Below are 57,671 nucleotides of genomic sequence, written 5' to 3'. Positions count from 1 at the left end.
GTGCATTGTGAAGTGCACAGAGTTTTGAATACTACCTTATAAATGCGTTGCTCACTACCGCTCACCCTCTGCGTCAGACTTCTGCTGTTGGATCTGCCATAAATTTGCATACACCCCTTGTTGGGCGAGTAAGCTGTTATGGCTCCCCTCTTCTACGATCACACCTTGGTGTAACACAATGATTTTGTCGGCATCGACAATGGTTGACAGGCGGTGGGCGATCACTAGGCTGGTGTAGCCCTCTGCAATCTCTTTCATGGCTTTGAGAATGGCTTGCTCTGATTTGCTGTCTAAAGAGGAGGTGGCCTCGTCAAATACCAAAATAGGGGGGCGTTTTAAAATAGCTCGGGCGATGGCGATGCGCTGTTTTTCACCTCCTGATAGTTTTAAGCCTCGCTCACCAACTAGGGTTTGCACACCTTTGGGTAGGTCTTGAATAAACTGGTCAAGGTGCGCCATGCTAATGGCATTCATCACCTCTTCATCTGATGCGCTGGGTCGTCCGTAGCGTACGTTTTCTAGAATACTGTTGTTAAACAGAACCGTATCTTGCGGCACGATGCCGATAGCTTGGCGCAAAGACTGTTGCGTGAGCTGCTGAATGGCTTGGTCATCTATGCAAATTTCACCCTCGGTTGGGTCATAAAATCGAAACAGTAGTTTAACCAGTGTTGACTTACCTGAACCACTTTCACCCACTACAGCCACTTTTTGACCGGGTTCAACGGTAAAGCTGATGTTATTTAAGATGGGACGCTCTGCTTGATAATGAAAGGATACGTTGTTAAAGGTGATCGCCCCTTGGACGCTGGGCAGCACTTGTGCTTGAGGAGCATCCACTACTTTTGGTTGGCGCTTTAGTAGCTCGAACATCTGCTCGATATTGGCGAGTGAGCCTTTGATCTCTCGGTAAACAAAGCCTAGAAAGTTTAAGGGAATAAACAACTGCATCATAAAGGCATTGATCAGCACAAAATCACCCAATGTCATCTCATCATTGGCGACACGAATAGAGGCCAATGCCAACATGCTGGTCATGGCGAGGGCGATAATCAGCGCTTGTCCACCATTGAGCGCAAATAGGGTCAGGCGATTTTTACGCTTGGCGCTCTCCCAAAGCGCCAGCTCATCATCGTAGCGCTTGGCTTCGTACGCTTCATTAGTGAAGTATTTTACGGTTTCGTAATTTAATAAACTGTCGACGGCGCGGGAGTTGCTGGCGGTATCTGCTTCGTTCACTTCTCGTAAATAGCGGGTGCGCCATTCCGTTGCTACGATGGAGAACACCACATAGCAGAGGACAGAAAACAGTGTGATAGCGGCAAAGGTGACACCGTAGTGATAGAACAGAATACCCACGACCAGCATCACTTCTAGCAATGTGGGTACGATGTTAAAAATCATAAACCGCATGAGAAAGCTGATGCCGCTGGTGCCCCGTTCAATATCACGAGACAACCCCCCTGTACGGCGGTTTAAGTGAAAGTCTAAATCCAGATGATGTAAATGCTGAAAGGTTTTTAGGCTGATACGTCGAATAGTGCGCTCAGTGACTCGGCCAAATAAGGTGTCTCGCACTTCATTCATGATCACGTTTAAAAAGCGGGCTGCACCGTAAGCGGCCACTAAGCCTAAAGGGGCGATGATCAGTGCGTTGGCCTCAAGTGTGGCGGTATTCAGGCCATCAACAATATGTTTGAGGAAGTAGGGGAGGCTGACGCTGGCAACTTTAGCCAAGACCAAACAAGCAATAGCGGCAAAAACGCGATAGCGAAACTCTAACAGATAGGGCCAAAGCATTTTCAATACATGCCACTTCATGCCTGTACCGGGTTCAACAACAGAATGATGGTGGCGCATAGTGATAGATACTCAAATAGTGGTGGGGCAGTTTACCCCAGTAGGCTTGTAAGGGTAGTGGATAATAGAAAACTTATCTTCTGTGTCAATGTATTGGCATTATTACAAACCGCAGATAGCTACAATAGCGCTTGGAAGAGTTGGTGCAACGCGGCTCGTCTTCGAGTGGTTAATGGCTGTGAAAAGCTGATACGCAAATAGTTATGGTATAAGCCATGTGCAGAAAATAGAACGCCCGGTGTGAGTACCACACCTTGTTCTAATAGGCCTTGATAGCTGATTTGCGTATCAATGTGGGCAGGTAGTTCAACCCAAAGGCACAAACCTCCTTTAGGTTGGCTATAGCTGATTTTATCCCCCCAATGTTGCTTGAGTTCATACAATAGTTGGTCACGCTGCTCGCGTAGCCTTTGTTTATATTGCGCTACGTAACGGCGATAATGCCCTTCTGCAATAAATTGCGCTAACCCTCCTTGCACTGCTTGTGGGCTGGCTAATTGAGTGATGAGTTTTAACTGAACCAGTTTATCCTGTAGTGCTGCACCCATAATCCAGCCAATACGCAGGTCACGAGATAGGCTTTTAGAAAATGAACCGCACAAAATGACCTGTTGGTGCTCATCTAAAGCTTTGAGAGGGGCGGGAGATTCAGAGCCAAAAGCTAAATCACCATAAATGTCATCTTCGATCACATAAAACTGATGTTGTAGCGCCAGTTGTAATAGACGTTGCCTAGATGCCAATGGCATTTGAGACCCTGTAGGTGTGCCAAAGTTGGGCGAGACTACACAAGCTTTAATGGGCCAGCGACTGATCTTTTCAGCCAACTCTGTAACATCTAGACCCATTTCAGCATCTGCGGATATTTCAATAATGTTCAGCTCCAGTTGCTCCATAATCTGTAATACGCCGTAAAAAGCAGGAGACTCAACTGCAACGGTGTCACCGCGTTTACAGGTTGCCATCAGGGCGAGAAACAGCGCATGTTGGCAGCCACTGGTAATGCAAATCTCTTCAGGTGTTGTGTTTAATAAACGTTGTCGGTATAGCTCTGTCAGTGCCTCTCGTAATCCTATTTTTCCCGCAGGTTCATCATAGTAATTGGCTTTCTGCTCAGGGTGTGTGCGTAGCCTGCGACTGATTAAACGATTGAGCAAAACTAAGTGCTGCGATGATTCTGCAAAGCCATCTGCGGGTAAAATGTCAAAGGCAGCACTGCGCCCCATAATATCTCGGAAAATGGCGGGCACCGTTACAGGTGCAGGTGCCACAGGTGTATCTACCTTGTTAGGTTTAGGGCTTTTGATTGTAGGTAGCTGTACAAAGTAGCCTGACTTAGGTTGTGCCACTACCCATTGATCAGATTCTAAACGATGGAGCGCATGCAACACTGTTGCCTTGGATACTCCGTAATCAGCACATAATGTACGTATTGATGGTAGGCGTTCACCATTACGATAGCGACCGTTAAGAAGCTGCTCTCGCAGTTCGTTTTCTAATGCTTCATAACGGTAAATTTTCATCAAAAGACCCTGTTGGTTGGAACTGTGCCTATTATAATTACTTTTTTGATCATAGGGTTGCGTAGTGAGAAGCCTATGGCATTTTGAGTGTTATTACTCGAAATGAATCGAGGCTTAGTTTCAGCTTAACGCCCTTCGATTTGCACTTTTTCTACTGATTGTGGTGCAATGCGACTCATATTTTGCCCTTAATAAGGAATGATGGTTTGAAAAATATTCTTCGGCTTGGTTTAGCAACAGTTCTATTGTCTGGCCTATTGTCAGGTTGTCAAAGCACTTATTACTCTGCAATGGAGCAGGTAGGTGTACACAAACGCGATATTTTAGTTGATAGGGTCGACAGTGCCAAAGAGGCTCAGCAAGAGGCTCAGACCCAGTTTAAAGATGCTCTAGAGCAATATCGTGCAGTTGTTAGTTTTGATGGTGGCGAGTTAGAAACTCTATACGATAAGTTAAAAGCAGAGTACGACGACAGTGAGTCGGCGGCTAAAGCGGTCAGCTCACGCATTGAAAAAGTAGAAGATGTGGCCGAGGCACTGTTTGAAGAGTGGCAAGCAGAGTTAGCGCTTTACTCTAGTGCAAGCTTGCGCCGCCAAAGTGAACGGCAGCTCAAAGATACTCGCAGTCGCTATCAAAGTTTAATTAAAGCGATGAAGCGTGCAGAATCACGTATGGCACCAGTGCTTGCTGCATTAAATGATAACGTGCTGTATCTAAAGCATAATTTAAATGCTAAAGCGATTGGGTCACTAAAAGGTGAACTGAATAGCATCCGCCAAGATGTAGACTTGATGATCAAAGAGATGCAAAGCGCCATTCAGGAGTCTGATCGTTTTATCGCTAACATGAAAAGCAATGGCTAACAGTGTAACTGTTTCGATATAGAGGATAATCGTGAATAATCGCAAACGAATTAAACTGAACTGTGATATGGGTGAAAGCTTTGGTGCTTGGACTATGGGTGCTGATGCAGAGGTTATGCCTTATATTGATATGGCCAGTATCGCTTGCGGTTTTCACGCGTCTGACCCACTGACAATGCACAGAACCGTGCAGCTAGCACTACAGCATCAAGTCAGTATTGGCGCACATCCCAGCTACCCAGACTTGGTAGGCTTTGGCCGAAGAGAGATGCAACTCTCTTCCGATGAACTGCACAGCGCACTCATTTACCAAATTGCAGCCTTGCAGGGGATTTGTGAATCGAATAACACCACTTTGTCATACGTAAAACCCCATGGTGCACTGTATAACAAAATGATGATCGATAATGCGACCCTTATGACGGTTATGCAAAGTCTAAAAGATTACTGCCCACATCTACCTCTGGTGTTAATGGCAACTCCTGAAGCAGAGCAGATCCAAAAACAGGCAGACAGCATGGGCATTTCAATATTGTTTGAAGTATTCGCCGATCGCGCCTATGACGATGAGGGCCGTTTAGTCGCCCGTACAATCGAAGGAGCTGTACATCAGAGTCTGTCTCAAATAGAGCAACAAGTTAGGCAAATTGTTGAGCAGGGCACTGTCACCAGCTTTTCAGGCAAAGTGATACCTATTGCGGCTGACACACTATGCATACATGGTGATGGAGCGCATGCCGCTAGTATTGCGGAATTATGCAGTCGAATCACATCTTAAACTGCAAATAATCATTGAATTTTATAATAGCCTAACCAAAGCTGGCTATGATCTGTGAAAACACCGTCAATAGGTAGGTGCTTTAAATTATTTAGGTGGCTTATTTCATTGACGGTATAAATATAAACTTCCAATCCTTTAGCTTTTGCCTCTTTAATCAGTGGCTCATCTATAAACTCTGCTGAAATATGCAGTGAGCGTATTTTAAGTACGCCTATCGCTGCATTTAGGGAAAGGGGCACACCATATACCAGAAGCCCTAGGTCTACATCAGGACAGCTCTTTTGAAAGAGTAACAGTTCATTGTGATCGAAAGATGATACAAGTAAGTCTGGCTTAAGTGCAGAGAATATCGGCTTTGTCAGTAATACGGCCAACAAGCCCGCACAACCTTTACTTTTTAACTCGATATTGAGAGACACACGGCCAGCAACAAGGTTGAGCACCTCCTCAAGCAGTGGAATACGCTGCCCCATTCCTGCATCAAATCGCATCAGTTGTGCCATAGTGTGATCTTTAACCCATCCACTTCCATTAGTGGTGCGATCTAAGGTTAAGTCGTGAATAACCAGCAAGTTACCTTGATGGGCGATAATGTCTATTTCAATCCATTTTGCGCCTGATCGAATTGCTAACTCAATCGCTAAAAGCGTATTTTCTGGAGCATCGGCCATTGCACCTCTATGGGCAAAAAAACGCATATATTTGTCCTTATCTCTCTAGCCTAACCTTTACGTTAACGTAAACTTGAAGTACATTATCACTATAACTACAAGACTTTAGTGCAGCGACTTGTTTACAATCATCCGCTGTATTTAACGCAAAATCACAATAATTAAATGCGACAAATAGCATTAAGCAGAATTTTGAAGGAGCCGCTGATGACTGCGCCATTATGGCAACCAAGCCAATCTCGAATCCAAGCCAGTAATATTGATCAATTTACTAAGCAAGTAAACCAGCGTTTTGGACTTTCACTAGAGGTTTATGCAGATCTACACCAGTGGAGCATTGATCATATTGAAGATTTCTGGTCTGAGCTGTGGGACTATGCAGAGGTTATCGCTGATAAGAAAAGTGAAGTAGTCTTAGAAAACCCAAACAAAATGCCGGGCGCTCGCTGGTTTCCTAATAGCAAAGTAAATTTTGCCGAAAACTTGCTGCGTTTCCGTGACGACCAAACTGCATTAGTTTTCCGTGGTGAAAAAGGTCAGCGTTCAGCCTTAACTTATGCCGAATTGTATGTTCAGGTGGCACAAGTTGCAGCTGGCTTAAAACGTGCCGGCGTACAAAAAGGTGACCGTGTGGCAGGTTTTGTGCCCAACTGTATTGAGACATTGGTGGCAATGTTAGCCACGACGAGTCTTGGCGCTGTATGGTCGTCGTGTTCTCCTGATTTTGGCATTAATGGTGTGCTAGACCGTTTTGGCCAGATCAAACCAAAAGTGCTATTTACTACAGATGGCTACTTCTATAGCAAGAAAACACTGAATTCGTTAGAGCGTGTAGAAGGTATTCTTGAGCAACTGCCTGATATTGAACAAGTTGTTGTAATACCGTTCGTTGAAGAGCGAGCAGATATCAGCATGATTCGAGGCGGCGTGCATCTTGCTGATTTTATTGATGCAAACGCAACTGAAATTGACTTTGTACGGGTTGAGTTTGATCATCCGCTATACATCATGTACTCATCAGGTACAACTGGTGTACCAAAATGTATCGTGCACTCGGTTGGCGGCACCCTATTACAGCATTTGAAAGAACACCTTTTACATACCGATGTTAAGCGTGACGACGTGCTGTTCTATTATACGACCTGTGGCTGGATGATGTGGAACTGGTTGGTGACTGGTTTAGCAACAGGTTGCACCGTATTACTCTATGACGGCTCGCCTTTCCACCCACGCCCTAATATTCTTTGGAATATTGCAGAGGAAGAGGGTATTAGTATTTTTGGCACTTCAGCCAAATATATTGCAGCACTTGAGAAGGTCGGTGTTAAGCCTAGAGAGACGCACAATCTTGAGCGTTTAAAAGCGATCCTATCTACAGGCTCTCCACTTGCCCATGAAAGCTTTGAATATGTCTACCGCGATATAAAAACAGACCTGTGCCTATCATCAATCTCTGGTGGTACGGATATTGTTTCCTGCTTCGCTCTTGGCAGCCCAACACTGCCTGTTTATGCGGGGGAGCTACAGTGCAGAGGTTTAGCAATGGCCGTTGACATCTTTGATGATAATGGCAATAGCTTACGCCAAGACAAAGGCGAGTTAGTGTGTACTAAACCATTTCCGTCTATGCCTATTGGTTTTTGGAACGACCCTAATGGTGAAAAGTACCATGATGCTTACTTTGCTAGTTTCGACAATGTTTGGGCGCATGGTGATTATGCCGAGATCACAGAACATGGTGGCTTAATTATTCATGGCCGCTCTGACGCTGTACTAAATCCAGGTGGTGTGCGTATCGGTACTGCAGAAATTTACCGTCAGGTTGAGAAAGTTGATCAAGTGATGGAAAGCATCTGTATTGGTCAAGACTGGGACGATGATGTTCGTGTTGTGCTGTTTGTACGCATGAAAGAGGGCTTTGATCTCAATGCTGATATTGAGAAAGAGATCCGTGACACCATTCGAGCTAATACTACGCCACGTCATGTACCTGCTAAGATTATTCAGGTTAGTGATATTCCTCGCACCATCAGCGGTAAAATTGTAGAGCTAGCAGTGCGTAATGTTGTGCTGAATCGTCCAGTGAAAAATACGGATGCATTGGCTAACCCTGAGGCTCTAAAATTGTATGAAAATCTAGAAGCGTTACAAAGCTAAACGTTAGCTTGGCTATATTGATTGAGGGCCACTTACTTTAGTAAGCGACCCTCAATTTTATTTCGGTGTAGCTTGAAAGGAAGGTCGCTAAAATATTTGATTCCCCACAAAGCATTAGATCAACGATGCTGTCCAGCCTTGCCAACTTGTTCTCAGTTTATCCTTGCATCAAACGATTGCTATTTGACTCTAAGCGCTCTAGACCCTTAATCAAATCTGCGTCACTCAACTGCTTTGTAAGATAACGATCAATCAGTTGTGAGAACTCCTCATGCAGTGCTTCATATCGCGAATCCAGCTGGATATTGGTTTCGTCTTCATCTAACGATACTGTAGTTGTTTGGCCTTTAATTATCTCTTCAAGTGCAGCATAAATATTTTGTTTATAAATCACATGAGCAATACGGCTCATTGCAGACCCCGCATAGCCAACCGCTTCAGCCACACGGGCAGAAGTTTGCTCAGCATTTTGCTCAAGTGTTGAAAATAAAGTTAAAAAGTCATCTAGTTGACTGGCAACCTTAAACCCTAGAGTCTGGTTTTCCTCTGTACAGCTGCTTATTTCTGCGACTTGCTTACGTAAGGATGCCACTATGTTGCCAACTTCAGCGGCCGTATCTTTGGTGCGAGTCGATAGGTTTTTTACCTCGTCTGCTACTACAGCAAAACCACGACCTGATTCACCTGCCCTTGCAGCTTCTACAGAGGCGTTCAACGCCAATAAATTGGTTTGATCTGCAATATCGGTAATTAACTTTAACGCACGTTCAACAGATGCGCTGGCTTCATTTAGGCTTTGAGTTTTTACCCGTAGGGTCGAAATATTATCCGTTGTTTGGCGCATTGCCTGAGTCATATCATTGATTGCCAAATGACTCTGCTGTGCTTGTGTGCAGTTGGCTTTCGCTATTTCATCAACCGCTATCACTACATGCTGAATCTGGTTTAGCTCATGCTCGCTATTATGTAGATCTGAGCGTAGATGTTGGATATTAATATCATGAAGTTGAGCCGTAACAGCATTTTGTTCGGTGTAACTCTGGTTGTCTTTTATGGCGATAATGGCGTTGTTAATCGCATCTAAAGAATTAGCAAAATCACCAGGTAAACCAGTCCCTCTAGCCTCCCTGCTAAAATCACTCTGATTAACTCTTTGAAAACAAAGCTTTACTTCTTTGAAATAAGTTTCAACAAAATCTAAAAACTCATTAACCGCCCAAGCAGATGAGGCTACTTCTCTGAGTTGTATGGTATGAGTTATTCTATGGTGCAACTCACCTTTTTTAGCCTTTTTTAATATTGATATCAATTGATCTAATGCTAATTTAAAAGGCTTAAAATAGAACCTTGATATAAAAAAAAGTGCGAAGAAAGAGCTTAAAATAACCGCTAACTCTACTGTGAAAACATCACGGTATATAGCGCTAGCGGTAGCAAACATAGTCGCTATAACCAACAAACCAAACATTAGCTTGTACTTGATAGGCATATTTGCGTTCTCTATTGTAAGGAGTGCTATTACATTGCTTGAAGCGTCATTACAAAACGATCATAGCTTACAGATTTAGACTCAAGCAATTGCACTAAGTAAGCCAAAGAATGATCGGCCGCTGATTGACTGTTTGCTCTAGATTCAATCTCTAACATGGTGTTGTAAATGGGGATTAACGTGTCTATAGCGGCTCGGCTCGGGCGGCGTCGAACAGAAAAATACCCCTTTAGGTGGCCGCTGGCATCAAAATCAGGGGTAATATTGGCAAAAACCCAGTAATAATCCCCTCCAGAAGTGTAATTTTTTACAAAACCAAAAAATTCATGCCCCTTTCGTAACTCTTGCCATAGAAAACGAAATACGCCACGGGGCATGTCAGGATGTCGGATTAAGTTATGAGGTTTATTTAGAACCTCTTCTTCTTGATAGTCAGCTATTCTCAGAAACGTTCTATTCGCATAGGTGATATGACCGCGAGTATCTGTTTTTGAGATAATAAGATCATCAGCTTCAAGTAATATTTCTTGGGAATTCTTATAAATATTATGTGCCAGCATTTTTATTGTTCCTTAGTCGCAGGCGAGTGCTCCATAATGCTACTAAAACAATAAAATCAAATGATGCAGATCAATATTGTCTCTATATTTAACGGATTATACCTTTAAATATTACATTTGCGTCTCTAGCTGCGATAAGTGCACGTAATGTTTTAGAATGAAACTCTCGGCGATATAGCACCATTACTACTAAAACTGTCGCCACCATAAAAACATATGGATGCCAAAACCAACAGAGTACTGCCAAACCAAAGTAGTAAGCGCGCAATCCGTAATTAAACTGATTCGCTGCTAAATCGATAAGGTCAGCTGTGTGTTCTGCATAAGCTTTTCTTGATTTTGGAGTGACATTTTCATCAGTTGGTTGTGGTGCTGCACCGATCATAATTGCGCAAAAGTTGTACTGACGCATAGACCAAGTAAAGGTGAAAAATGCGTATACAAAGATCGCAATTAAAAGTAAAACTTTCAGCTCCCACTCTAGCTGAGTGTCTGTTCCAGAAAATGGTAGCTGAGACATAATCTGAATAGCTTGATCTGTTGCACCTAACATGGTGAAAAGTGCAGCCAAAATCAGTAACGTACTTGAAGCAAAGAAGGCACCATTACGCTCCAAGTGCGTCATAATTGTTGTATCGGCAATTCGAACTTCACGCTCTAGCAATCGCACCATCCAATCTGCTCTGTATTGATGCATAACGCGAGCCAGACAGACTTTTCCTGATAGCGAACGTTTAGAATAAAAGTAATAGACCGTCCACCAAAATACGAACCAGCTAAAGGCAATCACATCTAAAAGAGACAGACTGATCAGTTGACTAAATGATAACAATTCAGTTACACCTTGATTAATAAAGAAAAGCACAGTTGTAAGACTAATGTATTATAATACAATTTTTTAGAGCATATCCCCTTGAAATCATACCTATGTGGCCTACTGCTGCTCTTGACCCCATTTTTTGCAATGGGGCAATCTTGGCAAGAACTGGTTGATAAGGTTCAGCGAACAGAACTGGAACAACAGCTTGATCTTGTGAACCGCTATTTCAACGAGCAAGTTCGCTATCGGGCAGAGTTAAATGATCGCTGGCAGTCATTATCAGAAACTTTAAATTCTAAACAGGGCGATTGTGAAGATTTTGCACTGGGCAAATACCAAACTTTTTTAGCCAGTGGCAGCCATACTAAAAGTTTTAGTTTTATTTATGCCTTACGCGAGCCAGATAAAGTTGCACACATTGCGTTATTGCATAAACCCAGTAATTTATTGCTGGACAGCCTTACAAATAATCTCAGCACTATGAATTTGCGCCAAGACTTATCCCCTGTTATTGAGTTTACAGCCAATAGCTATCAACTCTTTTCTCCTGAGGTTCGTCTGACTCGTGCAGAGTTAGTATCTTTACGGGGCTGGCAGAAGACTTTAAAGAAAGCTGAGAAACAAAGTTCAAAGGAACTATATGATTAATCTTCGCTCGCTTAGCACAGGGATTTTAGCTTATTTGATTTGGGGCTGTTTTCCGCTTCTGTTTTCATTAGTCAGCTCTGTTGCGCCACTGGAAGTTATTTCGGCTCGTATTTTCTGGTCATTTCTTTTTTGCAGCCTCTTGTTACTAGGCTTAGGACAGTGGCAATCTTTGAAAAAAGTATTTTCAAAGAAGGCTCTGCTTTGGTCGTTTATTGCAGCTTTGTTAATCTCAACCAACTGGTTAGTCTTTGTGTATGCGGTTAACAATGGGCAGGTGATTCAATCAAGCCTAGGCTACTTTTTAACGCCGATTGTGAGTGTGTTTCTGGCGCGTTTTATATTGCAAGAGCACATCAGTCGCCGCCAAGCGATCTCTATTGCATTAGCAATCATTGCTATTTTAATTGAAGTTTTGCGAATACAGAGCTTACCTTGGATCTCCTTGCTATTGGCGCTTAGTTTTGGCTTGTATGGCTTAGTACGTAAACAAGCACCTTTTGAAGCACTCAACGGCCTGTTAATGGAAACTGGATGGCTTTTGTTACCTGCTTTGGCTTACCTTGCGTTACAGCAATCACCTGGGTTGCAGCCTTACCCTGTTAATAGCATAGGTTTTTATCTGGCCTTATCAGGGATTGTAACGGCGGTTCCATTATTACTGTTCTCTGCTGCCGCTCGAAAGCTGCCTCTCTCTGTGATTGGCTTCATTATGTATATCAACCCAATCATGCAGTTCATTACAGCTATTTTTATCTTTAAAGAAGGTTTTGAGCTGCAACAGCTATTCAGCTTTGCACTGATATGGCTTGCAGTTTTGATATTCTGTTACGATTTGTACCAAAATAGCAGGCAAAGGGTTTAAAGCTATACTGTGCTTCAGTAACTCTATTTTTCTTTATACGCAGTAGTCATCAAAGACTTTCGCTACATTAGAATTGTATTTTGTTTGCTGCGACGCATCAAAAGTGTTACTATGCGTAGAATATAGTAACACTTTTGGAGACTGGCTATGGTTCGCTCATCTGACCTTCTTATCAATACTGGCATGACTGCTGGCATAGCTGTGATAGCAGCCCTAGCAGCAGTGGCTTCTCAGGTTGTACTACCTGCAGTCGCATTAGTTTCAGGCTTAGGCGTAGTGTTTAAAGCTTGGGAAGCTGCGGTTGTTAACCCATCGCTGTAATTGCCAGGTTTAAACTGAGCAAAAATAAAAGCCGCTAAATTTGAAACACTCAGTTCGATAAGCAGTGCTTCACAATATTAGCGGCTTTTTAGATTCTCAATGGCGGTCTTAGATTTAAATAATTAAAGCATGCCTAATCCAAATATTACTGGTTTAGCATATGGCGCTCTCTTAGATCCTCCAAATGATCATAGATCTTTTGAGCTTGGCTGAATTTGATCTGTGGGAACACAGGCATACGCGGGTACCTAGGATCACCCTCACGAATCAAGCGCACTGTATCAGCCCTCGATAACTCGGCACTAATACTTGCAGGTATACCCAAAAAAAACTTACCTACACCACTTGGCCGATGGCAGCCTGCACAATAATCTTGGTACATATCTTTACCAGTTGCCATTGCTGCTGGTGGCTCATCCTTATAGAGGCAGCCTGAGATCAATGTCACGGTCAATACTACAAGAAAAGTTTTCAGCGCCTTTATCTGAGTTACTGTTTTCACATCTCACCCCTTTACAGATTTAGGCGTTACTGCTGGCTCAACGAGCTTATTTTTATCAGCTTTTATTGGCTCGGTTTTCATGCCCCTCTATAGATAGACTTTAGTGTAAAATAAGTATTTTGCCTAGAAAAACAGAAGCATTTCTCGCTAGTTGCTGGCAATCCGCGTAGAGTTCACGGCCTTCGCGTAGCTATTTGATTTTATGTTGGTCTGCTGCGTTTATTATAAACTACAGCAGCTATAAGGCTTTTCATGTCAGATATTCGAGTGCGTTACCAAACTATTGAATTTGGTCAAACCGATATCCACCTACGAACTTTAAGAGATAATCAGCAATTCTCAGACCCTCAGGGGGAGGCGGAAAGCCTAGGTATTTCATCAGCTTCTTGGCCTATCTTTGGTATTGTTTGGGATTCAGGCAATGTGCTGGCGCATTTGATGTACAAGCATCAGATAAAGGGAAAGCGAATCTTGGAGGTAGGATGCGGTATCGGGCTTTCAAGCCTCGTCTTAAATCACCGTGAAGCTGATATTACGGCGACAGATTATCATCCCGAAGCAGGAAACTTTTTATCAATTAATACCATGCTTAACCAAGGTAAAGATATTCCATTTATACGGACGGGGTGGGAGGATGCCGATAGTGGCATTGGTTTATTTGATCTCATTATTGGAAGTGATCTATTGTATGAGCATGAGCATGTTGAGCTGCTAGCTGCATTTGTGGAACAACATGCAAAACCTAGTTGTGAAGTGATTATGATTGATCCCGGGCGCGGTCATCACGCCCGGTTCAGCAAACAGATGGTTAAATTTGGCTTTAATCATCAACAACAGAAACCTGAAGGCACCGAGCTATATTTAAACAAGCCTTTTAAAGGTCAAATACTAAGCTATCAGCGTTAATCAATCGCTACTACCACCCGATTTCGGCCTTGCTCTTTTGCTTGGTAAAGTGCGGAATCGGCACGTTTTAGCATATCATTAAAGCTCTCTTTTCCACTTCTCAGCTCAGCAATACCGATACTAACAGTTACTTTTAATCCTGCTGGCATTAAATCCTCAATAGCCTGTCGTAATATTTCTGCTTTTTTTACCGCACTGTCTTTATCACAGAAGTCGAGTAGAACAATAAACTCCTCACCACCAAAGCGGGCAACAAGGTCATCTTTACGGTTAAACTCCATTAGTTTTTGAGCCATAGCCACTAATACTTGGTCGCCCACTAAGTGTCCATGCTGATCATTGACTTGCTTAAAATGATCAATATCAAGCAGTAACAATGATAATGAGTGGCCATCACGTAGCGTGCGAGCCACTTTCTGTCCTGCCACTTCCAGCATAAAGTAGCGGTTGTAAACACTGGTCAGTTGATCATGAAAGGCTAAGAACGTTAACTTATCACTTTGCTTTTTTAACATCACTTGGGTTTTTACCCTAGCTTGTACAATTGCAGGCCTAATTGGCTTTGTAATGTAATCAACAGCTCCTAATGTCAGGCCGTATTCCTCATTGTCATCACTGTCCATACCTGTCACAAAGATAATAGGTATTTTCGACATGTCAGAATCTGCCTTCACCCTGCGACACACTTCATAACCATCCATATCAGGCATATCAATATCTAAGAGCAGCAAATCTGGTAGTGGCCCTGCGGTTAAAATATCTAAGCAGCGTTGACCTGAATTGGCGACTTTTACCAAGTAGTCATTCTTTAAGATTCCGGCAAGCACTTGAATGTTAGTCGCGGAGTCATCAACGACCAGAACAGTAGCTTTTTCATTCATTTGGCTGCTCCTGAGAGATAATCTTGACGAGCGCATCAAGTGTGGATAAGGCACCCGCTTCATCGAACTCCGATATTTGCGCTATTAATTGCTGGACGGTTGCCTGCGACTCAGCAGACAACCAAGAAATATTAAGTCGATCAAGCTCTGTTACATCAATGTACTCACTTGCCTCTAGCTGTTGTCTGAGTTGGTTGATACAAGATCTAAACTCACTCAGGTTCAATGTTACAGCGTTTGCATCGGAGCTATCTATATTAAGCAAATATTGCTCTATTAAGCTTTGTAGCTCTTTGGCGCTATTGGTAAAAGGCTCAAACCATATAGATAGTGCATCGACATCTTGCTTTTTACCTGCCCGCTCTAACTTTGCTGATAAATAGCTTAATCTCTTTGCACTTAAGTTGGCGGCGGCTCCCTTCAGAGCATGTGCTTGATGACAGAGTTCGGCCCAATTTTGTTGCTTCACAGCAGATTGAAGCTGACTTAATTGTTCAGGTAAGTTTCGTAAAAATGTTTTTAATAGCTGGATAATAGAGGACTCTATCCCCATCATTCGGTGTAACATTTCCTCTACCTGCCAAGCCTCTAAAGACTGCCAGTCTGCCTCATGATCGTTGTCTAATCTCTGCTCTAGGCTTGGTATCACTGTAGTATTACTTGAGGTGGTGGTTTTGGATAATTTGTCACCTGTCAGATAAAGATTGAGCTTACTTACTATGTCACCAACCACTAGGGGTTTGGACAGGTAGTCATTCATACCTGAAGCAAGGCACTTTTCTTTATCTCCCGTCATGGCATTGGCCGTCATGGCTATTATCGCAATCTCTTTATTTTTCTCACCTGCTTGCCCTGCCCTAATCTGCCTTGATGCCTCATAGCCATCCATTTTAGGCATTTGACAATCCATAAACACTAGATGGTAGGCTGGCTCTAGGTGATGCCTTAAAAAGGCCAATGCCTCCTCGCCATTAGATGCGACATCAACCTGCAATCCCAGCTCTTGTAAAATCCCTGTTGCTACCATTTGGTTAATATCATTATCTTCAACTAAAAGTACACGTGCCTCTTTTGGCCAAGTTTTTTTTAATTGTTTCAGGTCAAAACCGCTATGGGAAAGCGTTTTTTGCAAATAGTTGTTCTCTGATTTAAGGACTAGGTTACTCATGTTATCGTCGTGAGTCGCAATAGCCAGTGTATCGAATAGATCTGAAACCGTAATAGGCTTTTGACAATAAGCACTGAAGCCTAAATCAGCAAACAGTTGAGACTGATTTTGTTGCGTAATATTGGTCATCATGACCACCTTTACACCTTTAAATCTAGGATCACTTTTAAATTTAGAGCCTAAAGCAACCCCTTCAAGATCGGGAAGATGGATATCAATAAAAACAATATCAAAACAATCATCTGCACTTTTTTGTAACTGTGCTTCTGCCGTTTGCCAAGCCAGCTCAGCGTTTGCTGCCACGGAAGCTGAAATCCCCCAAATACGTAGCTGGCTTTGCATGACCTCTCTATTCATGCTGTTATCATCAACGATAAGCACATTAAGGCCTTCAAGCCCTTTGGCAGGCTCGATTTTCTTCTCTTGCTCACTTTTGCCTAATAGAATTTCAATTTCAAAACAACTGCCAAACTTAGGCACGCTTGACACCGTCACTTTGCCCCCCATTAACTCACAGAGCTTTTTAACAATAGCCAACCCTAACCCTGTTCCGCCGTATTTACGTGTTGTACTGGCATCTAGCTGGCTGAAAGATTGGAAGAGGCTTTTCAAGTTTTCATCAGGGATACCGATACCTGTGTCAATAATAGCGCAGCTAAAACGCCATTGATGTTCATTAAGCTCCGCTAGCTTGCCTTTGATTACCACATCGCCTTGGTCGGTAAATTTAATCGCATTGCCTACTAAGTTGGTTAGAATTTGGCGTAGTCTAGCCGCGTCACCTCGTACAATAGAGTATTGTACTTCGCTCATATCTAGTACCAGCTCTAGGTGTTTTTTCTGAGCTTGATATGCCATGCCTTCAGCAAATTCACTCATCATATTCAAAAGGTCAAAATCAATCGATTCTAGCTCTAGTTTTCCGGCATCAACTTTTGAGTAATCTAAAATATCATTAATCAGTGTAAGAAGAGATTGTGCACTAGATTGTGCAATATCAACCTTGCGGCGTTGGTCTTGGCTAAGAGAGCTGTTCTGTAATAGCTCTAACATACCCAAAACACCATTCATAGGGGTGCGAATTTCGTGGCTCATACTGGCTAAGAATTCGCCTTTTGCATTTGCGGCTTTTTCAGCGGCTTCTTTAGCTTGTTCTAGCGCTACTTGTGCCGCTTGGCTTGCAAGCTCTTGGTATTTTCGCTCGGTAATATCTAGATGAGTGCCAATCATCCGTTTTGGTTTGCCATCAGCAAGCCACTCAACAACCTTACCGGTATCCAAAACCCACACCCATTGGCCATTCTTATGCTTCATTCTGGCTTCAAAACTATAATGGTCAGTAAGGTTGTTCCAATGATCGTTTAAGCGCTTTTCTGACTCTACAAGCTCATCCGGATGAGCCAGCTGCGTCCATGTATTAATTGTTGTGGGTTGCAATTCTTCAAGTTTGTAGCCCACTATTTCTGCCCAGCGCTCATTGAAGTCAACGGTGCCTGTTTCAATATCCCAATCCCAAACCCCTACTTCGGTGCTGCTGATGATAAGTTCAAGTTTGCGAGAACTTTCTGCTAAAGCTATTTCAGCATTTTTGCGTTCCGTAATATCCGCTCGAATCGCAATATAACTTCTAGGCTTGCCATTTTCGCCTTTTAAAGGAACGATAGTGGTGTCAACCCAATACAAGCGGCGATCTTTAGCGCGATTACAAAGCTCGCCACTCCAGACTTCTCCTTTGGCAATACAGCGATACATCTCGCGAAAGAAGGTTTTACTATGTGTGCCTGAATTAAGCATTCTATGGTTTTGTCCGATGAGCTCCTCTTCAGAGTAGCCACTGATCAAACAGAACCGCTCATTGACGTAGGTGATGGTGCCTTGTATGTCGGTTACAGCAACAATGGCGTGTTTATCTAAGGCAAATTTCTGTTCGGCTAAGTCGGACAGTACCTTTTGACGCTTTTTCATCTCAAGGTCTAAAGTCTTTTTGGAGATCAGCGAGTGTTCTAGTGTCTCAGCCATATGATTAATGGCACGGCCTAAGTCGCCAACTTCATCAGTATTAGTTGACACAACACGAGTAGACAAAGCGCCATTGCCTATTGCATCTACACTTTTATGCAACAACTTCAAGCGACGCACTAAGTAATGTTGCAGCACAAAGAACCAAATTAAAGTAGTTATCAGCACACCGAGGATAACCGCCCCCCAGAGTTGTATGCTTAAGCTTGAAATAATTTCTTTAATTACAGTATGTTGGTAGGCATTAGACGCCAGTGATAACAGCTGAGATTTGATTGCATCCAGCAGAAAAATAGCCGAAATACCTGCAATAAAAAATATGGTAGTAGAGCTAATAAAAGTAATTTTTGACAATAAGCGCATATCGACCCCATTGATATCCTTGTTAGCAATAGCGCTGGCGAATGAGTTTGTGATGATAAGTTCCTACGTCATCTGCTCTTACACCAATTTTTAAGTTTGCAAAACCTAAGCTAAATCCAGTCTTTTGATAATAGTGGAACTTGCCTCACACTGATTGGTTGTATTGTATATATTTTGGATATAGGCAGTGCTGTGTTTGCATTTTGCAAATATTAGTATTTTCTGATTACTGGCTGATCAACGCTTTCGTGAATCAGAAAAAATCTATAAATCAATGCGTTACAAGTATCTTTAAAACAAAGTACAAAATGGCACAAAGCCTGCTGTGCTTCAATAACACCTTAAATGTAACCTGAGCATCCTTTGCAAAATGCAATACGATTATGGGTTCGCTCTAGGGAGCAAGTTATGAAGTTAGCAGTGCAGGCCCGATTTTATCAGATTTTATCCGCAGCATGGCGGCACCGTTATATGATAGTGCTCCCTCCTTTAGTCATGCCTTTTATCGGTTTGGCTATAGGGATGATGTCGGCTAAGGTTTATGACAGCCACACCTCTTTTCTGATTCAAGAAAGTGCCAAGCTTAATCCTTTTTTAGAAGACCTATCTGTACAAACCCAAATTCAGCAGCGGATCAAAGCATTAGAAACACTGCTCCACAGCCGCCATATTCTACAGCAAGTGGCGGAAGATCAATCACTCTTATCTACAGAAGCCTCTGATCAAGAGCGAGAGCGTGTCATTCGCCGTTTATCTGGCCAACTCAAAGTCTCTTTACACGGCTCCGATCTTATTAGCTTGCATTATAGAAGCCGCCAGCAAGCTGGCATGGATAAGATGTTATTACAAGTGCGAGAGGTTTTTATTGATCAACTGTTAGCACCTGAACGTAGCTCCGTGAGTAATTCTGAACAGTTCTTATTGGCGCAGATTGAGCGTCAACGCAAGTTGCTTGATCAGTCTGAAGCAGCTCTTTCAAACTTCAGGTCTCAACATGCGTTGCAACTTCCCAGTTTGCTCAACGCTAATATTTCAGAGCTAGGGAGTATTAAACAGTTAATTGCAGAAAAAAGCGTTGATTTGGCAGGACAAAAAGCAGCCTTAGAGTCCCTTCACACCCACTTAATACGTACTAATCCTATTGTGGGCGCCTTAGAAAAGCAGATGATTGATTTGCGTAGCGAATTGGTCAGCCTGCAAGCCCGTTATACCGATCGTCACAGTAAGGTAATGACGCTGCAAAATAAGTTACACCAGTTAGAACTAGAGCATAGAGAGTTACAGCAGCTTACAGAGCAAGTTGATAGTTTGGATGCATTAGAACGTCTATGGCAAGCCTCCGCTCAAGGAGAGATCCTTACAGGGCTTAAAGGCGTGGAGCAACCAAATAATAGCAGCCTGATTTTTCAGCAAGTTGATGAAATTGAAAATGCCCGTGCTCGCTATATGCGCTTACAAACTGAGCTAACTCAGTTACAGCAGCAACAGCAAGAGATGCTCAATTTGATCCAATCAAGCGGGGATATAGAACAAAACTTATTACGCTTAAGCCGAGACTTAGATGTACAAAAGAAAGTCTACCAAGAGCTTTTAGATCGTTACGAGCGCGCCAAAATCACAGGGGCTTTGGGGGCTTACGAGCAACCTAATCGAATCAAAGTCATAGATGAGCCTTTTATCCCTGGCGCTCCTAGTAATTTGCCTACTTTGATTTTTGTTATGGCAGGTTGCGTGGCAGGTTTAGCTATAGGCGTAGGTATTGCTCTCTTAAAAGAACTCACCGACTCCCGCTTGCGCTATGTGCAAGCGGTACAAGCGATTGCTGGCGTGCCAGTACTTGCAAGACTGCCTAAGGTTACAGAATCCAGTTACGTGCTTGACTTGTCTGGCCTTGATCTAGACAGCTCTTTAAGTTCGGATTCTGATCCATCATCACCTCCGGTATTGGAAGGAGAGCTACAATGAAAATTATCCAAGTGGTTCAGCATTTAGCCCCCGGTGGTATAGAAACCATGGTGTTAGAGCTACAACGCATTTATCAAGAACGTGATGAGGTGATCATTCTCAGTTTAGAGGGGCATTACCAGCATAATGTGCGCAGCTGGTCACGCCTCTATGGCTTAAACTGCGAGCTGATTTTTATGAACAAAAGTCAAGGTACTCAACCGGGCTTGATTTGGCAGCTTGTGCAGCTGTTTAAACAGCTGAAACCTGACGTTGTACATACTCATCATATTGGGCCTCTATTCTATGCAGGTACAGCTGCACGTTGGGCAAAAATTAATAGCATTGTACATACAGAGCATGATGGCTGGCACTTACAGCAAAGTAAAAAGCGTCAACTGATACAGCAAGGGTTGCTGAAAATGGTGCGTCCACACTTGGTGGCAGATGCGGAGCATGTCGGCGAAGTCTTGAGCGGCTTGTATCCTCAACAAAAACTACATGTCATTCCTAATGGAATTGACACACAGCGTTTTGTTCCTGGAGCCCATATCAAAGCTCGACAACAACTCAATTTACCACACAACAAGCTGCTGATTGGCTGTGCAGCTCGCTTAGTTCAAGGTAAAGGCCATCATTATCTGCTAGAAGCGATGCAGCAGCTACCTCAAAACCTTCATTTAGCACTTGCAGGCGATGGCCCTCTGAAAAACGAACTGATGGCAGAAGCAAGAGTGCTGGGTATTTTAGAGCGCGTACATTTTTTGGGTAACTTAGAATCGATGACCGATTTTTATCACGCCATTGATCTATTCTGCTTGCCTTCTGAGGCAGAGGGGTTGCCACTATCCCCGTTAGAAGCTCAGGCCTGTGGCGTACCTGTTTTGATTACAGATACAGGAGGCTGCAAAGAAGCGGTCTGCAATAAAACAGGGTTACTCGTACCCAGTAAAGATAGTAAGGCATTGGCACAGGGTGTGCTTGAGCTATTACAACGCTTTTGTATTAGCGAAATGCAAAGCCCAAGGGAGTATGTGCTACAGCACCATGATCTGAAGAAAGTTGCGCGCCAATATCGTCGATTAATGGTCAAGCATTCCTCTTAAGCTTATTGTTAGAAGGAGAGTTATTATGTGGCACCCTTATCAAAGCCTCACACAGCTGATTGAAGCTCAGCTTTGGCCCCTGTTAACGGCTGGGGGGCTGCTAATATTTTGTGGTGGTTTAATCGTTTATCACCACTTTGGCTACCCTCTTTTGATTAGATTTCTAGCTCAGAGGCAACCTAATCCTCACTACCCTGTTGCTCCAGAGTTATATCCTAGGTCGCCAGATGATGCGCTTGCTCCTGAGCACTGGCCGCCAATTAGCTTAATTATTCCCGTCTACAACGAATCCGCACATATAGCAGAGAAAATCCGTAATTTGGCGCTGTTGGATTACCCATCTGACTGCTTAGAAATACGCTTTATCTTTGATGGTTGTACCGATGATTCTGTTGATATTGCAGAAAAAACTCTACAAGAGCCATTGTGCCAACATCTGCCTTGCATTTTGCAAATTGAAGAGCAGAATCAAGGCAAACTGCAACAATTGAATCGTGCGATACCTAAAGCACGTTTTGAAATTATTGCTTTATCTGATCTGTCTGCACTTATGGCGGTAGATGCACTGAAGCTAGCAGCACTTTGGTTTAAACGTAAACATATTGGTGCGGTATGTGCGACCTATCGTTTTTTATCGAATGCGGGTACGCAAGAGCAAAGCTATTGGCACTATCAGTGCTCTATTAAGCAGGCCGAAAGCCAAATTGGCTCTACGTTGGGCGCTCATGGTGCTTTTTATCTACTACGTCAAAGTCTATTTCAGCCACTACCCCTTGATAGTATTAATGATGATTTTATTTTGCCTTGTCGCATTGTTGAACAAGGCTATCGAGTAGTGTACGACCCTAGAATCATCGCCATCGAACTTGAGTCGAGTGCACTTGAGCAAGACTTTCAGCGTCGTTTACGCATTTCTGCTGGCAATATGCAACAAAGCTTACGTCTAACAGGCTTATTGCATCCTAAGCTGGGGCATACCAGTTGGATGTTTTTCTCTTGTAAGTGGTTAAGACCTTTTATGCCTTGGTGTTTTATTGGTTGCTTTGTTGCCTCGATCTGGCTAAGCCTAATCTCTTATTGGTTAAGCCCCATACTGCTGCTACAGCTGCTGGTTTATGGTTTGGTCATAAAACAACAGTTACAACCTGGCACGCAACCTGCTTTAGTCAAATTACACTACTTAATTTCAGGTCATGTGCTTGGGCTAATTGGTGGTATTGATTACTTGCGAGGCCGCTATCAACAGCCTTGGAAAAAAGTTTCTCATTAAGCTTATTTAACAAGTAACAACGCTTATTTCGCGCCACTCTGAACAACGAGGGTATCATTATGAAAACGCTTAATAACGGGTTGACCAACCTCTCTCAAAAAGAAACAGTGCAAATGGACTATGTGCCTACCCGAGTTCGCATCGCTAAACGTGTATTTGACTTGAGCTTGGCTAGTATACTCTTTGTGCTTACATTGCCACTTTGGCCATTGATTATGCTAGCAATTAAACTTAGCTCAAAAGGTCCAGTGTTGTTTCAACAGCAGCGTATTGGTGTCGCTGATGCGAACAAGTTCAACCTATTTACTATGTTGAAATTCAGAACGATGGTGGCGGATGCTGAAGCCAAGAGTGGCCCTGTGTGGGCGAGCAAAAATGACCCTAGGATCACTACCGTAGGACGCTTCCTGCGTAAAACCCGATTAGATGAGTTGCCACAACTTATAAACGTACTAAAAGGCGAGATGTCGATGATAGGCCCAAGACCTGAACGAGCAGGCATAATGGCTCGCTTAGAACATGAAATCCCTATGTTCAATGAGCGCATGTACGGGGTACTACCGGGCATCACAGGCTTAGCGCAAGTTTATCAAGGCTATGATGAAACTATAGAAGATAGCCGTAACAAGCTTGGCTACGACTTAGCTTACGCGGTTTCAATGGCAAATCTTAAAGATTGGTTTTTGATGGATATTCACGTGGCATTGAAAACAGTGAGTGTGGTGATAATGGGGCGTGGACAGTAAATCAACAGCCCCTCAGGCTAGCCGCTCTATTTTTTCAATAACAGCACTAATACTTCATAGTGTTCTGTATGAGGGAACATATCAAAAAGTTGTGCTTGAGATACTTGGTAGCCCTCAATTTGTGCAAGATCTTGCGCCAGAGTATTTGGATTACAACTAGAATAGATAATAGCCTGTGGTGCAAACTCACTCAGTGCCTTGCACAGTTCAGCCCCGATACCACGCCTTGGAGGATTCACTACAATGAGATCAGGCTTATTAGCAGCCTGTTTACCCAGTGCAAAATCCGTTGAGTCTAGGGCTTTAAACTCAACCTGTTTAAGTCCTAGTGCTTTGGCTGACATTTGAGCACAAGCAATAGCTTCGGCTTCAATTTCAATGCCCGTTAGCTGAATCTCTTGGTTAGCACAATGTAAGCCGAAACCACCTACGCCACAGAAAAGATCCCATATATTATGACCTATCACCGATTGCTGAATTAACTGCTGAGTCCATTCCCTTGCAGTTTGATAAAGTTGAGCAGCAACCTGTGGGTTGGTCTGAAAAAAGCTTTTAGGCCGAATGAAAAGCGGTACTGCATTAAAGCGCTCTTCTAAGCGAGTGCTTTCAGTTAAGAAAATTTCCTCATCACCTTCTAATATTGCCATATGGATAGGCTGGATATTCACTGAGACCACTGATATTTCTGGGTATTCAGATAACAGTTTTGGCAAGTTGCCTCGAATGCGCTCAATACTATTATGGCTACGTAGAACAAAGCGCAACATATACTGCCCGTTATAGTCACTACGGGTTAGCAGGATATATTTAAGCTCGCCTTTTGCCTTGTCAATACGGTAAGGAGGAATACCTGCTTGCTGAATAAAGAGCTCTAACCGCTTTAGCAGTTGCTGCATGGGCTGCGGGTAAAGTGGGCAGTCACAGAGGCTAATCGCTTCACCAGCAGGGTTTACAACACCCAGAATAGGGGCGTGTGCCATGCCTAAAGCAACCATTTTGGCTTTGTTTCGAAAGGCCAACTCTTTGCCCTGAATCGGAGAAAGCCAATTGGTCACTTGATAAGGCGACAATAAGGCTCGCAGATGGGCATATTTTTGGCTAACTTGCTCTGTGATTGGTGTTTGAATATTTTGGCAAGAACGGCATTGGCCGTTTTCAAAGTAATCGCAGTTCACAGAAAAGCCTATCCAGAGTGAATGACAAACGCAGGTTAGATACTACAATGTGGCATCAAAAATAAGCGCGCAGTTTAGTGGTTTTAAACTCAAGTCTAAAGTGTTAATGCTTTTGTTCATCGTCAAAATCAAGCAATACTTGCCGATGTTTGTAGCCCTCCACATCCTCCTCTAACAAAGCCACTTTTTCTCTTAGTGCAAAAAAACTGGCCTTGATTAAAGCGACATCGCTCAGCACATTCGGCATTTCATCTGCGAGAAAAATAGCATCTTCAGTTAAGCGCTCACGCTGCCATCGAGCAAGCCGATCTAAAAGCTCGACAGATGCACTAGACTTTTTCTTGGCCATAACATTCCCTTAATACTAAAGCTTAGTATCCCAGCTTTGGCTGGGAGATGTTACCTAAAATTAGAAAAAAAGCTTACAGATCAAATACACAGCATCTAGTTTTTGTAAATTTGTTACAGAGTCCTCCATAAGCTACATCTAAGGTTTAATACTTGCTTGACTTAGATCATTAAAGCAAATGGTTTAGTCGTTAGAATATTGCGGCCTCAGATACAAAGAAAAACAAAATAACAACACATACCTTCTTTGCTACACGGAATCGTAACATGAAAACCAATCTACCAGTCACCCAGAAGGAAAGAGCTTTTCCTAAAGGGGTGCCACTTGTTTCAACGACCAATCTCAAAGGTCAAATCACCTATGTTAACGATGCTTTTATTGAGGTTTGTGGCTTCAGCCAAGATGAACTTTTAGGCCAGCCACACAACCTTGTGCGTCATCCGGATGTCCCTCCTCCTGTCTTTGCTGATATGTGGCAAACACTACAACAAGGCAAGTCTTGGATGGGCGTGGTTAAGAATCGCTGCAAAAATGGTGATCACTACTGGGTAAATGCTTTTGTGACGCCAATTGTGGCATCAGGTTCGGTAATAGGCTTTCAGTCCGTTCGTGTACAACCTACTAAGAGCCAAATTGAAAGGACAGAACAAGTCTATCAACGTATCAACCAAGGCCGGAGTCGTCGGAGTCTTTACGATCTGCCTTTAACAGCAACATTGCCTGCGGTTATGCTCTTATCCGCATTCTTACCTAGCTTGCTTACCGTACTCTTTCCAATCGGTTTTGAGGGAAGTTTAGTAGCCTCTGCTGTCATCGCTTTACTTATGATTGGCTTGATTCGCTTTTTTATCCGCCCTTTAAGAATTGGCGTTAGTAAAGCGAAAAGATTAATTGATAGCCCACTTCTAGCAGAAATGTATACAGGTACTGCGGGTGAAGCAGGTGCATTTGAACTATCTGCAATGCTGCAAAAAGCAAATGAGCGAGCGGTAACAACACGCATTCGTCATTCGGCCCAAGAGCTAGAGCATTTAGGGCGAGGAACCGCTCAGGTTTCACAGCAGGCTGCTACTGCTGTACTGCAACAAGGGCAAGAGGTGCAAAGTATCGCCTCAGCCATTGCGCAGATGGCTGTTGCAGTAGACGAGGTTGCAACACAGGCTCAGAATACTTCGGCAGCAACATTACAAGCAGAAAAGCTAGCTCAGCAAGGCCAAAATGTCGTGAGCGATACAGCTACGGCTATTGGAGGGCTGTCGGATCAATTACAACAATCCTCAATGCAAGTAGAGTCTTTACATCGAGCAGGTAAAGATATTGCTCACGTTGTCGGTTTAATCACGGATATTGCTGCGCAGACCAACTTACTGGCGCTAAACGCTGCCATTGAAGCGGCTCGTGCTGGAGAGCAGGGTAGAGGATTTGCTGTAGTTGCAGATGAAGTAAGGTCTTTAGCGCAACGTACGCAGGCATCTACAAAAGAGATCCATCACATCCTAGAGCGTTTAGAGCGAGAAACCGATGAAGTAACAGAAGTGATGCGCAAAAGCTGTTTGCAAGCCAGCAACAGTGTAAGCCATGCTGATGCAGCCAAAGCAGCCTTAATACAGATCAGTCAGATGATGGTTGATATTACAAAAATGAGCCAAGAAATTGCAGCCACTGCAGTAGAAGAAAGTACTGCAGCTGAAGCTGTGACAAATAATTTAGCAGAGGTGAGAAGTAGTACCGAAGCTGCTATGCAGGCGGCAGAGCAGACTAAGAATGCCTCTAATCACCTGATTCAAAATGTCCAAACCATTATGCAAAGTATTGCGCGTTAGAGGTAAAGCTAAACCTTAGGCTAGGCTGAGGTTCTGCAAAAATTCAAGTTTTGTTGCCACACCAGCGCTGTTTTTGTGTGGTAATGTGCAGAAGAAATCAGTGCTTGCGACTTTGCTCTAAAACCTCAATTAGCCAGCGGCCATTTGGGTGAATAGTATTCACCCAAATGGCGATTGGTGTTTGCTCAAAAACTGTTTCTGAAAACTGGAACTGTGTCTCTGATAAGCCCAAAAGCTGAACTGTAAAAAAGCCTGATAGTTTTTCAGCAAAAACAGCATCAACACGACCACGCTGTAGCAGCTGAAACCCTTGGTTTAGGCTATCAGTCTCTATAACTTGAACCTTTGCTTCAGTTAGTTGAGTACTTAAAGGGCCAGCACTACTACGTCTGCCAATGGCTACTTTTAATCCTGCCAGTTCGTTGAGCTGAGACCAACGAAAAGGCTGATCAGAATCTGATGGTAGCAGTCTAAACAAACCAATTTCTAGAGGCTGGTTTGATAGTGGTATTTTTCTATAAACTACAGGCACAGGGGACGTTGGGGGATAAAAGCTGGCAATCCACTGCCCGGAGTCGACCTGCTTTTGTGCTCTAGCAGAAGGCAAAAAGTGGGCATTTATGCTTAAGGAACTATGCGCAACTCTTCCGTTTAAAAGCCGAAAAGAAAGTCCAGAATCTATAAGTGTTGCACTGGTAAAGGGAGGATACTCAATGGCCAATACCTCTATAACCTGCACTGCTTTTGGGCGACTTAAAATAGCACTAGACTCAGCGTAGGTTTTCACTGCAAAGCTCATCAATACCAATAGGCTAAGCGCAACAACAAACAGAATCGCATGACTTTTAAGATACACTGACATAAATATCCCACCAATAAAAACAGCGCTATCTGTGTAAGCATAGCGCTGTTTTATCAAGCTCGAAAAATAAGGTTATTTTTCAGCCAGCATAAACCAAGTTTCTAAAACGGCATCAGGGTTAAGAGAAACACTGTCAATGCCCTCTTCCATCAGCCACTTGGCTAAGTCAGGATGATCTGAAGGCCCTTGTCCGCAAATGCCGACGTATTTGCCCGCCTTTTTACACGCACTAATCGCCATGTGCAGCAAAGCTTTTACCGCTGGATTCCGCTCATCAAATAGATGGGCAACAATGCCAGAGTCACGATCTAAACCTAACGTCAGCTGCGTCAGATCATTTGAACCAATCGAGAAACCATCAAAATAATCGAGGAACTGGTCAGCCAAAATCGCATTGGCAGGCAGCTCGCACATCATGATCACTTTTAGATCATTCTCGCCGCGTTTCAAGCCATTGGCCGCTAACAGGTCGATCACTTCACGAGCTTCACCTAGGGTACGCACAAAAGGCACCATGATTTCGACATTGGTCAGCCCCATATCATCACGCACACGCTTTAACGCACGGCACTCCAGCTCAAAGCAGCTACGGAAAGATTGTGAGATATAACGTGCAGCACCACGGAAGCCCAGCATGGGGTTTTCTTCCGCAGGCTCATATAGCTTGCCACCAATCAGGTTGCTGTACTCATTAGACTTAAAGTCTGACAGACGCACAATCACCTTTTTCGGATAAAAAGCAGCAGCAAGAGTTGAGATCCCTTCCACTAATTTTTGTACGTAAAAATCAACGGGACTGGCGTAACCTGCAATGCGTTTGTCGATGCTGCGCTGTAGGTCTGGATCAAGCATATCGTAATCCATCAACGCTTTAGGGTGTACGCCAATCATACGATTGATGATGAACTCTAAACGCGCTAAACCGACCCCTTCATTAGGCAAGCTTGCAAAACTAAAGGCACGATCAGGGTTACCCACATTCATCATAATTTTGAACGGAATATTAGGCATTGAGTCGACATTATTGGTCATCAACTCAAAATCTAGCTCGCCTGCATAGATAAAGCCTGTATCACCTTCTGCACAAGAGACCGTAACAGGCTGACCTTCTTTCAACAGTTCTGTCGCATCACCACAGCCCACTACCGCAGGAATACCCAACTCACGGGCAATAATTGCTGCGTGACAGGTACGGCCTCCACGATTGGTAACAATGGCAGAAGCACGCTTCATGACAGGTTCCCAGTCTGGGTCTGTCATATCTGTAACCAGAATGTCGCCTGCCTGTACTTTGTCCATCTCATCTGGAGAATAGACAATTCGTACAGCACCTTTACCGATACGCTGACCTATTGAACGACCTTCGCACAATACTTCGCCACGCTCTTTAAGCAGGTAGCGCTCCATCACATTTTGTTCGGTGCGACTTTTTACTGTTTCAGGGCGGGCTTGCACAATATATAGCTGACCATCATCACCATCTTTAGCCCATTCGATATCCATCGGACGGCCATAGTGCTTTTCAATGGTCATGGCTTGACGCGCCAGCGCCATAACATCTTCGTCACTCAAGCAAAAACGGTTGCGAGCATCCACTGAAACATCAACAGTTTCAACTGATTTGCCTGTTTCCGCTTGGGCGCCATATACCATCTTGATCATTTTAGAGCCAAGATTACGGCGTAAAACCGCAAAACGACCTGCCGCTAGCGTTGGCTTGTGTACATAAAACTCGTCAGGATTTACCGCACCTTGTACAACCGTTTCACCTAGGCCATAAGATGCCGTGATAAAAATTGCATCACGAAAGCCAGATTCAGTATCCAAAGTGAACATCACGCCGCTAGTGCCTGTCTCACTGCGTACCATTTTTTGAATACCTGCAGACAACGCAACCAAGCTGTGGTCAAAGCCACGGTGAACGCGATAAGAGATTGCACGGTCATTGAACAGTGAGGCAAACACCTCTTTGATTGCTGTTTTAACCTGTTCTAATCCCTGAATATTCAAGAAAGTTTCTTGCTGGCCAGCAAAAGACGCATCTGGCAAGTCTTCTGCTGTTGCAGAAGAACGCACTGCAACTTTTAGGCTTTCGTTACCGTTTTGTAGCTTACTATAAGCCTCTGCTACAGCCTGTTCTAATGCTGGCGGGAAGGGGGTTTCAATAATCCAGCCACGAATCAACGCCCCTGTTTTCATCAAGGCGGTGATATCATCAACATCTAACTGAGCCAGCTCAGCGTTGATGCGATCAGCCAAACCTTCGTAGTTTAAAAACTCACGATAGGCCTGTGCAGTGGTGGCAAAACCATTTGGAACCGAGACGCCCACCCCTGACAAGTTACTGATCATCTCCCCTAAAGAAGCATTTTTACCACCGACATGCTCAACATCCTGCATACCCAGTTGGTCAAACCACGCAACATAACCTTTCACTTAATTCCCCCGGAGCTTGCTTTTCAGACGAATTCTTCGACAATAAGCCGTATATTTACTTAATGATAACATGAACTTGCTAACGGTTAATTATGAAACGTACCGCCTTTTTTATTTCCGATGGCACGGGAATCACCGTAGAAGCCCTAGGCAGAAGCCTTTTAGGGCAGTTTGAACACACTGAATTTGTTTATGTGATCAAGCCCTTTATTGATACCGTCGAGAAAGCAGGTAAGTTAGTCCACCAAATTAACACAGTAGCTGAGGCTGATGGTATACGGCCAATTGTGGTAGACACAATCGTTGACGATAAAGTGCGCTTAGTATTAAAAGATGCCAATGCTTTTATGCTGGATATTTTCTCAACCTTTCTTGCGCCACTTGAAGATGAATTAGGCTCAGCCTCTTCTTATAGCGTGGGCAAGTCACACTCCATTGCTAAAGATGACCAAGTATACAAGGACCGCATTGATTCGGTGCATTTTGCCATTGATAACGATAAAGCTGACATCATTTTGGTTGGCCCATCTCGTTGCGGTAAAACGCCTACCTGTTTGTATATGGCGCTGCAATTTGGTATTCGTGCAGCCAACTATCCGCTGACAGAAGAAGATTTTGAATATGGCGATTTGCCTAAAGCCCTGCGGCCTTACAAGCATAAGCTATACGGTTTGACCATTGAACCTGAACGCCTTGCTGCAATTCGTAACGAGCGACGACCTGATAGCCGTTATTCTGCGCTGAATACCTGTGAGGCGGAAGTGCGTGAGGTGGAAATGTTATACGAGCGCTACAGCATCCCTTATATCAATACCACCCACTCCTCAATTGAAGAGATTTCCACTCGTATGATGGAACAAGCGGGAATTGAAAGACGTACCAGTCCGAAGTAAGTCTACGTAGAAAGCCTTTGAACAAACGGATCAAAGGCTTTTCATAGCACTTTATCAAGCAAATAGGCTGAACCTATTCCCACTCAGCAGGGTCTTTCTGTTCGGTTAAGCCCGCCTCAACCCATGCAGCATATCCGCCCATCATATTGATCACATTGGTAAATCCCATCTGTTGTAGTGTTTGGGTGGCTAACGCCCCTCGACCGCCAGCTTGACAGTACACCACGATCTCTTGTTCTTGATTTTGTAGCTGAGGATGGGCAGCTACACGAAACTCTAATACGCCTCTTGGTACATCTATCGCGTTAGGCACGTGGCCCTGCATAAACTCTTGCGGCTCTCTGACGTCAAGGGCTAGTGCACCATTGTTAATGCGCTCAGCAGCTTCATTTGCTGAACATTCTTGAATATGAGCTTTGGCTTGCATAACCAAATCTTGTGCGGTTAGCGACATCATGTGGTCCTCAGGTAATTATATTGCGTTGTACTGATATTAGAGCAGTCTGGGTGTATTCACAATGTTGCAGGCTTTTTGTCCATAGGAGTAAAAATGTTGCTGAATTTTGACAAGTATCAATATGCAAATTATTTGATGCTTTAGCATGACGTACCTGTCAAAAAAATAATACAAATAATTGATTACCAACATCTGATTGGTAACACAAAATGCAGAGCTGGGCTTGCAAAGCCTGATTGATGAGGAATGACAATTGAACGCGAGACATCCGATTTCAGAGCAAAGCCGGCTCTTTGTTTCAGGTAACGAGGCTGTATCTCTGGCCGCCAGAGATGCAAAGGTCAAAGTTGCCGCAGCTTATCCAGGTACACCTTCAACAGAAATTCTTGAATATATCGCCGCCTATCCTGATATCTATTCTGAGTGGTCGATCAATGAAAAGGTATCGCTTGAGGTTGCTATAGGGGCCTCTTTAGCGGGCAGCCGCGCCTTATGCGCCATGAAGCATGTAGGGTTAAACGTTGCTTCCGATGCCTTGATGACGCAAACCCTTATTGGGGCGATAGGGGGATTAGTGGTGGTGGTTGCGGATGACGTGGGGCTGTCTTCATCTCAGAATGAACAGGATTCGCGCTATTGGGGGCGTTTTGCTCATATCCCCGTGTTGGAGCCTGCGGATACTCAAGAGGCTTATGACTTCACCCGTCTTGCATTTGATCTTTCCGAGCAATATCAGACGCCAGTATTGGTACGTTTGACCACGCGTATCTGTCACGTGAAAGGGATGTTAGAAACCCGATTCCCCGCAGCACCAACGGCAAAACAGGGTTTTTTGAAAGACCCTGCTCGTTTTGTAATGGTGCCAGGTCACGCTAAAAACCGCATACCCTTGATGATGCAGCGTGACGCGGTGCTCTTAAGCGCAGCCGAAGCCTCTGATTTAAACGTGGTAGAGCAAGGCTCTGATGAGCTGGGCTTTATTGTGTCAGGCGTGGCCTATCAGCATGTAAAAGAAGCTTATCCTGAAGCCTCTGTGCTCAAGCTAGGTTTTAGTCACCCAGCACCATTAGAGAAAATTCGCGCCTTTAGTCAAAATATCAAGCGACTGATTTTGGTCGAAGAAGTTGAGCCGCTTTTAGAAAAAGAACTAAAAGCAGAAGGCATCGCCCTAGAGGGTAAGTCGATTTTGCCGAATATTGGCGAGTTAACCCCCGTCGTGTTAAAAGCCGCGATTGAAGGGCATGCGGCAGAGGTGAAAACTCCGCCAACCCAGTTGATTCACACAACGCAAGTATTTCCTCGCCCTCCTACTATGTGTGTCGCTTGTCCGCATTTGGGGGTGTATTACACCTTGTCTAAAGTTAGGAACACCTATATTTCAGGTGACATTGGTTGCTATACCCTAGGTGCAGGGCATCCTTGGAATGCGTTAGACACTTGTATCAGCATGGGGGCGTCAATGGGGGTCGCCTTAGGCTTAGATAAAGGTCGTCAAGACGCGGATAGCAACAAGAAAGTGATCTCAGTTATTGGCGATTCGACCTTTTTGCATATGGGTATGCAAGGGTTGTTGGATCTGACTTATAACAAGGCCAATGTGACGGTCTTATTGTTAGACAACCGAGCGGTCGGCATGACTGGTGGTCAAAACGCACCCTCCAGTGGTATCAACCTGCAAGGTGAGAAGACCATCAGCGTTGATTTTCCTCAACTTGTTAAAGCCCTAGGCGTTAAAGAAGAGCGTGTGCATGTGGTTGATCCTTATGAACTACCAACGCTCTTTAAAACCCTGCGTGATGAAACCAAGGTTGATGATGTATCGGTGATTATCACCAATCAGCCCTGTGTGTTGACAGAACGCTACCATGCGATGCAGCCGTTAAAGGTTGAAGACAGTGATTGCAATGGCTGTGGCAACTGCTTAGAAGTGGGCTGTCCCGCAATTTTGGTGAGCCGCCGTGAAACAGTGGTCAAACCCAATGGCTCTGAAAAAGAGCTGGCTTTTGTCAATATTGATACTGCGGCTTGTACGGGCTGTAATTTGTGTGTGGGCACTTGTGGGCCTAAGGCCATTGTGCCAGCTCAAACGATAATAAGTGGTTACGCGGCTGACCACCTAGGTGTGGAGATCAAATCATGAATTCAGCAACTGTAACCAACATTTTAGTCGCAGGCATTGGTGGTCAAGGGGTGATGACCGCCGCAGAGATTTTGTCAGAAACTGCAATGTCGCTCGGTTTTGATGTTAAAAAAACAGAAGTTGCTGGCATGGCTCAGCGGGGTGGGGTGGTGACCTCTCATGTACGCTTTGGTCAAAAGGTGCATTCGCCCTCTATCGCCGCAGGTGAGGCGGATGTTTTGGTGGCCTTTGAGCCTGCGGAAGCCCTGCGCTGGGTGACGCATCTGCGTCCAGAAGGGGTCGCGATGGTGAACACCTTTCGCTTAGCCCCCCCTGTTGTCAGTATCGGTCTATTTGACTATCCAGACGATCCTGTAACAGAAATGAAAACCTCTAAGCGAGAAGTACATGCTTTTAACGCTGGAGCACTAGCCCTAGAGTTAGGCGATCGTCGCTTGGTGAATACCATCATGTTGGGTGCGATTGCCGATCAACTGCCCTTTGACGCAGAGGTACTGAAAGCCAGTGTACTCAAGCGCTTTCAGCACAAATCTCAGGCGTTATTAGAGCTGAACCAAAAGGCTTTTGAAGCAGGGCGTACCGCCGCGAAGCAAAACTAAGTCGCAATTCAGTCTCAAACATTGAATAGCGCTACAACCCGCGTGTTCTCTAAGGTAGAATGCGCGGGTTTTTTATTTCATGCTTGAGGTTGTTGAATGTCCGCTGAAAACCCAAAAGTCGGCTTTGTAAGTCTCGGTTGCCCAAAAGCACTGGTTGATTCTGAGCGTATTTTGACCCAGTTGCGCACTGAAGGTTACGAGATCTCGTCTACTTACGAAGGCGCTGACTTAGTTGTTGTGAATACCTGCGGATTTATTGACGCCGCCAAAGCAGAGTCTTTGCAAGCCATTGGTGAAGCTTTGCAAGAAAATGGCAAAGTCATTGTAACTGGCTGCATGGGGGCTGATGGCAATCAAATTCTGGATGCTTATCCGCAAGTGTTAAGCGTTTCCGGTCCTCAGCAATATGAGCAAGTGGTGGGTGCTGTACATCAATATCTGCCACCTAAGAAAGATCATGATCCATTTGTTGATCTTGTACCACCACAAGGGATTAAGCTAACGCCGCGCCATTACTCGTATCTGAAGATTTCAGAAGGCTGTAACCACCGCTGCACATTCTGCATTATTCCAGCGTTGCGTGGCGATTTAGACAGTCGTCCAATCGGCAGCGTAATGGATGAAGCACAACGTTTAGTGGATGCAGGTGTTAAAGAGTTATTGGTTGTGTCTCAAGACACCAGTGCTTATGGTGTTGATCAGAAATACAAGCTGGGCTTTTGGCAGGGACGTCCATTAAAGACACGCTTAAAAGAGCTGTGCCAAGCCCTTGGTGAGCTGGGTGTATGGGTGCGCCTGCATTATGTCTACCCTTATCCAAGCGTTGACGATGTGATTCCATTGATGGCAGAAGGTTTGATCGTGCCTTATTTGGACATTCCTCTGCAACATGCGCACCCTGAAGTGCTGAAAATGATGAAGCGCCCAGCCGCATCTGAAAAAGCTTTAGAGCGTATCAAAAAATGGCGTGAAATCTGCCCAGAGATCACCATTCGCAGTACTTTCATTGTAGGCTTCCCTGGTGAAACAGAAGAGCACTTTGAATACCTGCTTGATTTTCTACGTGAAGCGCAGCTTGATCGTGTCGGTTGCTTCACTTACTCGCCAGTTGATGGCGCACCTGCCAACGAACTGCCGAATGCGGTGCCAGAAGATGTTAAAGAAGATCGTCTAGCGCGCTTTATGGAAGTGCAGGCAGAGATCAGCGCGCAAAAACTACAGGATAAAATCGGCCAAGAAATGGACGTTATCATCGACATCGTGGGTGAAGATGGCGCTATTGGTCGTACCAAAGGTGATGCACCTGAGATTGACGGTGAAGTTCACTTATTGGATCAAACCGATTTTGAGCCGGGTGAGATTGTGCGTGTTCGTATTGTCGATGCGGATGAGCATGACTTATGGGCAGAAGCGATCTAAATCATCAGTTTTGAAATACTGATTGCCACCAAATGATGCCTAGATGAGGGCTTCTTTTAAACCAAGAAGCCTTCATCGTCTTATGACTAAATGGCACTTATTCTCTTAATTTGCAGCACTCAAAACATATCTCTCCGCTCAAATAAAGCAACTCTCTAATAACCGCTGCTTCATATTCTCTACCAGTAGCTGTATTACTTCAGGTTGAGTTTGGCTTTGATCGTGGGTGATATTTAAGCGCAAAACGCCCTTATAGGAAGTTACCGCAGTGAATATTGGTTGAGATGGTATAGGGCAAAGTGCGAAGCTGAGCTGCTGAACATAGTCTAGACCTGTATCAGGTATAACACCGATATTGCTAATTAGGCTCTGCGGTGCAGATTTTAATATCTGTACTTTGAACTGAGCCATCGCTTCAGGCAGTAGTGGAATATCCGTTGTTCCAGCTAAGTGATAGAAATGGCTGGCATCTCCTCTTTCTAATTGTAACTTGATCTCTTTACTTGCCTGTTGAGCCAGTGACCAAAAGTCAGTATTAGAGCCAATTCTGTAGGCAGAATAAACAAGGGAAGTGTACATACCAATATCATGATGCTTATCGGCAAAAAAACGACGTAAATCAACAGGACTGGTTAAACAAAGTGTTAACTCACGGTTCTTATCATCTGTTTCTAGCTGTTTGATCGTTAATAATTGAGCAGCCATTAACGCACCATGCACACTGCATTTTGCACGTTTACAAGCTTGTTGCAGTTGTTGAAGCTGTGCGGTATCAAGCTCAATAGCAAAGGTTTCAGGCTGACTAGTTTCAGGCTGACTATTGGTTAGAGTTAATGCATCTGGTCGGCCAAATCGGCGTAAATCATTTTTCCTTTGCTCTAATAGCTCTGATAACTGCACCTGCGGTGCATTCGAGTCTGCATTTGCAGAGAGCGTGAAATAGGTAGGTAGCAGTTGATGCAATGGTGCATTGGCTTGAAGCAGAGGTTGCTGGCAGGCCAAAGAGGGTGTACTGATAATAGATCCTGCCTGCTCGGATAAAACCTCTGCGTGTAAATCTAGCCATCGGCGCAGTAGGGCCATGCCCGTTTTGCCATCTGCAATCGCATGATTAAACATTAGTGCGATACTAGAGCGGTTTTGCTGCGAGTGATTGATATAGAACGCACGCACCAATGGCTCATCAAGAGTAAACTTTTGTGGTAAGTACTTTGCTAGCACTTTGTGAGCAGCTTGTCGGCTATTGAGAGTTTCTAATGAAATACTATCTTGGTGTGTTTCAAAATAAAGCCGCCCTTCCGCTGTGCTTTGCACTACAAGGTTAAATATCGCTTCTTCAGTTAATTGCGCTTGTAAAACGGACAGTGCCTGCTCAAAGTCTTTGCTATTAAAAGTTTGCTTAAGCTCCGCAATCACCACAAAGTTCATGCTGGAAACTTGGTCGAGTATCCAAAAGTAATGCTCAGCCGGATCAAGAAAACGTAACATTATCCAATAGTATCCTTGTGAAAAACTATAGCTCTGCAATGTAAAATAATTGCCTTGCATCAAGTTTACAGTACGTGAATATAGGATACACTGTAGTTATATCTGACTTTTAGAGTTTTACACTCTGTTTAGAGGGGCCTCTCATGCCCAAGTTTATGTTTGTTTTCTGCCTATTGTTTGGATGCTGGTCATCTAGCGTAATGGCTGAAGATGACTTTCAAGCTGTCACCCCAATTCGTATTGTTACCTCAGAGTTCCCACCCTATAGTTTTAGTGCTGGAGACCAAGCAGAGGGGATAGCCGTTGCACTAGTCGAAAACATGTTAGAGCAGATGGGGCTAAATATTAAAATAGAGGTTTATCCTTGGGCTAGAGCCTACGATGTCGCTCTAAGAGAACCTAATACACTGCTATTTGTTGTCGCTAGAACCCCAGAAAGAGAGCCTTTGTTTAAATGGGTTGGGCGCCTCATTCTATTTGATGTGAAAGTGTTCCGCCTGAAAAGCGCTGAAGATATCCATATTAAACAGCTAGAAGAACTCCATAACTACAAAGTAGGCAGCCTGATTAAGGATGTCAAAGGCGCTTATCTAAAAAGCAAAGGCATTAAACCTATCGAGTATGCTAGCGAAGACAGTGGAATACATATGCTAAAGCGCGGCTATATTGACCTTATGCCCGCGGAGTTAAACTCTTTTCGTTATCGAGTCAGTAAGCTGGGTTATCAGCAGGATGACTTCGAGGTAGCGTATGAGTTAAGTGAGATATCTAATCCTCTATATTTAGCGTTTAGTAAAGGCACGCCAGATGAGTTAGTTGTGCGTTTTCGAGAGGCGCTGAGCAAGTTGCCTTTAGATCAAGGTGTGCTCAGCTATTAAATCATGCTAAGTGACTTAACGACACCTGGGTGTTATCCACCACCTTTCGCATGACAAAGCTAGAGTGTACGCCTGTTACTCCTTCAATTTGAGTAATCTTATTCAGCAAAAACTCTTGGTAATACTCCATATCAGGCACAATGACCTTCACGGTATAGTCAGCACTTTGACCTGTGACCAGATAAGCCTCAACAACTTCTGGACAGCTACGCACTACTTTATCAAAAGCCGCAAAACGATCAGGTGTATGCCGATCAAGGCTTATTTGAATAAATGCGGTCAGCTTTAGGTCTAATTTCGATTGATTTAAACGCGCGACATAGCTGCTGATGTAGCCTGCATCTTCCAGCTGTTTTACACGCCGAGAACAGGGAGACGGCGACAAGCCGACCTGCTCTGCTAGCTCCTGATTACTGATGCGACCATTTTTTTGTAAAGCGTCTAAAATCCGCTTGTCAGTCCGATCTAATTCCATATTCATCGCTCATATGTTTGCTATTGAGCAATATTATTCCAATATATAGTTATCTTGCGATATTTTTTTGCATAGAAAGTATTTTTTGCTCATAACTTCGCAATCTTTGTGCATAAGGTTTTGATTATAATAACAATTGTTGGCAGCACTAGGTCTGGCCATCTCACAAGGATGGTACAATATGCGTAATGCAGTGCTTCAAAAGAGCCAGCTGAGTTAAGGTCGGCGTATTACGCCTGCCAACATTTATCGAATTGCTTTTTCCTGCTATCCGCTAAGGAATTTACTGTGAGCCGTTTCAATCATCAAAAATACCGTCCATTTCCTGCGATTCAAATCGAGAATCGTCAGTGGCCTGATAACACCATTACAAAAGCCCCTCAGTGGTGCAGCGTTGATCTGCGTGATGGTAACCAAGCTCTGATTGATCCTATGACCGTAGAGCAGAAGAAGCGACTGTTTAGTTTATTGGTTGAACTGGGCTTCAAAGAGATTGAGGTGGGCTTTCCTGCGGCCTCTCAGCCAGATTTTGACTTTGTTCGTGCGTTAATTGACAACAATATGATTCCTGATGATGTCACGGTACAGGTTTTAACCCAAGCCCGCGAGCATCTAATTGATCGCACTATCGAAGCACTGCAAGGGGTGAAAAAAGCCATTGTTCACGTGTATAACTCGACCTCTACAGTACAACGTGAGCAGGTGTTCTGCATGTCTCGCGAAGAGATTGTCGGCATCGCTATCTCTGGTGTAAAAATGATTAAAGAGCGAGTGGCACAGCACCCTGATACCCAGTGGCGATTAGAGTACTCGCCAGAAAGCTTCACGGGCACAGAGCTAGACTTTGCAGTAGAAATTTGTGATGCGGTTGTGGCTGAGTGGCAAGCAACACCAGAAAACAAAGTGATATTGAACCTGCCTGCGACAGTTGAAATGTCGACACCAAATGTATTTGCAGATCAAATCGAGTGGTTCTGCCGTAACATTGCCAAACGTGACTCAGTCGAGATCAGTTTGCATACACACAATGATCGTGGCTGTGCAGTAGCTGCCGCTGAGCTAGGTGTATTGGCAGGTGCCGATCGCGTTGAGGGCACTTTGATGGGCAATGGTGAACGCACAGGTAACATGGATATCATCACCATGGCGATGAACTTGTATAGCCAAGGGGTTAATCCTGAGCTGAACCTTGCTGATGCTCAGAAAATTGTTGATGTAGTGGAATACTGCACCAATATCCCTGTGAATCCTCGTCACCCTTATATTGGCGAGTTGGTTTACACCGCATTTTCTGGCAGTCACCAAGATGCGATTAAAAAGTGCTTGAGCCGCTATCAAGAGGGACAAGCTTGGGACGTGGCCTATTTACCGATTGACCCGCGTGATTTGGGACGTAGTTATGAAGCGGTAATCCGTATCAATAGCCAGTCCGGTAAAGGTGGGGTTGCTTATATTCTAGAGAGCGAATATGGCTTGAAACTGCCGCGTTGGTTGCAAATTGAGTTTGCAGGCAAGGTTCAAAAGCACACAGAGCAAGAAGCTCGCGAACTGAAACAAACAGAAATTCGGGAACTGTTTGACCAACATTATTTAAACAGCGCAGCACAGTTTGAGCTGGTCAGCTACAAACTTGAACGTAGCGATCAAGATTACCTGAATGCAACTGTACGCTGTGGTGACGACGTGCTCACACTGCAAGGTGAAGGTAATGGCGCTATTCATGCTTTAACACAGGCTTTAGCAGAAACTTTGGGCGAGACTGTGCAAGTGACAGAATACAGCGAACACGCCCTATCAGCAGGTAGCGATGCTAAAGCCGTAACTTACGTACAAGTTAAGTTTGGTGAGCAAATCCAATCAGGTGTCGCCATCAGTGAAGATACTGTAGCGGCTAACTTGAATGCAGTATTGGCTGCAGCCAGTACAAGACTGATCAGCGCTGGCGCTACAGTGGCGTAAGAAAATAAAACTCTCGCCTCACTGAGGCGAGAGTTTTTTGCGTTACACCCAAAAAATGCACCACCTTGTTTAAGCCATTAATAAACTGACCGCAATTGACCACATCATTAGGCAAACCCCTGCATCCAACATACGCCATGCCATTGGTTTTTTGAATAGCGGCGCTAGCCAGCGGGCGCCTAAACTAATACTAAAAAACCAAATAAACGAAAAGCTAATAGCCCCCACTGCAAACCATAAACGTTCATCGGCAGGATACTGACCGCCAATACTGCCAATTAAAACGACTGTATCCAAATAAACGTGCGGGTTTAACAACGTAATGGCAACGGTTGTTATAATAGCGCTTCGCAGGCTGGTGAGTTCTGCCGCACCAGTCTCTAGGCTGTTACTCTTAAGCGCTGATCTCAATGCTTTAAAGCCATACCAAAATAGAAATAGTGCACCACCCCAACGGGCTGCCAGTAGCCAAAACTCAGACTGAGTGATTAAAGCACCAGCACCTAAAATACCAATACTAACTAGAATACCGTCAAAAAGGCTGCAAATACCTGCAATATGCCAGTGATATTGCTTGCGCAGGCCTTGAGATAATACAAACGCATTCTGTGCACCAATTGCCATAATTAAGCCAGCACTGGTGCCCAAACCTTTAAGTAGTGCCAACATTGACTGGCTGAGCATAACTCCCATTTCTAACCTCCACCTGTCTTGACCACTTATAAGCATTGACCTTATGTTGCACTTGGCGATAAGGTAAGTAAAACTAATGATTTGTATCATAGATTAATATATCTAATGATAAGCGTGAGGAAGTGGCCGTGTTAGAACTGAAGCAGTTGGCAGCATTAGCCGCAGTGATTGAAGAGCAAAGTTTTGATAAAGCTGCTCGTCGCCTGTTTATTACTCAGTCTGCTGTATCACAGCGTTTGAAACAGCTGGAAGATCGCTTAGGGCAAACCTTGGTCATTCGTACTAGCCCCATACAAGCGACTGAAGCAGGTAGGCAGGCCATGAAACATTATCGACAGGTGATGATGTTGCAGAATGAGTTACTGCACGATTTATCGCCGCAAGAAGATAAAGGCTTTGCTCATATATCGATTGGTATCAATGCTGACAGTTTGCAAACCTGGTTTATAGATGCCGTTAGCCCTCTACTTTTAGAACATCAACTGTTGTTAGACCTTAAAGTGGATGATCAAGAGCAAACGCATCATTTATTACGCACAGGAGAGGTGATGGGTTGTATCACCTCTTCACCAGAGCCCATGCAGGGCTGTAGCTGCATTCCTCTGGGTGTTATGCCTTACCGCTGTTTGGCCAGCCCTGATTACATTCAACGCTTTTTCCCTGATGGTGTTTCAGCTGAAGCTTTTCGATATGCACCAGTAGCAGAGTTCAACAACAAAGATGAACTACAAAACCGTTATCTGAAAACATTTTTTGGTATTGAGGCCAGCGAATACCCACGACATCGAATTCCTTCATCTGACCCCTATTTTCAAATGGTTATTCGAGGTTTTGCTTGCGGCATGATCCCTGATCAACAAAGCAAAGCGCAGCTTAAACAAGGTATTGTGCAAGACCTAACACCAGGGCGATATATGGCCGTGCCATTGTATTGGCATGTTTGGAACCTGAAGTCAGCCACAATCAAACTGCTAACAGAGCAGTTGATAAACACTTGTCAGCAGCAGCTAGATAGCATTGCTAATCATCCAGAATTAATTCATCCGCAGCCAATACGGCGCTAATACGACTAGAGCTTAATATCGGTTTAAATCTACCCTGTCGAACCAAGCAGTCTGTGCAATACTCAATATAAGTTTCGTCAAAAATAGGGCGATAAGGAGCGGACTTATGTTGCCAGTTAATTGGACTGCCAAAGGGCGAGCCGGCACGATGGCCGAGTTAACTCAGCAAGATTGGGATATTGTGATTATCGGGGGAGGGATCTCAGGTGCAGGATTATTGTTTGAAGCTTCGCGTCGAGGTTATAAAGCACTACTGCTTGAGCAGAATGACTTTGCCTCAGGCTCATCCAGCCGCTCTAGCAAGCTGGTGCATGGTGGTATTCGTTATTTAGCAACAGGGCAATTTCGCTTAACTCGTGATGCGGTTAAAGCGCGTGAAAAGTTGTGTAAGCAACTTCCTGGGCTGGTTGACCATCTCAAAATATTAATGCCTCATTATAAAGACGAAGCGCCAAGCCGATTAAGTTTTCGACTGTTGATGTGGTTCTATGATGCTTTAGCAGGGAAACGTTACCATCGGGGCTTAACAGGCCAAGAAGCGAAACAGGCTTTACCTCAACTTAAAACCCAGCAGCTGTATGCCGCCACAGAGTTTCAAGATGCTGTCACCGATGATGCGTTTTTAACCTTAAGGGTGTTACTTGAGGCATCTTTTTTAGGTGGAGTTGCATATAACTATTGTCAGGCCAGCGATATTCAATCAATAGAAACACCTAGGCGCTATTTCTCTGTTAAGGTAACGCCAGAGGACATGCCAGCGTTTCGCGTGAGATGCAAACAAGTCATTCATGCTGAAGGCGCTTGGACAAAGTCACCAGATGCATCAATACATCAATTTAAAGTCAGGCCATTGCGGGGCAGTCACCTGCTTATATCTGCACGCAAACTACCTTTGACGCAAGCGCTCTGCTTATTTCACCCAGATGATAACCGTTTGATGTTTGCCTTACCTTGGCAAGGGCAAATTCTGGCGGGCACAACAGATTTAGACCATAAATCATCTTTAGGTCTACCTGTGCGTATGCAGCCAGAGGAACAGCAGTATTTGCTAAAGGCTTTAAACCACTATTTTCCAGCGAGTGCCTTAACTGAAAGAGACTGTATTAGTGCTTGGTCAGGTGTACGCCCAGTACTCAGTAAGTTAAAAGCGGATAACAAACCTTCAGCTGAAGCGAGGGAGCATCAAGTTTGGTGGCAAAATGGTCAGTTATATCTATGCGGCGGTAAATTAACCACTTTTCAGAAAATGGCAACAGATGCAATCAATCAAATAACCTTTAAGCCTGATATCCCAATTTCCAAGCCTTGGCGTGAGCTAGGTAATATCAATCAATTTGATGCCAGCACTCAAAACATTCCTGAAAATATACAACAACGTTATGGTGTTGTAACAGCAACGGCGTTGCATCAATTTGAACCCGTTAGCAAAAAGCTGAATTCAAGCCTGTATTATGAAGCAGAAATTGTATGGCACTTAACGCATTTTTCCGTACAGCATTTAGATGACCTAATGCTGAGACGTACACATCTGGGCTTGCTTTTACCGGAGGGTGGTCAAGAGGTTTTACCTACCATTAAGTCTCTATGTGTCAAGCATTTGGGCTGGACAGAGGCACATTGGCAACTAGAGAAAGCGAAATATTTGAGCTTAATAGAGTATTGCTATCAACCCTATAGGGCAAAAAACAGGGATGAAAAAACGGGGGCATAATGCCCCCAAAAGGTTGATGAGAGTGATAACACTCTTGTCGAATCATTTGCGTATAGCAACGCAAGATTGGCAAAGATTAAGAGTGTAGTACGGCTTAAAAGTTTCATTTTGGAGAGATATTTTTTCTGACCCTATCAGTTTGTCTATTACTTCAGGCCAGCAACTCAAAAACTTGTTCTATACTGAAAGCAGATATGTCGATCAATTATGGTGAATGCCTTCGCTGAGAGAGGATCTGATATGCAGACTCATCAATTTATCCAGCAGCTCTGGTTTGATTATTTGCACGTTACTCCTCAGGCTAAAACAATTCATTTAGCTTTTGAGGCTGCAGGGGAAACACTAGTTAATGATCATTTAGCCTTTCGCACCTTTGACCAATCTCCTATCAATTTGGTAATGCTAGAGCAACATCTCCTCAACATGGGCTATCAACACTTTGAGCCCTATTATTTCAGCGATAAACATCTTAATGCTTGGTGCTATTTACCGCCGGAGAAAGGCTTACCAAGAATTTTTTTCAGTGAGCTGATTACAGCGCAGCTATCGGAAGCCGCGCAGCAGATCATTTATAAACTGATACAAGAAATTCCTGTGGAAGTGGTGAAGCGGCCTGCCGTTTTTTGGGCGGGTAGATTATGGTCAATGCCCTGCTGGCATGATTATCAAACGCTTCTACAAGAAAGTGAATATGCTGCTTGGCTTTCTGTTATGGGGCTAAGAGCTAATCACTTTACTTTAAGTGTCAACCATTTAACCCAGCACAAGGATTTATCAGCAGTCTTAGACCGAGTAGAGGGCTTAGGTATTCAGCTGAATCAGTCAGGGGGGCGCATAAAAGGCTCTAAAGAGACCTTACTGGAACAAGGGGCAACAATGGCTGACAAGATGCTGATGCATTTTGCTGATGGCTCTGAACATTTGGTCAGTACCTGTTATTACGAGTTTGCGCAGCGTCATACCGATTTATCTGGGCAGATCTATGAAGGCTTTGTGCCAGCCAGTGCCAATCATATTTTTGATTCGACGTCAGTGCTAAAGACATAAGCTTTAAAAAATCAGCTTGCTGAATTGGCAATGTCAAATGTTTTTGGTTAAAAGAGATGATTTATCCCCAGAAAATTGGGATTTGTCATGAAAGCAAAAACTTCAACTGCTTTTTGTGACAATTTAACTTAAATGCTTGGTTCAAGGACTTGATATCTATTTCATATTAAGGTAGAAAGAGCGTAGGGTTTAATCTAACTATATGTTTTTAAAGAATATTTAATTTTATAATTTTGAATTTATTACTTTTCACATCATTTAAGCACTGCTAAAAGTTACCCACAAAAGCTGTGGATAATCCTATGGAAAACTTGATAAAAGCAGCCTAAAGGCGACAAAATCAGCCCCTTGATCTTAGATTGGTTGTTTTTTGAACACTGCATTTTTCAAACGGTTCTCATCATTGAAATTCTCTATATAGACGATACTAAAGTCGAATAAGCCACCATCATCAACTCGGTAGAGAATACTGACTAATCCACTCAACTCAGTTAAAATTCACGCCTATTTTTTAGTAAGTCTTTTGCGAACGCGCTCGTTATTGCTATTCACTCGTCATCTTCAGATAGGCACCTTACAGGCATGATTAAACAACTGGTTGAGACTCATCCGCTTCAAGCTGGCGCACTAGATAAAAAGTATTTGGCTTTTATCGATGCACTAAAAGCACAAGGTTTTCAAGGTGATTTAAACCCTGACTATGCTAATCGTACAGTGCTATCCACTGACAACTCTATCTATCAGTTACTGCCTCAGGCTGTTGTATATCCGAAAAACACCCATGATCTGGTGTTAATCGCTGAACTGAGTAATCAGGACGAGTTTAAAACCATTGCCTTGACACCAAGGGGAGGCGGCACAGGTACAAATGGCCAGTCTTTAACCGATGGTTTGGTGGTTGATATCTCGAAGCATATGAACCAAGTGCTAGAGATCAACGCTGAAGAGCGCTGGGTACGAGTACAGACGGGCGTGGTTAAAGACCAGTTGAACAAGGCCCTAAAACCTTATGGGTTGTTTTTTGCCCCAGAGCTTTCAACCAGCAATCGCGCCACCATTGGCGGTATGATTAACACCGATGCGAGCGGGCAAGGCTCTGTACTTTATGGTAAAACTCGCGACCACGTTTTAGAGCTAAATGCTGTCTTTCTGGATGGCAGTCAATGGCTATCTAAGCCAGTTAGCGATATGGAACTGACCCAGATTAAACAGCGTGATGACCGTGTGGGTGCTGTCCACCGCATAGCAGATCAAATTTTTACTGAACAAAAAGCATTAATCGCGGCAAAGTTTCCAAAACTGAACCGCTGTCTAACAGGATATGACCTTGCTCATATTCGAGATGATGAAGGCCAGTTTAACTTAAACGCACTTCTGTGTGGTGCTGAAGGTAGTCTGGCATTTATTACCGAAGCCAAACTTAATGTCCTGCCTATTCCAAAGTTCTCTGCCTTAGTCAATATCCAGTACGCCAGCTTTAATGATGCGTTGCGAGATGCGAAAGACTTGATGGATTGGAATCCTACCTCTATTGAAACGGTGGATTCTAAGGTACTGAATTTAGCCATGAACGATATTTCATGGGATACCGTTCGCAGCTACTTTCCTGAAGGCAAGAATCAAGCGATTGCAGGCATCAATTTGGTGGAGTACACCGGAGATGATGAGTCTGAACTCAATGCGAAACTTGACAAATTGACAACCCACCTTGATCAAGTGTCAGGGCAGGTTAGTAAGAGCTTTGCATATACTATTGCCAGTGGAGCCGGTGAAATTGGCAAAATCTGGGCAATGCGTAAAAAAGCTGTAGGCCTGCTTGGTAACGCAGAAGGAGAGAAACGCCCGATTCCTTTTGTAGAGGACACTGCCGTACCACCGGAGAACTTGGCTGATTTTATCATGGAGTTCCGTGCACTATTGGACAGCCATAACTTAGCCTATGGTATGTTCGGCCATGTCGATGCAGGCGTGTTACATGTGCGTCCAGCCATTGATATGAAAGACCCTGCTCAAGAACCAATGATTCGCACGATCACCGACGGAGTGGTAGCGCTAACACAGAAATATAAAGGCCTACTATGGGGCGAGCATGGTAAAGGGGTTCGCTCCGAATATGCTCCTGAGTTTTTTGGTGAGCTGTATCCATTTTTGCAAGAGATCAAGTCGACCTTTGACCCTCGCAATCAGCTTAATCCAGGCAAAATTGCTACGCCTGCACGCTCTGGTGCTGAGCTACTAAAGATTGATGCTGTACCTACCCGAGGTCAGTATGATCGCCAAATTAGCCCAGCCACACGGGATACTTTTAATGCCGCGATGTACTGTAACGGCAATGGTGCCTGCTATAACTTTGACCCTAATGATGCGATGTGTCCTTCTTGGAAGGCGACCCGCGAGCGCACACAATCACCAAAAGGACGCGCTTCTTTAGTGCGTGAGTGGCTACGCTTACAGGAAAAGGCTGGTGCAGACTTAAATCAAGAAGTACTAGAAGTGCGTAACAGTAACTTTGTAGGTACATTTGTGCCCCGGCTGAAAAACACTTTGGCCAAGCGCAAAGGTGAGTATGATTTCAGTCATGAAGTTTATGAGGCGATGGCAGGCTGCTTGGCTTGTAAGTCTTGCGTTGGCCAATGCCCTATCAAAGTGAACGTACCAGAATTTCGCTCTAAGTTTTTAGAACTTTATCATGGCCGCTACTTGCGTCCCTTGAAAGACTATTTCGTTGGTACATTAGAGTATGTCATTCCAACGTTGGCTCGTATGCCAAGCCTTTACAATACGCCTATGCAGCTAGGCTTTGTACAAAAGTTACTAAAGAAATACGCAGGCATGGTTGATAGCCCTCTCATCTGCAAAGAAAACATTGCCAAAGAGCTTGCCCGCTTCGGGGTGGCTTGGGCAACACCTGAGGCTCTGAATAGAGTACCCGCAGAGCAGAAAGATAAAACAGTTGTTCTAGTTCAAGATGCTTTTACGAGCTTTTTTGAAACGCGCTTGGTGCTAGACATTATGGATCTTCTAACCCATTTAGGTTATCGCGTTTTTATCGCACCATTCAAACCTAACGGTAAACCTCTGCATGTGCACGGCATGATGAAAGCTTTTGATAAAGCCGCTGCCGATAATGCTGCAATGCTAAAAGCACTTAATCAAACAGGTGTCACTTTAATTGGTATAGATCCATCAATGACGCTGACCTACCGTCAGGAGTATTCAAAATCAGTTGATGCGGCCTCGCTGCCAGAAGTTAAATTATTCCAAGAATGGTTTGCAACTCAGGGGGAGTATCTGCGCAGCTTAAACATTAATCTGCACAATGAAGAGATATTCTTACTGGCGCATTGCACTGAAAAAACCAATGCTGCTCCTTCAATCAAAGATTGGCAGACAGCGTTCTCGTTCTTTGGTTTAAAGTTAACACCTGAGACTGTAGGCTGCTGCGGTATGTCGGGTACTTACGGGCACGAGACCGCAAATCAGACAACTTCTAAGGCGCTTTATAGTCAAAGTTGGTCTGCGGTGATTAACCACTCAGACAAACAAGGCAGAATTGTGGCTACAGGATACTCTTGTCGTAGCCAAGTTAAACGTATAGATCAAAAGCAGGTACCCCATCCAGCTCAACTGTTGCTGAAAAAACTAAACGCCTAGATTGAGTATATTGTTTACAAACACCATTCCTTCAGTTGAATGAGTGGTGTTTGTACTTGAAAAGGGTAATTTTTCGCAAAACAGTACTAAAGCATACTTATCTATAACCTTATGATAAATAACAATAAATATACAAAATGACTGTTTTAGAGTTTTATACAGCACAATTTCTGCTATTCACTTAGGGTTATCCCTAGGTAGAATTGGATCATTCAATAGATCGTTCAAGGGAGTGCGTATTTTGGGAGTTAGCTTTGCTGACAAAATCTATTTTCACAGCAAAAAGCATAAGGCATTAGAAATAATGCTTTTATTTTGGATTGCACTTTGTAGATTTTCTTCTTATTTAGCGTTTGGCATATTATTTGTCACTACCGTTATTTTGTGCTTTGCCTCAACTCCTGTTAATGCAGATCAGCCTAATAGTAACGGTTCTCTCTCGCTGCAAGTCGGTGTCATAGACGCCCCATTTATGGGATATATTGATGACAAAGGACTAATGACAGGTTTTGAAGTGGAGCTGGCGCAGGCAATTTGCAACGGTTTACAACGTCAATGTGTAATTAAACTGCAGCCCTTCCATATAAACTTACAGCAGGTACAAACAGCAGAACTAGATTTTGCACTGTCTTCTTTTCTAATCACCGAACAGCGCAAACAGAAGAGCCTATTCAGTGAAAGATATATGCGCTCCCATTCCAGTTACCTTGGCAATGTAAGCCAACCGCAATATAGAGCCTTACGGATTGGCGTGGTCAAAGGTTCAACGCAAGAGCGTTATTTGTTACAGAAAATCCGAAATGCTGTTGAAACAGTGTCATTTATTGATATTCAAAGCACCTACAAGGCATTGATGGCCGGAGAGGTTGATCAAGTATTGTTTCCTGCAATTATTCAATTAAAGTTTTTGGCAGAACACCCTGAGTTAGAGCTTGAATTGCTTGGCGAACCGCTGAGTGATCATAATTTAGGGGGTGAAGTTGGGGTAGGCTTACCTTTTGGACATGAGGTACTCAGAGACGAGATTAATCAAGTGTTACGCACATTGCTCACGGATGGCACCTATAACAAGCTGAATAAAAAATACTTTCCGTTTAATGTGTATTAGTTTTGTACGGGGATCTTCTATGAAACGTCAATTAATCAGCCTGTTTTGTGCAGGATTTGCACTATTAGGCAGCAACCAAACGTTAGCTGATAATAGTTATAAAATTGGTATTTCTGACTCCTTTCAGCCGTTTAACTATCGAGATGCTCAAGGCCAACTAAAAGGCTTTAACGTAGATGTTGCTAATGCGCTTTGTACTGAAATGAAAGCAAAGTGTGAATTTGTTGTGATGCGTTTCCCCCAAATCATTCCGGCACTCGAAAATAATGAAGTCCAGTTTGCACCTGCTAATTTTCTGATCACTGCTGAGCGGGCAAAGAAAATTAACTTTAGCGCCAAATACTATCGCTCAACCACTAGTCTGATAGGTAGCGCAGATAAAGCACATTTAGATCCAGAGCAAGTATTAAAGGATATGAACAACAAGGTCGGCACCCAAAAAGGTTCCGCTCAAAATAGATACCTGGTTGAGCATGCGCATACGCAAGTTATTGAGCTGTCGTCAATAGGTGAAGGGCTGAGCAAATTAAACAAGCAAGAGATTGACTACCTTATCGCACCAACATTATTTGCACTTAATTTTTTACAAAGACCTGAAAATAGTCGCATGGATTTTATTGGCGAACCTATTAACAATCCTACTCTATCAGGCACGGTACATATCGGCATTACAAAGCAGCAGCCTGAGCTACAGCAAGAGATCGACTCCGCCTTAGCCGCATTGGTGAAACAGGGCAAACTACGTCAGATCATTAATCAATACTTCCCATTTAACGTTTATTAAACTGATGCCAGAACGCCGCCTAAAAATCAAACATCTTCTGAACCGACTTTCATTGCTGGTTGTGGCCGTGACAGGCTTAATTGTGGCTGCCATTTTATTGCTGAGTAATTACTCAGCGCAGCTAGCACAAAAAAGTGAGCAAGAGCTATTACCTTCTATCCACGAACATCAGAGAGCGGCATTGAATCTAGAACGTTTAGAGCGTATGGGGGATTTGGTTGCTTATGGTGCTGATTTGGCGTTAATGCGCCGCAATGCACTAGCAGCACAAGTACTGGCATATCAGCCCTCTTTTAACTTCGATCCCAAAATACAAAAAGCGGTCAGAGATGCTTATGAGCTGATAAAAGCGCTACGCATTGCACGCCAGCAGTACCTTAAATTACCCGCTGATCATAGTGATAGAGATCAGCAACTAAAACTTTTACAACAAAAAGAACAGGTTTTACAAACCCAGTGGGGCGAACACAAGCAGGTATTATTTGAACTACAAAACCGTATTATTACCGATGCCACTGCCTTACAAAGTCAAACTCTACAAAAAATTACTCAAACAAGTAGCCGAATTTTAATCGTAGGCATGATAGGTGTTACTTTGTTTGTGTTTGTATTAATTGTGGCTGCCACGCTTTTAAGGCGTCACTTGGTAACCCCTGTCACAGATGCCAGCCGAGCACTATTAGCCATTGAATCAGGTAAAAAGTATCAGCTTAGAGCGGCTGACTATGATGAAATAGCAACCATTAACCATGCCGTTGACCGACTATCAAGTACCATGAAAAAACTGCATGAAATGGCAACAACCGACTCTTTAACTGGTTGTTATAATCGACGCTATTTCATGGAGCTAGCCGAAGAAGAGCTAATAAATGCCCATAGTAAACAAGCACCACTTGCACTACTCATGATGGATCTTGATCACTTTAAGCGTGTTAACGACGAATATGGCCACGCAACAGGTGATGAAACATTAAAACTCTGTACTCAATGGATTCGAGATTTATTGCCGGAAGGTTGCTTTTTAGGGCGTTTAGGCGGGGAGGAGTTCGCTATACTGTTAACCCAGCACAACAGTTTAGATACTTTCAAGCTAGCTGAGTGCATTCGAGTTTGTTTGTCTGAGCAGTCCGCACAACAGACTTCTATTCCTCACTTCACGGTTAGTATCGGTATTGAAAGCAAATGCTATGTGACAGACACTGTTGATAGCCTGCTTTCGCTGGCTGATAAAGCCTTATATCAAGCTAAGTCCAGTGGACGCAACAAAGTGGTTGTAGGCCAACGTAACAGCAACACTTTACCAGTTAATTAATATTCTGGATCACATAGGATAAGTAGCATTCCACCTTACCCTATGTTCCGATAAATATCGCTAGGCTTAACTTACCTCGTCCCTCACTTGTACGGGTCTTGTGATTAAAAATGCTCCCAGTGCTAGCCCCGCGAAGGCAAGAAACAATGGGTAGAGTGTTTGATTGTAGGTTTGACCAATAATAATCCCAAAAAACATTGAGATAAAAGTAGTTGCAGAACCAATAACAGAGGAGGCTAAGCCTGCAATATGTCCCAGTGGAGCCATCGCAAGGGCATTCATATTGCCAAACAACAGCCCCACGCAGAAAAAAATTATGGCGGTAAACAACATAAACACCCACAAAGGCACTTGCCCTTGGTTAGCCAATAATATTCCTACGAATAGTACCGAAAACGCCATCATCACTTTCATCGCAAAATTAGCCATGCGCTGCATACCATACTTCATGACTAAACGACCATTGATTAGTGACGCCATTCCTATAGCCAAAGCCAACATTGCGAAATAAAGCGGAAAGAGTGTATCTACTTGAAATATGTCTAAAAATAATTGCTGAGCTGTGCTGAGATAAGCAATAAAAACCCCAAAAACCAAACCTGCAGCAATAATATAAGCCCTAGAAATTGGATTGCCGAGTGTAGTTTTAGTACCTGCCCAGATGTTCTTAGCTGAAAAGGGCACACGTTTTTCCACTACCAAAGTCTCCGGTTGGCGTCGTGCAAACCAAAATAAGGCCAAGGCAGAGTGCAGCATAAAGAAACCAAAAATTTCTCTCCAGCCAAAAAAGAGCAGAATACCTGCACCAAGACTAGGCGCAAGAGCAGGCATCACAATAAATACCGCCATCACAAAAGACATCACTCTTGCCATTGCGCGTCCTTCGTACTGGTCACGCACCAAAGCAACCGCGATCACTTTTGGCCCAGATGCACCTATCCCCTGAATAAAACGCCCCCATAGCATCATTTCATAACTTTCAGCCAATACAGAGATCGCAGAGCCGATAAAGAAAACGACTAAACCTAAGTAAATTGCAGGCTTTCGTCCGACGCTGTCAGAAAGTGGGCCATAGAAAATTTGGCCAATTGCCAAGCCTAAAAATACAACTCCGATCATCAGTTGTAACTGGTTTGTATCGGTGACTTGTAGTGCGTGTCCCACTTGCAGCATTGCTGGCAGAACTGCATCAATTGCCAATGCGACTAACGACATTAATAGCGCAAGCAGAGCGATAAACTCACCGAAGGGCAATGGCTTTTTTTGAGTAGAAGGCATGGCTAACCTGTCATATTGATAGATAAAAGAGGTAATACACGAGCATCGGCTCCAGTAGGATTAAAGCCTATGGCAATATCCACTGTCACATTCAACTTTACGGAGGGAATTGTACTGGAACTGCGCTTGAAGAAGCTAAATTTAATTATTCAACCTCTTCAAGCTGATCGAAACGTGAGGTTACAGAGTATCAGAAATTGTCAGGCTCCACAGAACCCACCCGAGCAACCACCACCTGTCATACAAGGCGGTAAATTAGGGTTTTTTAAGCTACTGCTATTCACCACACCACCTGTACTGAGTACTTTGCTAACAGGAGAGTCGGGGGCTATATCTCCTAGATCGAAACCTCCTATCTCACTTAGCTCGCCCCAAGTTTTTACACTCAGTGCCATAGGGTGCTTTACTTCAAACACTTCCCCAGTTGTTTCACAGCGATAATCATAAGTCGGCATATTCACCTCAACAAACTGTCTTGCATAGAGATTTAAAATCAGATGCCATTTTATAGCGGATTAACAATATTATAATCAATATGTTATTGGCAGTAGCGCCTCTTCAGAAGCTGATCAGCGGAAAGCTTACCAGCACCAAAAATGGCAGTCATCAATAGCATTAAGCCCCAAAGCTGGTGATCATAGAAACCTTGCTCCCATAATAGGGGATAAGAGATAACCGCCATAATGTTAAACAAGAACAAAACAGTTGCTGTCATTCGGCTTAATAAGCCAAGTAATAACAAGGGGGGCAGTAACAGTTCAATACCAGTGCCTAAATAAGCCGCCCATTGCCAAGGTATAATAGGTACTTGATACTCCGATTCAAACAAGTACAACGTGCTATCCCAGCTAGCAATTTTAACTAAACCCGCTTGAAAGAAAGCTTTTGCTGCCCAAAAGCGAACAAATAATAGCAGTATTGGCGTCAGCCAAGTTTCGAGCTGCTGAAAAAAGCCGGTGTAGTATTTGCTCAGTTGATGTAGGTTCATGATCAACACCCTAAGTGGCTAAATGGTATGAGGTAATTACACTGCTGGCGATCAGTTGCTGTAAGGCCATTTGCAGTTGCTCAACAGAATAGATTTCTGGGCCACCTTGTTGAGTAGCGTCTTGAGAGAATTGAGAAAAAGGTAGGCCTTGCTGGCAATGCTGTAAAATTTTGAATAGCAAGGGTTGGCAAGTTTGTACTTCCACTTCTGCCATAGCACTACCTTTAATCCAGCCACATTGAGGCTGCTCTAATATAAAACCCTGTAGAGGGTCTGTAGCATGCTCAGGCTCAGTTAAATGCCGTTTAATTCTTTGGAACAGCTCAATTACGGCCCATTCTGACTGAAATAAAACAAGCGATGGATTCAACGTAAATACAACATGTTCTTGTGCCGTTGAATCTAACTTTGAAAAATCAGTGAAAGGGAATTGGCTCATTATTGGCATGCGATTAATCTGACATGAGTAATACCATTCAAGCTGCGCTAAATCAGGGAGATAAGGGTGTTCTTCAAGTGACTCTAGCCCCCGCATAAACTGGGGTAACTGATCGCCAAAATGACTTATGCAAGGCTGTTGCACAGGAATTTGTCGAATAAAGGCTTTGGCAAGCTGTGCAAAATAAATATCGCCAACCATCACCGCTAGTACAGGATAGGTGGCTTGCAGAGCATCAGTTAAACTCATGATAAAGTTATTGCGGTAAATTTGTAGTTTTTGCTCTGCGGAAAATACTCCTGCTTCAATTTGCTGTGTCAACTGAGGGGCAGTACCGCTCTCTGTTAATGCTTGGGCAAAGTTCTGCTGTATCTGTGCTAGATCAGACATTTTCCAGCGCTCCTGTTCTATTTTGAGTCCGTTCTTGAACGCTTTTTGCTTTATCAACTTCAGCCAATAGAACTTCTATATCAGGAATATCACTGTCCCACTCAATTAAGGCTGGTGCACTACAGAGCTTACGCACCCAAGAAAACAATTGCCAAACCTCGTCACATACGGGGCTACCGTGACTGTCGATTAGAATTTGGCCCTCGTCATACTCATTGATAGTAAAACCTGCCAGATGAAGCTCTTGCACAGCAGAAAGGTTAATTTGGCTTAAATAATCTAACGGCTCAAACTGATGATTTACGCTGTTCACATAAATATTGTTTAAATCCAGCAATAAGCCACAGCCTGTTTCTGCAACTAAATTGTTCAGAAAGTGCCATTCAGTGAGCGTTGAATCTTTGTAGCTTAGATAAGCGGTTGGATTTTCAATTAAGATTTGACGCCCTAAAAACTGCTGAGCTTGGTCTACTTGCTGACAAAAGTACTGCAAGCTTTGCTTGGTATAAGGTATAGGTAGCAGATCATTAAAATAGCGCCCTGAAACAGAGCTCCAGCTTAAATGTTCCGATAAAAGTGCAGGATTGAACTCATTCACTAGCTCTTTCAGGGATTTTAAATGCTGAAGGTTAAGCGAGTCAGTAGACCCTAATGACAACCCTACACCGTGAAAACTCAGTGGGTAATGTTGAGACAGTTCACGCAAAATATGGCGCTGCACACTGGCGTCATCTAGGTAGTTTTCGGAGTGCACCTCTAACCAACTCACATCTGGTTGATTACTAAGCAGGTCCTGATAGTGAGGTGCTCTTAAGCCCATGCCAACTTGGTTGGGTAGAATGGTCATAAATCAGCCGTCATTATTATCATCTGAGAGGGAAAAAGGGCTAACAGCAACTATTGTTGAGTCAGCCCTTTCTGATATTGAGACTAGTTTTTAGCCGTTAAGCTGCCACCCGCTAACTTGCCACACATACCTTTAGGGACAGCTAAGAATGCATCACCTTGGAAGTCTTTTTTTGACGTGCCTGCACAAGAGCTATTCTTTGTTGCACAGTCATTCTGACCTGCTTTCGCAACGCCATAGCATTTCTCTTTCTCAGCGGCCATCACAGGTGTTGCAGTAGCTGCACCCAAAGCGATAACACCAGACATTACAGCAGCCATAGCCAATTTAGATTGAGACATTTTGATCACCTTAAAACAAAAAAATAAATTAGGTTTGAAATTGTTCTTAGCGCGCTTAACTTCAATTACGCGGTGCTTTCTGGAATGGATTCAAAAAAATTATTTTTTTATCTGATCGATATCAGGCTTTTGATCAACTGAGCATTCTGGGTTGCAAACTCTCTTGAGCGCTAAGCCAGACCTATCTACAGTGTATTAAGCGTTATATGGAAGCTTATGATGAAACGGAGAATCACTATGCGCCGAGTTAAGATCCAGCTTATTGCTTGTTTGCCTCTTACATTTGGCGGCCTATTTTGGCCCAGCCTTTTAAGTGCCAACACTTTACCCCCTCTTATGTTAGCCGCCCAATACCAGCAGCAGGACAATCTCAGTGATTATTGGGTAAGCGAAAAGCTCGACGGTGTACGAGCTTATTGGGATGGTGAACGACTTTACACTCGACAAGGCCATCCAATTAATGCGCCCGAATGGTTTATTCATCGTCTGCCACCTATTCCGCTTGATGGTGAACTGTGGTTAGGACGAGGCCGTTTTGCAGAGTTATCAGGCATAGTGCGTACACAGCAGCCAGATCATCAAGCTTGGCAATCGGTCAGTTATCAACTGTTTGACTTACCTTCACAACTCTCTACTTTTGACCAAAGATTGGCAGATCTGAAGCACTTAACCGAGCAGCTTGATCTGCCTTGGTTAAATGTTGTAGCTCATGAAAAGTTTGCTAACCACCAAGCATTACAACAGCGGCTAGAGCAACTCAGTCAAGCTGGGGCTGAAGGCTTAATGTTGCACCGAGGTTCCGCATACCATCAACTTGGTCGCAGCGATGATCTGCTGAAGTACAAACTCTACGAAGATACCGAAGCGGTAATCATAGGTTATAGCCAGGGGCAAGGGCAGTTTTCAGGGCTAATGGGCGCACTTGTAGTGCGATTAAATGATGGCAAGACCTTTAAGATTGGCAGCGGCTTTAGCCTACAAGAGCGCCAAAATCCTCCTGCAATCGGGCAGACCATTACTTTTAGATATAACGGCAAAACCGCCAACGGGCTACCTAGATTTGCACGCTTTATGAGAGTTCGAGAAGAGTAAGGGCTAGGCATTGAATCTATCTCGTTGTTTTCAGCGTATCAATTATCAACAGTTGCCATCTATCCCTAGAGGACTCTCAATATGACTCGCTCGTACATTATCGCAGCCCTTAGCCTGTCTACTGTTTTACTCAGCCCTACTACACTGGCTCAAACTGCACCTTCACAGCAGGCGGTTGCCACCTTTGCAGGGGGCTGTTTCTGGTGTATGGAACCTCCGTTCGATGCTTTAGACGGCGTAATCTCCACCACCTCTGGCTATATTGGTGGTCACAAAGAAAACCCAACATATCAAGAAGTTTCCGCAGGGAAAACCGGACACACAGAAGCCGTACAGGTTGTTTATAACCCCAGTAAAGTCAGTTACAGAAAATTGCTTGAAGTCTACTGGGTGAATATTGACCCCTTTGCTGTTAATGCTCAGTTTTGCGATAAAGGTAGCCAATACCGTGCTGAAATCTTTACCCATAATGCTGAACAACAACGCTTGGCAGAGGCCAGCAAGCAAAAG

Annotated in this window: 50 protein-coding genes (1 of these 50 running past the window's edge); 27 read left to right on the top strand and 23 right to left on the bottom strand. The window is 43.8% G+C overall.

Going from position 1 to position 57,671, the window contains the following annotated elements:
- Positions 1–54 precede the first annotated feature (54 nt).
- Positions 55–1,860 carry an ABCB family ABC transporter ATP-binding protein/permease gene (locus B5D26_RS08120; protein WP_078745228.1) on the bottom strand — a complete coding sequence of 602 codons (1,806 nt, stop codon included), beginning with the start codon at positions 1,858–1,860 and terminating at the stop codon, positions 55–57.
- A 119-nt stretch (positions 1,861–1,979) separates the two neighbouring features.
- Positions 1,980–3,383, bottom strand: coding sequence for an aminotransferase-like domain-containing protein (locus B5D26_RS08115; RefSeq protein WP_078745227.1), 1,404 nt, complete (start codon positions 3,381–3,383; stop codon positions 1,980–1,982).
- Between the two features lie 206 nt (positions 3,384–3,589).
- Here B5D26_RS08115 and B5D26_RS08110 point away from each other — a divergent pair, with 206 nt between their 5' ends.
- Together B5D26_RS08110 and B5D26_RS08105 are read left to right on the top strand one after the other, a co-directional pair.
- Complete coding sequence (locus B5D26_RS08110; RefSeq protein WP_078745226.1) at positions 3,590–4,246, top strand: DUF2959 domain-containing protein; 657 nt, start codon at positions 3,590–3,592, stop codon at positions 4,244–4,246.
- Positions 4,247–4,277: 31 nt separating this feature from the next.
- Positions 4,278–5,024 (top strand): 5-oxoprolinase subunit PxpA, encoded by a 747-nt coding sequence (locus tag B5D26_RS08105; protein ID WP_234985245.1) that lies wholly within the window; start codon positions 4,278–4,280, stop codon positions 5,022–5,024.
- An 11-nt stretch (positions 5,025–5,035) separates the two neighbouring features.
- Here the strand turns inward: B5D26_RS08105 and B5D26_RS08100 are convergent, their stop codons facing one another.
- Positions 5,036–5,725 carry a glycerophosphodiester phosphodiesterase gene (locus tag B5D26_RS08100; protein WP_078745225.1) on the bottom strand — a complete coding sequence of 230 codons (690 nt, stop codon included), beginning with the start codon at positions 5,723–5,725 and terminating at the stop codon, positions 5,036–5,038.
- 180 nt (positions 5,726–5,905) lie between these two features.
- On the opposite strand from B5D26_RS08100, the gene B5D26_RS08095 reads away from it, so the two are divergent.
- The gene (locus tag B5D26_RS08095; RefSeq protein WP_078745224.1) at positions 5,906–7,855 is read left to right on the top strand and encodes an acetoacetate--CoA ligase; all 1,950 of its coding nucleotides are present in this window, start codon (positions 5,906–5,908) and stop codon (positions 7,853–7,855) included.
- Between the two features lie 157 nt (positions 7,856–8,012).
- Here the strand turns inward: B5D26_RS08095 and B5D26_RS16690 are convergent, their stop codons facing one another.
- From B5D26_RS16690 to B5D26_RS08080, 3 genes are all read right to left on the bottom strand, one after another.
- Positions 8,013–8,711: a methyl-accepting chemotaxis protein gene (locus tag B5D26_RS16690; RefSeq protein ID WP_234985248.1), complete on the bottom strand. Its 699-nt coding sequence runs from the start codon at positions 8,709–8,711 to the stop codon at positions 8,013–8,015.
- A gap of 662 nt (positions 8,712–9,373) precedes the next feature.
- Positions 9,374–9,904, bottom strand: a complete 531-nt coding sequence (locus B5D26_RS08085; protein WP_078745222.1) for a PAS domain-containing protein — start codon at positions 9,902–9,904, stop codon at positions 9,374–9,376.
- An 88-nt stretch (positions 9,905–9,992) separates the two neighbouring features.
- Positions 9,993–10,736, bottom strand: a complete 744-nt coding sequence (locus B5D26_RS08080; RefSeq protein ID WP_200810644.1) for a DUF599 domain-containing protein — start codon at positions 10,734–10,736, stop codon at positions 9,993–9,995.
- Between the two features lie 114 nt (positions 10,737–10,850).
- Between B5D26_RS08080 and B5D26_RS08075 the strand changes: the two genes are divergently transcribed.
- The 3 genes from B5D26_RS08075 (at position 10,851) to B5D26_RS16170 (ending at position 12,555) form a co-directional block, all read left to right on the top strand.
- Positions 10,851–11,372, top strand: a complete 522-nt coding sequence (locus B5D26_RS08075; RefSeq protein ID WP_159445620.1) for a transglutaminase-like cysteine peptidase — start codon at positions 10,851–10,853, stop codon at positions 11,370–11,372.
- Positions 11,365–12,234, top strand: coding sequence for an EamA family transporter RarD (gene rarD / locus B5D26_RS08070; protein ID WP_078745220.1), 870 nt, complete (start codon positions 11,365–11,367; stop codon positions 12,232–12,234). Before B5D26_RS08075 ends, rarD begins: the two co-directional genes overlap by 8 nt.
- A gap of 147 nt (positions 12,235–12,381) precedes the next feature.
- Positions 12,382–12,555, top strand: coding sequence for a hypothetical protein (locus B5D26_RS16170; protein WP_159445619.1), 174 nt, complete (start codon positions 12,382–12,384; stop codon positions 12,553–12,555).
- Between the two features lie 145 nt (positions 12,556–12,700).
- On the opposite strand, the gene B5D26_RS08065 is transcribed toward B5D26_RS16170, so the two are convergent.
- Positions 12,701–13,057 (bottom strand): c-type cytochrome, encoded by a 357-nt coding sequence (locus B5D26_RS08065; protein ID WP_078745219.1) that lies wholly within the window; start codon positions 13,055–13,057, stop codon positions 12,701–12,703.
- Positions 13,058–13,309: 252 nt separating this feature from the next.
- Here B5D26_RS08065 and B5D26_RS08060 point away from each other — a divergent pair, with 252 nt between their 5' ends.
- Entirely contained in the window at positions 13,310–13,963 is a 654-nt protein-coding gene (locus B5D26_RS08060) for a class I SAM-dependent methyltransferase (protein WP_078745218.1), read from the top strand.
- Here B5D26_RS08060 and B5D26_RS08055 read toward each other — a convergent pair.
- Together B5D26_RS08055 and B5D26_RS08050 are read right to left on the bottom strand one after the other, a co-directional pair.
- On the bottom strand, positions 13,960–14,844 hold the full coding sequence (locus tag B5D26_RS08055) for a GGDEF domain-containing response regulator (RefSeq protein WP_078745217.1): 885 nt from the start codon (positions 14,842–14,844) through the stop codon (positions 13,960–13,962). The genes B5D26_RS08060 and B5D26_RS08055 overlap by 4 nt on opposite strands.
- A complete protein-coding gene (locus tag B5D26_RS08050; RefSeq protein ID WP_078745216.1) occupies positions 14,837–18,394 on the bottom strand; it encodes a response regulator in 3,558 nt (1,185 codons plus the stop codon). Before B5D26_RS08050 ends, B5D26_RS08055 begins: the two co-directional genes overlap by 8 nt.
- Positions 18,395–18,802: 408 nt before the next feature.
- Here B5D26_RS08050 and B5D26_RS08045 point away from each other — a divergent pair, with 408 nt between their 5' ends.
- The 4 genes from B5D26_RS08045 to B5D26_RS08030 are packed head-to-tail and all read left to right on the top strand — an operon-like array spanning position 18,803 to position 23,460.
- Entirely contained in the window at positions 18,803–20,359 is a 1,557-nt protein-coding gene (locus B5D26_RS08045; protein WP_078745215.1) for a GumC family protein, read from the top strand.
- Entirely contained in the window at positions 20,356–21,444 is a 1,089-nt protein-coding gene (locus B5D26_RS08040; RefSeq protein ID WP_078745214.1) for a glycosyltransferase, read from the top strand. Before B5D26_RS08045 ends, B5D26_RS08040 begins: the two co-directional genes overlap by 4 nt.
- A gap of 25 nt (positions 21,445–21,469) precedes the next feature.
- The gene (locus tag B5D26_RS08035) at positions 21,470–22,714 is read left to right on the top strand and encodes a glycosyltransferase family 2 protein (RefSeq protein ID WP_078745213.1); all 1,245 of its coding nucleotides are present in this window, start codon (positions 21,470–21,472) and stop codon (positions 22,712–22,714) included.
- Between the two features lie 59 nt (positions 22,715–22,773).
- A complete protein-coding gene (locus tag B5D26_RS08030; RefSeq protein ID WP_234985243.1) occupies positions 22,774–23,460 on the top strand; it encodes a sugar transferase in 687 nt (228 codons plus the stop codon).
- 26 nt (positions 23,461–23,486) lie between these two features.
- Here B5D26_RS08030 and rlmC read toward each other — a convergent pair whose 3' ends face one another.
- Positions 23,487–24,635, bottom strand: a complete 1,149-nt coding sequence (rlmC, locus tag B5D26_RS08025) for a 23S rRNA (uracil(747)-C(5))-methyltransferase RlmC (protein WP_078745212.1) — start codon at positions 24,633–24,635, stop codon at positions 23,487–23,489.
- A 103-nt stretch (positions 24,636–24,738) separates the two neighbouring features.
- Positions 24,739–24,984 (bottom strand): hypothetical protein, encoded by a 246-nt coding sequence (locus B5D26_RS08020; RefSeq protein WP_078745211.1) that lies wholly within the window; start codon positions 24,982–24,984, stop codon positions 24,739–24,741.
- Positions 24,985–25,250: 266 nt separating this feature from the next.
- On the opposite strand from B5D26_RS08020, the gene B5D26_RS08015 reads away from it, so the two are divergent.
- Positions 25,251–26,807 carry a methyl-accepting chemotaxis protein gene (locus tag B5D26_RS08015; protein ID WP_078745210.1) on the top strand — a complete coding sequence of 519 codons (1,557 nt, stop codon included), beginning with the start codon at positions 25,251–25,253 and terminating at the stop codon, positions 26,805–26,807.
- A 97-nt stretch (positions 26,808–26,904) separates the two neighbouring features.
- Here B5D26_RS08015 and B5D26_RS08010 read toward each other — a convergent pair whose 3' ends face one another.
- Both B5D26_RS08010 and ppsA read right to left on the bottom strand, forming a co-directional pair.
- A complete protein-coding gene (locus B5D26_RS08010) occupies positions 26,905–27,669 on the bottom strand; it encodes a type 2 periplasmic-binding domain-containing protein (protein WP_078745209.1) in 765 nt (254 codons plus the stop codon).
- Positions 27,670–27,741: 72 nt separating this feature from the next.
- Positions 27,742–30,105 carry a phosphoenolpyruvate synthase gene (ppsA, locus tag B5D26_RS08005; RefSeq protein ID WP_078745208.1) on the bottom strand — a complete coding sequence of 788 codons (2,364 nt, stop codon included), beginning with the start codon at positions 30,103–30,105 and terminating at the stop codon, positions 27,742–27,744.
- 92 nt (positions 30,106–30,197) lie between these two features.
- On the opposite strand from ppsA, the gene ppsR reads away from it, so the two are divergent.
- Positions 30,198–30,998, top strand: coding sequence for a posphoenolpyruvate synthetase regulatory kinase/phosphorylase PpsR (gene ppsR / locus B5D26_RS08000; protein ID WP_078745207.1), 801 nt, complete (start codon positions 30,198–30,200; stop codon positions 30,996–30,998).
- Between the two features lie 73 nt (positions 30,999–31,071).
- Here ppsR and B5D26_RS07995 read toward each other — a convergent pair whose 3' ends face one another.
- On the bottom strand, positions 31,072–31,455 hold the full coding sequence (locus tag B5D26_RS07995; RefSeq protein ID WP_200810643.1) for a rhodanese-like domain-containing protein: 384 nt from the start codon (positions 31,453–31,455) through the stop codon (positions 31,072–31,074).
- Positions 31,456–31,708: 253 nt separating this feature from the next.
- Between B5D26_RS07995 and B5D26_RS07990 the strand changes: the two genes are divergently transcribed.
- The 3 genes from B5D26_RS07990 (at position 31,709) to rimO (ending at position 35,613) form a co-directional block, all read left to right on the top strand.
- The gene (locus tag B5D26_RS07990) at positions 31,709–33,595 is read left to right on the top strand and encodes a thiamine pyrophosphate-dependent enzyme (protein ID WP_078745205.1); all 1,887 of its coding nucleotides are present in this window, start codon (positions 31,709–31,711) and stop codon (positions 33,593–33,595) included.
- Complete coding sequence (locus B5D26_RS07985) at positions 33,592–34,194, top strand: indolepyruvate oxidoreductase subunit beta (protein WP_078745204.1); 603 nt, start codon at positions 33,592–33,594, stop codon at positions 34,192–34,194. Before B5D26_RS07990 ends, B5D26_RS07985 begins: the two co-directional genes overlap by 4 nt.
- 96 nt (positions 34,195–34,290) lie before the next feature.
- A complete protein-coding gene (gene rimO / locus B5D26_RS07980) occupies positions 34,291–35,613 on the top strand; it encodes a 30S ribosomal protein S12 methylthiotransferase RimO (protein ID WP_078745203.1) in 1,323 nt (440 codons plus the stop codon).
- 138 nt (positions 35,614–35,751) lie between these two features.
- Here the strand turns inward: rimO and B5D26_RS07975 are convergent, their stop codons facing one another.
- Positions 35,752–37,101, bottom strand: a complete 1,350-nt coding sequence (locus B5D26_RS07975) for a phthiocerol/phthiodiolone dimycocerosyl transferase family protein (protein WP_159445618.1) — start codon at positions 37,099–37,101, stop codon at positions 35,752–35,754.
- Positions 37,102–37,244: 143 nt separating this feature from the next.
- Here B5D26_RS07975 and B5D26_RS07970 point away from each other — a divergent pair, with 143 nt between their 5' ends.
- The gene (locus B5D26_RS07970; protein ID WP_078745201.1) at positions 37,245–37,979 is read left to right on the top strand and encodes a substrate-binding periplasmic protein; all 735 of its coding nucleotides are present in this window, start codon (positions 37,245–37,247) and stop codon (positions 37,977–37,979) included.
- Between the two features lies 1 nt (position 37,980).
- Here the strand turns inward: B5D26_RS07970 and B5D26_RS07965 are convergent, their stop codons facing one another.
- On the bottom strand, positions 37,981–38,454 hold the full coding sequence (locus tag B5D26_RS07965) for an Lrp/AsnC family transcriptional regulator (RefSeq protein ID WP_139776638.1): 474 nt from the start codon (positions 38,452–38,454) through the stop codon (positions 37,981–37,983).
- Between the two features lie 288 nt (positions 38,455–38,742).
- Between B5D26_RS07965 and leuA the strand changes: the two genes are divergently transcribed.
- Positions 38,743–40,413: a 2-isopropylmalate synthase gene (leuA, locus tag B5D26_RS07960; RefSeq protein WP_078745199.1), complete on the top strand. Its 1,671-nt coding sequence runs from the start codon at positions 38,743–38,745 to the stop codon at positions 40,411–40,413.
- A 69-nt stretch (positions 40,414–40,482) separates the two neighbouring features.
- Here the strand turns inward: leuA and B5D26_RS07955 are convergent, their stop codons facing one another.
- On the bottom strand, positions 40,483–41,106 hold the full coding sequence (locus tag B5D26_RS07955; RefSeq protein ID WP_078745198.1) for a LysE/ArgO family amino acid transporter: 624 nt from the start codon (positions 41,104–41,106) through the stop codon (positions 40,483–40,485).
- A 128-nt stretch (positions 41,107–41,234) separates the two neighbouring features.
- On the opposite strand from B5D26_RS07955, the gene B5D26_RS07950 reads away from it, so the two are divergent.
- The 7 genes from B5D26_RS07950 to B5D26_RS07920 all read left to right on the top strand — a co-directional run bounded on the left by B5D26_RS07950 (position 41,235) and on the right by B5D26_RS07920 (position 51,786).
- Positions 41,235–42,170: a LysR family transcriptional regulator ArgP gene (locus B5D26_RS07950; RefSeq protein WP_078745197.1), complete on the top strand. Its 936-nt coding sequence runs from the start codon at positions 41,235–41,237 to the stop codon at positions 42,168–42,170.
- Between the two features lie 106 nt (positions 42,171–42,276).
- Positions 42,277–43,881: a glycerol-3-phosphate dehydrogenase/oxidase gene (locus tag B5D26_RS07945; protein WP_078745196.1), complete on the top strand. Its 1,605-nt coding sequence runs from the start codon at positions 42,277–42,279 to the stop codon at positions 43,879–43,881.
- 240 nt (positions 43,882–44,121) lie between these two features.
- Positions 44,122–44,928, top strand: coding sequence for a DUF1338 domain-containing protein (locus B5D26_RS07940; RefSeq protein WP_078745195.1), 807 nt, complete (start codon positions 44,122–44,124; stop codon positions 44,926–44,928).
- 582 nt (positions 44,929–45,510) lie between these two features.
- Positions 45,511–48,582, top strand: a complete 3,072-nt coding sequence (ydiJ, locus tag B5D26_RS07935; protein ID WP_078745194.1) for a D-2-hydroxyglutarate dehydrogenase YdiJ — start codon at positions 45,511–45,513, stop codon at positions 48,580–48,582.
- A gap of 304 nt (positions 48,583–48,886) precedes the next feature.
- Entirely contained in the window at positions 48,887–49,690 is an 804-nt protein-coding gene (locus B5D26_RS07930) for a substrate-binding periplasmic protein (RefSeq protein ID WP_139776639.1), read from the top strand.
- A 19-nt stretch (positions 49,691–49,709) separates the two neighbouring features.
- Positions 49,710–50,474: a substrate-binding periplasmic protein gene (locus B5D26_RS07925; RefSeq protein WP_159445617.1), complete on the top strand. Its 765-nt coding sequence runs from the start codon at positions 49,710–49,712 to the stop codon at positions 50,472–50,474.
- A gap of 4 nt (positions 50,475–50,478) precedes the next feature.
- Positions 50,479–51,786 carry a GGDEF domain-containing protein gene (locus tag B5D26_RS07920; RefSeq protein WP_078745191.1) on the top strand — a complete coding sequence of 436 codons (1,308 nt, stop codon included), beginning with the start codon at positions 50,479–50,481 and terminating at the stop codon, positions 51,784–51,786.
- A gap of 66 nt (positions 51,787–51,852) precedes the next feature.
- Here the strand turns inward: B5D26_RS07920 and B5D26_RS07915 are convergent, their stop codons facing one another.
- From B5D26_RS07915 to B5D26_RS07890, 6 genes are all read right to left on the bottom strand, one after another.
- On the bottom strand, positions 51,853–53,064 hold the full coding sequence (locus B5D26_RS07915; RefSeq protein ID WP_078745190.1) for a multidrug effflux MFS transporter: 1,212 nt from the start codon (positions 53,062–53,064) through the stop codon (positions 51,853–51,855).
- 200 nt (positions 53,065–53,264) lie between these two features.
- On the bottom strand, positions 53,265–53,519 hold the full coding sequence (locus B5D26_RS07910) for an FmdB family zinc ribbon protein (RefSeq protein WP_078745189.1): 255 nt from the start codon (positions 53,517–53,519) through the stop codon (positions 53,265–53,267).
- 83 nt (positions 53,520–53,602) lie between these two features.
- Entirely contained in the window at positions 53,603–54,052 is a 450-nt protein-coding gene (locus B5D26_RS07905; RefSeq protein WP_078745188.1) for a DoxX family protein, read from the bottom strand.
- Positions 54,053–54,062: 10 nt separating this feature from the next.
- Positions 54,063–54,881 (bottom strand): HvfC/BufC N-terminal domain-containing protein, encoded by an 819-nt coding sequence (locus B5D26_RS07900; protein ID WP_078745187.1) that lies wholly within the window; start codon positions 54,879–54,881, stop codon positions 54,063–54,065.
- The gene (gene bufB / locus B5D26_RS07895) at positions 54,874–55,728 is read right to left on the bottom strand and encodes an MNIO family bufferin maturase (protein ID WP_078745186.1); all 855 of its coding nucleotides are present in this window, start codon (positions 55,726–55,728) and stop codon (positions 54,874–54,876) included. The genes B5D26_RS07900 and bufB overlap by 8 nt, the downstream gene beginning before the upstream one ends.
- A gap of 83 nt (positions 55,729–55,811) precedes the next feature.
- A complete protein-coding gene (locus B5D26_RS07890) occupies positions 55,812–56,069 on the bottom strand; it encodes a BufA1 family periplasmic bufferin-type metallophore (protein ID WP_078745185.1) in 258 nt (85 codons plus the stop codon).
- 237 nt (positions 56,070–56,306) lie between these two features.
- Between B5D26_RS07890 and B5D26_RS07885 the strand changes: the two genes are divergently transcribed.
- Both B5D26_RS07885 and msrA read left to right on the top strand, forming a co-directional pair.
- Positions 56,307–57,161 (top strand): DNA ligase, encoded by an 855-nt coding sequence (locus B5D26_RS07885; protein ID WP_200810642.1) that lies wholly within the window; start codon positions 56,307–56,309, stop codon positions 57,159–57,161.
- Between the two features lie 81 nt (positions 57,162–57,242).
- Positions 57,243–57,671, top strand: the 5' portion of a protein-coding gene (msrA, locus tag B5D26_RS07880) for a peptide-methionine (S)-S-oxide reductase MsrA (RefSeq protein WP_078745183.1). The gene runs 186 nt beyond the window's last position; only the first 429 of its 615 coding nucleotides appear in the window; its start codon is at positions 57,243–57,245; its stop codon lies beyond the right edge, outside the window.

The organism is Oceanospirillum multiglobuliferum (genome assembly GCF_900167095.1).
Taxonomy (GTDB): domain Bacteria; phylum Pseudomonadota; class Gammaproteobacteria; order Pseudomonadales; family Halomonadaceae; genus Oceanospirillum; species Oceanospirillum multiglobuliferum.
This window is presented reverse-complemented; position numbering and strand designations above follow the sequence as displayed.

Excerpts from the sequence above, each read along its gene's own strand:
- rarD (WP_078745220.1), top strand. The coding sequence starts at position 11,365 with ATGATTAATCTTCGCTCGCTTAGCACAGGGATTTTAGCTTATTTGATT.
- B5D26_RS07900 (WP_078745187.1), bottom strand. The coding sequence starts at position 54,881 with ATGTCTGATCTAGCACAGATACAGCAGAACTTTGCCCAAGCATTAACA.
- ydiJ (WP_078745194.1), top strand. The coding sequence starts at position 45,511 with ATGATTAAACAACTGGTTGAGACTCATCCGCTTCAAGCTGGCGCACTA.
- ppsR (WP_078745207.1), top strand. The coding sequence starts at position 30,198 with ATGAAACGTACCGCCTTTTTTATTTCCGATGGCACGGGAATCACCGTA.
- B5D26_RS07905 (WP_078745188.1), bottom strand. The coding sequence starts at position 54,052 with ATGAACCTACATCAACTGAGCAAATACTACACCGGCTTTTTTCAGCAG.
- B5D26_RS08010 (WP_078745209.1), bottom strand. The coding sequence starts at position 27,669 with ATGTCAGTGTATCTTAAAAGTCATGCGATTCTGTTTGTTGTTGCGCTT.
- B5D26_RS08050 (WP_078745216.1), bottom strand. The coding sequence starts at position 18,394 with ATGCGCTTATTGTCAAAAATTACTTTTATTAGCTCTACTACCATATTT.
- B5D26_RS07915 (WP_078745190.1), bottom strand. The coding sequence starts at position 53,064 with ATGCCTTCTACTCAAAAAAAGCCATTGCCCTTCGGTGAGTTTATCGCT.
- B5D26_RS07985 (WP_078745204.1), top strand. The coding sequence starts at position 33,592 with ATGAATTCAGCAACTGTAACCAACATTTTAGTCGCAGGCATTGGTGGT.
- B5D26_RS07975 (WP_159445618.1), bottom strand. The coding sequence starts at position 37,101 with ATGTTACGTTTTCTTGATCCGGCTGAGCATTACTTTTGGATACTCGAC.
- B5D26_RS08045 (WP_078745215.1), top strand. The coding sequence starts at position 18,803 with ATGAAGTTAGCAGTGCAGGCCCGATTTTATCAGATTTTATCCGCAGCA.
- B5D26_RS07995 (WP_200810643.1), bottom strand. The coding sequence starts at position 31,455 with ATGATGTCGCTAACCGCACAAGATTTGGTTATGCAAGCCAAAGCTCAT.
- B5D26_RS08085 (WP_078745222.1), bottom strand. The coding sequence starts at position 9,904 with ATGCTGGCACATAATATTTATAAGAATTCCCAAGAAATATTACTTGAA.
- B5D26_RS07945 (WP_078745196.1), top strand. The coding sequence starts at position 42,277 with ATGTTGCCAGTTAATTGGACTGCCAAAGGGCGAGCCGGCACGATGGCC.
- B5D26_RS08055 (WP_078745217.1), bottom strand. The coding sequence starts at position 14,844 with ATGAATGAAAAAGCTACTGTTCTGGTCGTTGATGACTCCGCGACTAAC.
- B5D26_RS07970 (WP_078745201.1), top strand. The coding sequence starts at position 37,245 with ATGCCCAAGTTTATGTTTGTTTTCTGCCTATTGTTTGGATGCTGGTCA.
- rimO (WP_078745203.1), top strand. The coding sequence starts at position 34,291 with ATGTCCGCTGAAAACCCAAAAGTCGGCTTTGTAAGTCTCGGTTGCCCA.
- B5D26_RS08020 (WP_078745211.1), bottom strand. The coding sequence starts at position 24,984 with ATGGCCAAGAAAAAGTCTAGTGCATCTGTCGAGCTTTTAGATCGGCTT.
- B5D26_RS08120 (WP_078745228.1), bottom strand. The coding sequence starts at position 1,860 with ATGCGCCACCATCATTCTGTTGTTGAACCCGGTACAGGCATGAAGTGG.
- B5D26_RS07965 (WP_139776638.1), bottom strand. The coding sequence starts at position 38,454 with ATGGAATTAGATCGGACTGACAAGCGGATTTTAGACGCTTTACAAAAA.
- bufB (WP_078745186.1), bottom strand. The coding sequence starts at position 55,728 with ATGACCATTCTACCCAACCAAGTTGGCATGGGCTTAAGAGCACCTCAC.
- B5D26_RS08060 (WP_078745218.1), top strand. The coding sequence starts at position 13,310 with ATGTCAGATATTCGAGTGCGTTACCAAACTATTGAATTTGGTCAAACC.
- B5D26_RS07920 (WP_078745191.1), top strand. The coding sequence starts at position 50,479 with ATGCCAGAACGCCGCCTAAAAATCAAACATCTTCTGAACCGACTTTCA.
- B5D26_RS08030 (WP_234985243.1), top strand. The coding sequence starts at position 22,774 with ATGAAAACGCTTAATAACGGGTTGACCAACCTCTCTCAAAAAGAAACA.
- B5D26_RS08040 (WP_078745214.1), top strand. The coding sequence starts at position 20,356 with ATGAAAATTATCCAAGTGGTTCAGCATTTAGCCCCCGGTGGTATAGAA.
- B5D26_RS08100 (WP_078745225.1), bottom strand. The coding sequence starts at position 5,725 with ATGCGTTTTTTTGCCCATAGAGGTGCAATGGCCGATGCTCCAGAAAAT.
- B5D26_RS08015 (WP_078745210.1), top strand. The coding sequence starts at position 25,251 with ATGAAAACCAATCTACCAGTCACCCAGAAGGAAAGAGCTTTTCCTAAA.
- B5D26_RS07910 (WP_078745189.1), bottom strand. The coding sequence starts at position 53,519 with ATGCCGACTTATGATTATCGCTGTGAAACAACTGGGGAAGTGTTTGAA.
- B5D26_RS07930 (WP_139776639.1), top strand. The coding sequence starts at position 48,887 with ATGCTTTTATTTTGGATTGCACTTTGTAGATTTTCTTCTTATTTAGCG.
- B5D26_RS16690 (WP_234985248.1), bottom strand. The coding sequence starts at position 8,711 with ATGACTCAGGCAATGCGCCAAACAACGGATAATATTTCGACCCTACGG.
- B5D26_RS07940 (WP_078745195.1), top strand. The coding sequence starts at position 44,122 with ATGCAGACTCATCAATTTATCCAGCAGCTCTGGTTTGATTATTTGCAC.
- B5D26_RS08115 (WP_078745227.1), bottom strand. The coding sequence starts at position 3,383 with ATGAAAATTTACCGTTATGAAGCATTAGAAAACGAACTGCGAGAGCAG.
- B5D26_RS07885 (WP_200810642.1), top strand. The coding sequence starts at position 56,307 with ATGCGCCGAGTTAAGATCCAGCTTATTGCTTGTTTGCCTCTTACATTT.
- B5D26_RS07890 (WP_078745185.1), bottom strand. The coding sequence starts at position 56,069 with ATGTCTCAATCTAAATTGGCTATGGCTGCTGTAATGTCTGGTGTTATC.
- B5D26_RS08035 (WP_078745213.1), top strand. The coding sequence starts at position 21,470 with ATGTGGCACCCTTATCAAAGCCTCACACAGCTGATTGAAGCTCAGCTT.
- B5D26_RS07955 (WP_078745198.1), bottom strand. The coding sequence starts at position 41,106 with ATGGGAGTTATGCTCAGCCAGTCAATGTTGGCACTACTTAAAGGTTTG.
- B5D26_RS07925 (WP_159445617.1), top strand. The coding sequence starts at position 49,710 with ATGAAACGTCAATTAATCAGCCTGTTTTGTGCAGGATTTGCACTATTA.
- B5D26_RS08095 (WP_078745224.1), top strand. The coding sequence starts at position 5,906 with ATGACTGCGCCATTATGGCAACCAAGCCAATCTCGAATCCAAGCCAGT.
- B5D26_RS16170 (WP_159445619.1), top strand. The coding sequence starts at position 12,382 with ATGGTTCGCTCATCTGACCTTCTTATCAATACTGGCATGACTGCTGGC.